Origin of the sequence: Pseudomonas aestiva (genome assembly GCF_039908605.1) — a bacterium.
Taxonomy (GTDB): Bacteria; Pseudomonadota; Gammaproteobacteria; order Pseudomonadales; family Pseudomonadaceae; genus Chryseomonas; species Chryseomonas aestiva.
Genome location: NZ_CP150916.1, coordinates 2647968 through 2703807, shown reverse-complemented (window position 1 = coordinate 2703807; position 55840 = coordinate 2647968). Strand labels below are relative to the sequence as shown.

50 protein-coding genes and 1 other RNA gene (2 of these 51 only partly in view) are annotated in these 55840 nt (G+C 68.4%); 18 read left to right on the top strand and 33 right to left on the bottom strand.

The genetic code is table 11. The features are described from left to right. Positions 1–1049 carry the 3' portion of a D-alanyl-D-alanine carboxypeptidase family protein gene (locus AABM56_RS12615; protein ID WP_347883294.1) on the top strand. The gene continues 121 nt to the left of window position 1, outside the view, so 1049 of the gene's 1170 nt are visible here — the last part of the coding sequence; its start codon lies off the left edge, out of view; the stop codon is at positions 1047–1049. A gap of 15 nt (positions 1050–1064) precedes the next feature. Here the strand turns inward: AABM56_RS12615 and AABM56_RS12610 are convergent, their stop codons facing one another. After that, positions 1065–2027, bottom strand: a complete 963-nt coding sequence (locus AABM56_RS12610; protein ID WP_347883293.1) for an alpha/beta hydrolase — start codon at positions 2025–2027, stop codon at positions 1065–1067. Positions 2028–2306: 279 nt separating this feature from the next. Here AABM56_RS12610 and AABM56_RS12605 point away from each other — a divergent pair, with 279 nt between their 5' ends. Together AABM56_RS12605 and AABM56_RS12600 are read left to right on the top strand one after the other, a co-directional pair. Further along, positions 2307–3299 (top strand): helix-turn-helix transcriptional regulator, encoded by a 993-nt coding sequence (locus AABM56_RS12605; protein WP_263259390.1) that lies wholly within the window; start codon positions 2307–2309, stop codon positions 3297–3299. Positions 3300–3387: 88 nt separating this feature from the next. Next, positions 3388–4320, top strand: a complete 933-nt coding sequence (locus AABM56_RS12600) for a transporter (protein WP_166655890.1) — start codon at positions 3388–3390, stop codon at positions 4318–4320. Positions 4321–4329: 9 nt separating this feature from the next. Here the strand turns inward: AABM56_RS12600 and AABM56_RS12595 are convergent, their stop codons facing one another. Further along, on the bottom strand, positions 4330–7251 hold the full coding sequence (locus AABM56_RS12595; protein ID WP_133860749.1) for a PAS domain-containing protein: 2922 nt from the start codon (positions 7249–7251) through the stop codon (positions 4330–4332). Positions 7252–7651: 400 nt separating this feature from the next. Between AABM56_RS12595 and AABM56_RS12590 the strand changes: the two genes are divergently transcribed. After that, on the top strand, positions 7652–8962 hold the full coding sequence (locus AABM56_RS12590) for an APC family permease (protein ID WP_347884125.1): 1311 nt from the start codon (positions 7652–7654) through the stop codon (positions 8960–8962). On the opposite strand, the gene AABM56_RS12585 is transcribed toward AABM56_RS12590, so the two are convergent. After that, positions 8959–12045 (bottom strand): ATP-binding protein, encoded by a 3087-nt coding sequence (locus AABM56_RS12585; protein ID WP_347883292.1) that lies wholly within the window; start codon positions 12043–12045, stop codon positions 8959–8961. The two genes, AABM56_RS12590 and AABM56_RS12585, sit on opposite strands and share 4 nt — an antisense overlap. A gap of 225 nt (positions 12046–12270) precedes the next feature. Between AABM56_RS12585 and AABM56_RS12580 the strand changes: the two genes are divergently transcribed. Both AABM56_RS12580 and AABM56_RS12575 read left to right on the top strand, forming a co-directional pair. Beyond that, positions 12271–13890, top strand: coding sequence for a methyl-accepting chemotaxis protein (locus tag AABM56_RS12580; protein ID WP_133860747.1), 1620 nt, complete (start codon positions 12271–12273; stop codon positions 13888–13890). A 144-nt stretch (positions 13891–14034) separates the two neighbouring features. After that, positions 14035–14343, top strand: a complete 309-nt coding sequence (locus AABM56_RS12575) for a hypothetical protein (protein WP_133860746.1) — start codon at positions 14035–14037, stop codon at positions 14341–14343. Here AABM56_RS12575 and AABM56_RS12570 read toward each other — a convergent pair. Beyond that, complete coding sequence (locus tag AABM56_RS12570) at positions 14340–15260, bottom strand: sensor domain-containing diguanylate cyclase (RefSeq protein ID WP_133860745.1); 921 nt, start codon at positions 15258–15260, stop codon at positions 14340–14342. The two genes, AABM56_RS12575 and AABM56_RS12570, sit on opposite strands and share 4 nt — an antisense overlap. Before the next feature lie 268 nt (positions 15261–15528). Between AABM56_RS12570 and AABM56_RS12565 the strand changes: the two genes are divergently transcribed. The 3 genes from AABM56_RS12565 to AABM56_RS12555 all read left to right on the top strand — a co-directional run bounded on the left by AABM56_RS12565 (position 15529) and on the right by AABM56_RS12555 (position 18678). Beyond that, positions 15529–17001, top strand: coding sequence for an iron-containing redox enzyme family protein (locus AABM56_RS12565; protein ID WP_347883291.1), 1473 nt, complete (start codon positions 15529–15531; stop codon positions 16999–17001). Positions 17002–17119: 118 nt separating this feature from the next. Further along, positions 17120–18034 carry a class I SAM-dependent methyltransferase gene (locus AABM56_RS12560; protein ID WP_347884124.1) on the top strand — a complete coding sequence of 305 codons (915 nt, stop codon included), beginning with the start codon at positions 17120–17122 and terminating at the stop codon, positions 18032–18034. A 65-nt stretch (positions 18035–18099) separates the two neighbouring features. Next, the gene (locus tag AABM56_RS12555; RefSeq protein WP_133860742.1) at positions 18100–18678 is read left to right on the top strand and encodes a glutathione S-transferase family protein; all 579 of its coding nucleotides are present in this window, start codon (positions 18100–18102) and stop codon (positions 18676–18678) included. 45 nt (positions 18679–18723) lie between these two features. Here the strand turns inward: AABM56_RS12555 and AABM56_RS12550 are convergent, their stop codons facing one another. The 5 genes from AABM56_RS12550 to AABM56_RS12530 are packed head-to-tail and all read right to left on the bottom strand — an operon-like array spanning position 18724 to position 23992. Then, positions 18724–19788 (bottom strand): 2,3-butanediol dehydrogenase, encoded by a 1065-nt coding sequence (locus AABM56_RS12550; protein WP_133860741.1) that lies wholly within the window; start codon positions 19786–19788, stop codon positions 18724–18726. A 12-nt stretch (positions 19789–19800) separates the two neighbouring features. Continuing rightward, positions 19801–20922 carry an acetoin dehydrogenase dihydrolipoyllysine-residue acetyltransferase subunit gene (locus AABM56_RS12545; protein ID WP_133860740.1) on the bottom strand — a complete coding sequence of 374 codons (1122 nt, stop codon included), beginning with the start codon at positions 20920–20922 and terminating at the stop codon, positions 19801–19803. After that, complete coding sequence (locus tag AABM56_RS12540; protein ID WP_059229698.1) at positions 20919–21938, bottom strand: alpha-ketoacid dehydrogenase subunit beta; 1020 nt, start codon at positions 21936–21938, stop codon at positions 20919–20921. Before AABM56_RS12540 ends, AABM56_RS12545 begins: the two co-directional genes overlap by 4 nt. A gap of 25 nt (positions 21939–21963) precedes the next feature. Continuing rightward, the gene (locus tag AABM56_RS12535) at positions 21964–22941 is read right to left on the bottom strand and encodes a thiamine pyrophosphate-dependent dehydrogenase E1 component subunit alpha (RefSeq protein ID WP_133860739.1); all 978 of its coding nucleotides are present in this window, start codon (positions 22939–22941) and stop codon (positions 21964–21966) included. Between the two features lies 1 nt (position 22942). Then, positions 22943–23992, bottom strand: a complete 1050-nt coding sequence (locus AABM56_RS12530; RefSeq protein WP_263259387.1) for an ATP-NAD kinase family protein — start codon at positions 23990–23992, stop codon at positions 22943–22945. A 365-nt stretch (positions 23993–24357) separates the two neighbouring features. Here AABM56_RS12530 and AABM56_RS12525 point away from each other — a divergent pair, with 365 nt between their 5' ends. Both AABM56_RS12525 and AABM56_RS12520 read left to right on the top strand, forming a co-directional pair. After that, entirely contained in the window at positions 24358–26241 is a 1884-nt protein-coding gene (locus tag AABM56_RS12525; RefSeq protein ID WP_347883290.1) for a sigma-54-dependent Fis family transcriptional regulator, read from the top strand. Positions 26242–26410: 169 nt separating this feature from the next. Then, positions 26411–27382 (top strand): SDR family oxidoreductase, encoded by a 972-nt coding sequence (locus AABM56_RS12520; RefSeq protein WP_133860736.1) that lies wholly within the window; start codon positions 26411–26413, stop codon positions 27380–27382. 16 nt (positions 27383–27398) lie between these two features. Here AABM56_RS12520 and AABM56_RS12515 read toward each other — a convergent pair whose 3' ends face one another. After that, complete coding sequence (locus AABM56_RS12515) at positions 27399–27857, bottom strand: hypothetical protein (RefSeq protein ID WP_133860735.1); 459 nt, start codon at positions 27855–27857, stop codon at positions 27399–27401. 200 nt (positions 27858–28057) lie between these two features. Between AABM56_RS12515 and AABM56_RS12510 the strand changes: the two genes are divergently transcribed. After that, the gene (locus tag AABM56_RS12510; protein ID WP_263259385.1) at positions 28058–28351 is read left to right on the top strand and encodes a hypothetical protein; all 294 of its coding nucleotides are present in this window, start codon (positions 28058–28060) and stop codon (positions 28349–28351) included. Here AABM56_RS12510 and AABM56_RS12505 read toward each other — a convergent pair. Genes AABM56_RS12505 through AABM56_RS12495 form a run of 3 tightly spaced genes read right to left on the bottom strand, consistent with a single transcriptional unit; the run spans position 28348 to position 31322 of the window. Continuing rightward, positions 28348–28662, bottom strand: coding sequence for a hypothetical protein (locus tag AABM56_RS12505; protein ID WP_133860733.1), 315 nt, complete (start codon positions 28660–28662; stop codon positions 28348–28350). The two genes, AABM56_RS12510 and AABM56_RS12505, sit on opposite strands and share 4 nt — an antisense overlap. Beyond that, positions 28659–30011, bottom strand: a complete 1353-nt coding sequence (locus tag AABM56_RS12500) for an acyclic terpene utilization AtuA family protein (RefSeq protein ID WP_133860732.1) — start codon at positions 30009–30011, stop codon at positions 28659–28661. Before AABM56_RS12500 ends, AABM56_RS12505 begins: the two co-directional genes overlap by 4 nt. Next, positions 30012–31322 carry a CitMHS family transporter gene (locus AABM56_RS12495; RefSeq protein WP_133860731.1) on the bottom strand — a complete coding sequence of 437 codons (1311 nt, stop codon included), beginning with the start codon at positions 31320–31322 and terminating at the stop codon, positions 30012–30014. Between the two features lie 128 nt (positions 31323–31450). On the opposite strand from AABM56_RS12495, the gene AABM56_RS12490 reads away from it, so the two are divergent. Next, positions 31451–32332, top strand: coding sequence for a LysR family transcriptional regulator (locus AABM56_RS12490; protein ID WP_133860730.1), 882 nt, complete (start codon positions 31451–31453; stop codon positions 32330–32332). On the opposite strand, the gene AABM56_RS12485 is transcribed toward AABM56_RS12490, so the two are convergent. Further along, positions 32329–33240, bottom strand: a complete 912-nt coding sequence (locus AABM56_RS12485) for a LysR substrate-binding domain-containing protein (RefSeq protein WP_347883289.1) — start codon at positions 33238–33240, stop codon at positions 32329–32331. The two genes, AABM56_RS12490 and AABM56_RS12485, sit on opposite strands and share 4 nt — an antisense overlap. Positions 33241–33434: 194 nt before the next feature. Here AABM56_RS12485 and AABM56_RS12480 point away from each other — a divergent pair, with 194 nt between their 5' ends. From AABM56_RS12480 to AABM56_RS12465, 4 genes are all read left to right on the top strand, one after another. Continuing rightward, entirely contained in the window at positions 33435–34184 is a 750-nt protein-coding gene (locus AABM56_RS12480) for an SDR family NAD(P)-dependent oxidoreductase (protein ID WP_133861235.1), read from the top strand. 77 nt (positions 34185–34261) lie between these two features. Beyond that, complete coding sequence (locus AABM56_RS12475; RefSeq protein ID WP_347883288.1) at positions 34262–35560, top strand: MFS transporter; 1299 nt, start codon at positions 34262–34264, stop codon at positions 35558–35560. 14 nt (positions 35561–35574) lie between these two features. After that, positions 35575–36423 (top strand): transketolase, encoded by an 849-nt coding sequence (locus tag AABM56_RS12470; RefSeq protein WP_133860727.1) that lies wholly within the window; start codon positions 35575–35577, stop codon positions 36421–36423. Next, a complete protein-coding gene (locus AABM56_RS12465) occupies positions 36423–37421 on the top strand; it encodes a transketolase family protein (RefSeq protein ID WP_133860726.1) in 999 nt (332 codons plus the stop codon). Before AABM56_RS12470 ends, AABM56_RS12465 begins: the two co-directional genes overlap by 1 nt. Positions 37422–37475: 54 nt before the next feature. Here AABM56_RS12465 and AABM56_RS12460 read toward each other — a convergent pair whose 3' ends face one another. From AABM56_RS12460 to AABM56_RS12450, 3 genes are all read right to left on the bottom strand, one after another. After that, complete coding sequence (locus AABM56_RS12460) at positions 37476–38474, bottom strand: succinylglutamate desuccinylase/aspartoacylase family protein (RefSeq protein WP_133860725.1); 999 nt, start codon at positions 38472–38474, stop codon at positions 37476–37478. 47 nt (positions 38475–38521) lie between these two features. After that, positions 38522–39838, bottom strand: coding sequence for an MFS transporter (locus AABM56_RS12455; RefSeq protein WP_133860724.1), 1317 nt, complete (start codon positions 39836–39838; stop codon positions 38522–38524). Between the two features lie 188 nt (positions 39839–40026). After that, a complete protein-coding gene (locus tag AABM56_RS12450) occupies positions 40027–40926 on the bottom strand; it encodes a LysR substrate-binding domain-containing protein (protein WP_347883287.1) in 900 nt (299 codons plus the stop codon). A 133-nt stretch (positions 40927–41059) separates the two neighbouring features. Here AABM56_RS12450 and AABM56_RS12445 point away from each other — a divergent pair, with 133 nt between their 5' ends. Next, complete coding sequence (locus tag AABM56_RS12445) at positions 41060–41968, top strand: LysR family transcriptional regulator (RefSeq protein WP_133860722.1); 909 nt, start codon at positions 41060–41062, stop codon at positions 41966–41968. Positions 41969–41971: 3 nt separating this feature from the next. Here AABM56_RS12445 and AABM56_RS12440 read toward each other — a convergent pair. The 16 genes from AABM56_RS12440 to AABM56_RS12365 all read right to left on the bottom strand — a co-directional run. Next, positions 41972–42063: non-coding RNA, sX9 sRNA (locus AABM56_RS12440), on the bottom strand. 61 nt (positions 42064–42124) lie between these two features. Then, positions 42125–42889 (bottom strand): malonate transporter subunit MadM, encoded by a 765-nt coding sequence (gene madM, locus AABM56_RS12435; RefSeq protein WP_133860721.1) that lies wholly within the window; start codon positions 42887–42889, stop codon positions 42125–42127. Between the two features lies 1 nt (position 42890). Further along, positions 42891–43325 (bottom strand): malonate transporter subunit MadL, encoded by a 435-nt coding sequence (gene madL / locus AABM56_RS12430; RefSeq protein ID WP_347883286.1) that lies wholly within the window; start codon positions 43323–43325, stop codon positions 42891–42893. 116 nt (positions 43326–43441) lie between these two features. Further along, entirely contained in the window at positions 43442–44377 is a 936-nt protein-coding gene (mdcH, locus tag AABM56_RS12425) for a malonate decarboxylase subunit epsilon (RefSeq protein ID WP_133860719.1), read from the bottom strand. Next, on the bottom strand, positions 44374–45009 hold the full coding sequence (locus tag AABM56_RS12420; protein WP_263259382.1) for a malonate decarboxylase holo-ACP synthase: 636 nt from the start codon (positions 45007–45009) through the stop codon (positions 44374–44376). Before AABM56_RS12420 ends, mdcH begins: the two co-directional genes overlap by 4 nt. An 11-nt stretch (positions 45010–45020) precedes the next feature. After that, entirely contained in the window at positions 45021–45836 is an 816-nt protein-coding gene (gene mdcE, locus AABM56_RS12415) for a biotin-independent malonate decarboxylase subunit gamma (protein WP_133860717.1), read from the bottom strand. Next, a complete protein-coding gene (locus AABM56_RS12410; protein ID WP_347883285.1) occupies positions 45833–46699 on the bottom strand; it encodes a biotin-independent malonate decarboxylase subunit beta in 867 nt (288 codons plus the stop codon). Before AABM56_RS12410 ends, mdcE begins: the two co-directional genes overlap by 4 nt. Beyond that, positions 46692–47006, bottom strand: coding sequence for a malonate decarboxylase subunit delta (locus AABM56_RS12405; protein WP_133860715.1), 315 nt, complete (start codon positions 47004–47006; stop codon positions 46692–46694). The genes AABM56_RS12410 and AABM56_RS12405 overlap by 8 nt, the downstream gene beginning before the upstream one ends. After that, positions 47006–47863 (bottom strand): triphosphoribosyl-dephospho-CoA synthase, encoded by an 858-nt coding sequence (locus AABM56_RS12400; protein WP_133860714.1) that lies wholly within the window; start codon positions 47861–47863, stop codon positions 47006–47008. The genes AABM56_RS12405 and AABM56_RS12400 overlap by 1 nt, the downstream gene beginning before the upstream one ends. Further along, positions 47863–49539, bottom strand: a complete 1677-nt coding sequence (mdcA, locus tag AABM56_RS12395) for a malonate decarboxylase subunit alpha (RefSeq protein WP_133860713.1) — start codon at positions 49537–49539, stop codon at positions 47863–47865. Before mdcA ends, AABM56_RS12400 begins: the two co-directional genes overlap by 1 nt. A gap of 129 nt (positions 49540–49668) precedes the next feature. Continuing rightward, positions 49669–50379, bottom strand: coding sequence for a YfdX family protein (locus AABM56_RS12390; protein ID WP_347883284.1), 711 nt, complete (start codon positions 50377–50379; stop codon positions 49669–49671). Positions 50380–50584: 205 nt separating this feature from the next. Next, positions 50585–51943 (bottom strand): glucarate dehydratase, encoded by a 1359-nt coding sequence (gene gudD / locus AABM56_RS12385; RefSeq protein ID WP_133860711.1) that lies wholly within the window; start codon positions 51941–51943, stop codon positions 50585–50587. An 18-nt stretch (positions 51944–51961) separates the two neighbouring features. Beyond that, positions 51962–53317, bottom strand: coding sequence for an MFS transporter (locus AABM56_RS12380; protein WP_133860710.1), 1356 nt, complete (start codon positions 53315–53317; stop codon positions 51962–51964). Positions 53318–53465: 148 nt separating this feature from the next. Beyond that, a complete protein-coding gene (locus AABM56_RS12375) occupies positions 53466–54500 on the bottom strand; it encodes a LacI family DNA-binding transcriptional regulator (RefSeq protein WP_133860709.1) in 1035 nt (344 codons plus the stop codon). 79 nt (positions 54501–54579) lie between these two features. Beyond that, positions 54580–55494 carry a hydroxymethylglutaryl-CoA lyase gene (locus AABM56_RS12370; RefSeq protein ID WP_133860708.1) on the bottom strand — a complete coding sequence of 305 codons (915 nt, stop codon included), beginning with the start codon at positions 55492–55494 and terminating at the stop codon, positions 54580–54582. Then, positions 55491–55840, bottom strand: the final stretch of a protein-coding gene (locus AABM56_RS12365) for an acetyl/propionyl/methylcrotonyl-CoA carboxylase subunit alpha (RefSeq protein WP_133860707.1). Its footprint extends 1585 nt past the window's final position; 350 of the gene's 1935 nt are visible here — the last part of the coding sequence; its start codon lies beyond the right edge, outside the window; the stop codon is at positions 55491–55493. Before AABM56_RS12365 ends, AABM56_RS12370 begins: the two co-directional genes overlap by 4 nt.

The following is a 55840-nucleotide window of genomic DNA, read 5'->3' as shown; positions in this document are numbered from 1 at the left end:
CCTGGGTGCTGATGGATGCCACCACCGGCCAGGTGATCGCCGAGGAGGATTCCCACGAGCACCTGCCGCCGGCCAGCCTGACCAAGCTGATGACCGTCTATGTGGCGACCCGTGACATCCAGGCCGGCCAGCTCAAGGCCGACGACAAGGTCACCGTCAGCGAGCACGCCTGGCGCACCGAGGGCTCGCGGATGTTTCTCGATCCGCGCACCCCCGTGGCGGTGCACGATCTGCTGCAGGGCATCGTCATCGATTCGGGCAACGACGCCAGCGTGGCCCTGGCCGAGCACATCGCCGGCAGCAACGAGAGCTTCGCCAGCCTGATGAACGCCACGGCCCAGCGCCTCGGCCTGCACGACAGCCACTTCATGAATCCCACCGGACTGCCCGATCCCGAGCACTTCTCCTCGCCCTACGACATGGCGCTGCTGGCCCGCGCCATCATCCAGGACGAATCGGCCTACTATGAGCTCTATGCGAAGAAGTACTTCACCTGGAACGGCATCCGCCAACCCAATCGCAATCTGCTGCTCTGGCGCGATCACACCGTGGACGGCCTCAAGACCGGGCATACCGAGGCGGCCGGCTACTGCATGGTGACCTCGGCGTTGCGCGACGGACGCCGGCTGATCACCGCGGTCTTCGGCTCCAACTCCATCAACAACCGCGCGGCGGACACCCAGAAGCTGCTGACCTATGGCTACCGCTTCTTCGACAACCTGACCTTCGACAAGGCCGGCGTTGCCCTGGGTACCCCGGCGGTCTGGGAAGGTGCGCAGTCGACGTTGCCGGTGGGCGTGACCCAGGACGTAGTGCTGACCCGCCCCAAGGGTCAGCAACCGCCCGAGCGCCGTCTGGTGCTGGACGAGCCGCTGGTGGCGCCCATCGCCCAGGACGCCGTGGTCGGCCGCCTGGAGCTGCTGGAGGGTGACCGCATTCTGCAGACCCGCCCGCTGGTGGCCCTGGAGGCGGTAGAGCAGGGCGGCTGGTGGTCGCGCTGGCCGCAGCACCTTTACCGCCTGGTGCTGCACTGGTTCGGCCGGATCTGACCCGCGGGGGCGGACTCAGGCCTGCTGCAGCTGCTCACGCAGGAAGGCATTCATCCGCTCCAGCGTCCAGCGCACACCTGGCAGCACCCCGAGCATCTCGATGAAGCCGTGGATCATGCCCGGCAGCTCGTGGTACTCCACGGCGTTGCCGGCACCGATCAGCGCCTGGGCATAGAGGCGCGCATCGTCGCGCAGGGCGTCGCATTCGGCGCCGAAGATCAGCGCCGGCGGCAGGTCGGCGTGGGAAGGGGCATAGAGCGGCGACACGCGGGGGTCGCGGGTGTCCACGTCGCGCAGATACATCCCGGAGAAGTAATCCATCATCGGTCGGGTCAGCGGCGGGACCTCGGCATTCTCGATACGCGAGGGGTGATTCCAGGCTTCGGGGGTGTTGTCGACGCCGGGATAGATCAGCACCTGGGCCTGGAGCCTGAGCGGTCCCTCGCGCAGGTGCAGCGCGGCCATGGCCGCCAGGCCGCCGCCAGCGCTGTCGCCGGCTACGGCGACGCGGTCGAGATCGAGGTGCAAGGCGCTGCCGGCCTCGGCCAGCCAGTGCAGGGCGGCCAGCACATCGTCGGGGCTCGCCGGGGCCGGATGCTCGGGGGCGAGGGCATAGTGCACCGCCAGCACCGCATGGCCGGTGCCCAGGGCGATCTGACGACAGAGCGAGTCATGGCTGTCCAGGTCGCCGATCACCCAGCCACCGCCGTGCAGATAGACCACCAGCGGGCGGGGTCGATCGTCTTCCGCATAGGGGCGGTACAGGCGCAGCGGGATGGGGCCGAGGGGGCCGGGCGCGTTGAGCTCGTCCACCCGCGTCACCGCTGCCGGCGGCAGGCCGAGGGCGTGATTCAGCTGCACATAGGCGGCGCGCGCCTGCTCCGGGGTGAGGCTGTCCAGCGGCGGCTGCGGGTGGGCGGCCAGCTGCGCCAGCAGGCCGGCGACCTCGGGAGTGAGGCGCGCGAAGACGTCGGGCATGGGGCTTCTCCTGTGGTCCCGGGCGCCAGGATGGACGCCGGGTCGCCGCCAGCCTCGCCGGAGCGCTCGGGCGGGTCTATCGATCAGATGAACGATGGCGACCCGCGTTGGACCCCGGTTCGCGCGCGGCCGTTGCGCGGACGCGCGGGTAGCAGAGGGCGGCCTATCCTGCATCTGAACGATAGGCGCGCCGCAGCGGTACGGTAGACTCGGACCCAAGCCAGGCCCCGTCAGGGGGCCGGCATCCTACCCAAAGACAATCAAAACAATGGGGGTAGCATGGATCAGTCAGCCGTCGTTTCCTGCAGTGTGCCCAGCGCGGTGGTCGCGCGCTTCAGCCAGGTCGTCCTGGCGCTGCAAGCCCGCCTGCGTGGCGGGGCCATCACCGAATTCCATGCCCAGGCCCTGGAGCAGCTGCAGTGCCTGGTCGCCTTCGACAAGGCCTGGTGGGGAAATTCCGCCTGGCGCGACGGCGCCCCCGTGGCGCACAGCACCTTCCTGCTGGGGCTGCCGCGCAGCTATACCCGGGAATGGGATGCCCTCAAGGCCGACGACCGCGCCCTGGGTGACCTGCATCAGGAGCAGGGCCGCTGTCAGCTGTTCGATTGCCGGGACCAGACGGCCGCGCCGGCCCTGGCCGCCCTGGGGCAGCGGTATGGCCTGGCCCATGGCCTGCGCATCGTGCTCACCGACGACCAGACCCGCCTGGGCGTGCACCTCACGCTGTTCCGCGAAGATCCCGCCACGCCTTTCACCGCGCTGGAATGCCAACTGGTGGAATGGCTGATGCCCCACCTGCTGCATGCCGAGCGCGAGAGTTGCCTGCGCACCCTGGCGACCCTGAGAGACAGCCAGGGCAGCTTCGACGAAACGGCCCTGGCGGTGTGCGATCGCTATGGCGTGCTGCTGTCCATGGAGCCCGGCTTCGCCGCCCTGCTGGCGGGGGAATGGGAGGGCTGGCACGGCAATCGCCTGCCGTCCGCCTGTGATCCCCAGGGCACCTACCAGGGCCGCACCCTGCAGCTCGATGCCCAGCCGCTGGGCGATCTGCTACTGCTCAAGGCGCGCCGGCGCAGTTCGGCGGAACGCCTCAGTGCCCGTGAACTGGAAGTGGCCCAGTGTTTCGCCCTTGGCCAGACCTACAAGGAAGTCGCCCGCAACCTGGGCATGGCGCCGGCCACGGTCCGCCATCACCTGAGGCGCATCTACGAGAAGCTCGGCGTCAACCGCAAGGCGCAGATCGCGCAACAGGTCGCCGCCGCACCGGACTGATCCTCCCCTGATCCCTATGCCAAGACCGGGCGCTCACGCACCCGGTGAGGCCTCGCTCGCCCGCTCGAATGCCCTGAGGAATCCCGCCATGCCGTCTCTGCCCGGAATGCTGACCCGCGCCGCCGTCCTGTCGCTCGCCGCGCTGGCCGCCACTACCCATGCCACCGAAAAGGGCATGCCGACCACCGCAGCCGGGGTGCAGGACTTCGGCGCCGGCTTCATGCCGCCGTCGACGCCCGTCGGCACCTTCGGCATGCGCTTCAGCGACTACCAGGCACGGGTGATCAAGGACAGCCATGGCAAGGACGATGGCAACGATTTCAACATCAATGTCCTGGCCATCGGCCTGGCCTACCTGCGCATGACCGACCAGCAGCTGTTCGGTGCGCGCTACGGCTTCGGTGCGGTCTCGGTGTTCTTTCGCATGGACGCCGATCTCGGCATCAACGCTGGCGGCCAGCGCGTGTTCAGCGACAGCACAGAGCTGTTCCGTCCCGCCGACCTGCAGCTGATTCCGCTGATCCTCGCCTGGGAGCCGGCGCCCGGCGTCGGCATCAACACCCAGCTGTCGATCCAGGCGCCGACCGGCGACTACGACAAGAATCGGCTGGTCAGCCCCGGGACCAACCACTGGACGGTCTCGCCGATCCTCAACGCCAGCTACATCAGCCCGAGCGGACTGGAGCTGTCGTCCAGCTTCCAGGTCGACATCAATGCGCGCAACGCGGCCACCGACTATCGCAGCGGGGTGGAGTATCGCCACGAATTCGCCGTCGGCCAGCATTTCGGTCCCTGGACCGCGGGGCTGGGCGGCTACTACTACCGCCAGCTCAGCGACGACGACGCTCCCGGCCTGACCCGCGGCAACCGTGCCCGGACGCTGGCACTGGGGCCGGCGCTCAGCTTCTTCGATCCCTCCTCGGGATTGCCGGCCATCTGGCTGCACGCCTACAAGGAATTCGAGACGCGCAACCGGGCCGAGGGCTATACCGTGGCGCTGAAAATCGGCGCCAGCTTCTAGGGCGGCGTGCTAGACGCCTAGCATCTCGCGTACCCGGGCTGCCAGGGAGTCCATGGCAAAGGGCTTGGTGAGGATTTCCATGCCCGGGTCCAGATGCCCGTTGCCGATGGCGGCATTCTCGGCATAGCCGGTGATGAACAGCGTCTTCAGGCCCGGACGCGACTGGCGCCCCGCTTCAGCCATCTGCCGACCGTTCATGCCGCCGGGCAGGCCGACGTCGGTGATCAGCAGGTCGAGCGACACGTCCGATTGCAGGATCTTCAAGCCGGTGAGGCTGTCGGCCGCTTCGATCACCGCGTAACCGAGGTCTTCGAGGATATCCACGACCAGCATCCGCACCGTCGGTTCGTCGTCGACGATGAGCACCGTTTCGCCCTGGGTGCTGCCAGCCACCTCCCGGCGCGCGGTCAGGCCTTCGTCGGTCGGCGCCTCGCCCAGGTAGCGCGGCAGATAGATGCACAGCGTGGTGCCCTGGTTGATCTCGGAGTAGAGCCGTACCTGGCCGCCGGACTGGCGCGCGAAGCCATAGATCATCGACAGGCCCAGACCGGTGCCCTGGCCGATGGGCTTGGTGGTGAAGAAGGGCTCGAACACCCGGGCCGCGACCTCCGGCGCGATGCCCACCCCGGTATCCGTCACGCACAGCGACAGGTACTGACCTTCCGGCAGATCCTGGGCGCGGGCGCTCTCGCGATCCATCCAGCGGTTGGCGGTCTCGATGGTGATGCGACCGCCCTCGGGCATGGCGTCGCGGGCATTGATGCACAGATTGAGCAGTGAATTCTCCAGCTGGCTGGGGTCCACCAGGGCCGGCCAGAGGCCCGCGGCGCCGACGGTCTCCACCTGGATGCCAGGACCCACGGTGCGCTGGATGAGTTCGGTGAGGCCATCGATCAGCTGGTTGACGTCCACCGGCCGCGGCGCCAGGGTCTGGCGCCGGGAAAAGGCCAGCAGCCGGTGGGTGAGGGCGGCGGCGCGCTTGGCCGCGCCCTGGGCGGCGATCAGGTAGCGATCGAGTTCGCGCAACCGCCCCTGGGCGATGCGCGTCTCCATCAGCTCCAGGGCACCGGAGATACCCGCCAGCAGGTTGTTGAAATCGTGGGCGAGACCGCCGGTGAGCTGGCCGACCGCTTCCATCTTCTGCGACTGACGCAGCTTTTCCTCGGCCTGCATCAGTTCGGCCGAGCGTTCGGCCACCCGGATTTCCAGGGTCTCGTTGAGGGTACGCAAGGCGGCCAGGGCCTTGTCCCGCTCGGCTTCGATCGCCCGCCGCTCCTCGACGTCGATGAGCACCCCGGGAAAACGCAGCGGGGTGCCGTCGGCCGCGTGATCGACCCGGCCATTGGCCTCGATCCAGTAGTAGTTGCCGTCGGCGCGCCGTACCCGGTACTGGTGGGCGAAGGGACCGCTCTGGGCGATTACCCCGTCGATGGCGTGGGCAAGACCGCTTTTGTCGTCGGGATGGACGTTGGTCACCACCTGGGCCAGGCTCAGACCTTCGCGACCCAGGCGCGGATCGAGACCGAAGACCGTGGCGAAGGCTTCATCCACGGTGAAGCGGTCGGTGGGCAGGTCCCAGTGCCAGGTGCCGATGATGGCGCCGGCGGACAACGCCAGCTGTACCCGCTCGATGTTTTCCCGCGCCAGGGCCTCGCTGATGCGCAGCCGTTCCTCGGCGTTGCGCCGCTCGGTCACGTCGCTGAAGAGGATGGCGATCTGGCGCTCGTCGGGATCGCCCACCCGTACGGCGCGCACGTCGAACCAGCGTTCGAAGGTGTTGGCGTAGTTTTCGAAGGTCGCCGGCTCGCCGGTCTTGGCCACGTGGCCGTAGGTATCGAACCAGAACTGTTCCAGGTTGGGGGCGAATTCGGTCACCCACTTGCCGCGCAGGTTGACCCCGGCCTGGCGTTCGAAGGCCGGGTTGGCTTCCAGGAAGCGGTAGTCGATGGGCTTGTCGTCGGCGTCGAACTTGACCTGGACGATGGCGAAGGCCGAACCGATGGTCTCGATGATGGCGCGAAAGCGTTCCTCGCTCTTGCGCAGGGCGGTCTCGGCCGTCTGCAGCTGGCTCATGTCCAGCAGGGCGCCGATCATCCGCAGCGGGCGACCGTAGCTGTCGCGGATCACCCGACCACGGTCGAACACCAGCGCGTAGGAGCCATCAGCGCGCTGGAAGCGGTATTCATCGGTCCAGACCAGGCCGTCGCCGTCGATCACCGCGTGGATGGAGGCCGCGATACGGGTACGATCGTCCGGGTGGATCCGGCCCAGCCACCAGTCGCTGGTCGATTCGACCGCGGTGGGGGTGTGACCATAGGCCGTGTGCAGCGCCTCGTTCCAGAGCACCGCCCCGGAGGCGAAGTCCCAGTCCCAGATGGCATCGTTGGTGGCTTCGGCGACCAGGCGATAGCGTTCCTGGGTTTCCTTGAGCGCAAGGCCCGCCAGGTGTTCTTCGGTGCGGTCACGCAGGATCTTGACGAAGCCGAGGGGCTCGTCGTCGTCATCGTTCAGCGCCATCATCTCGCCGGACGCCCAGAAGCGCTGCCCGTCCTGGCGCAGGTGCCAGCGCTCGTCGATGGCGCTGCCGTCGCGCAGGGCCTTGGCCATCTCGTACTCGGCACGACGGTTGGCACGGTCCTCCGGGGTGAAGAAACGCGAGGCATCCTGGCCGATCATTTCCTGGGCGGTCCAGCCCATGACCTGCTCGGCACCGGGATTCCAGTCGGTAATGAGCCCCTCGGAGTCGCAGACCACGATGGCGAACTGGGTGGTGCTCTCCAGCACGGCGCGGCTGCGTGCCTTGCTGGGCCGGCGGATGGCGCCGGTCGGGGCCACGGCGCGGTCCTCGGTGGACCGCAGGGCGGCGCGCAAACGCAGGACTTCGGCTTCGAGTTCCTCGCGCGTCAGCGTTGCCAGGGGTGCCTCACTCATCTTGCAGGGGATCCTCGGGAAAAAGCGGTCTGAGCATCGTTCGACCACGAAAGCGGCAGAGTGTGGCGGCCTCGTGCGACGCAGGATAGGCCTTGCCGCTGATCGGCAGGCTGGGCGGAAGGAACGGCCCGGCTACTGCCCGGATTGCGGCTGCGACCAAGCGAAGCGGCCAGGGCGTAGAGGTCGCCGGGATAGAGCGGGGCAGGGGAGGCGGCCGACGGCAGCGGCTGGCACGCGGCTGTTGGGTGGCGCTGAGGAAACGACCCCTTGCGGCAGGGGAGGAGCGATGGCACCTCGGAACCCGCTTGCCGTCGGCGACCTCTACGAAAGCAAGCGGCGGCCCTTGGGATCGCCAGAATCCTTCCCGAACGGACCGCGCAGGAGCACTTCGAGCATGACCATGGAATCCTCCCCTGCAACCGCGACGCTCAAACGCGCCATCACCCTGCCCATGCTGCTGTTCTTCATCCTCGGCGACGTCCTGGGTGCGGGTGTCTATGCCTTGGCGGGTACCATCGCCGGGCGGGTCGACGGCGCCATCTGGGCGCCCTTGCTAGTTGCCTTGCTGTTCGCCCTCCTGACCGCGGCGTCCTATGCCGAGCTGGTCACCAAGTACCCCAGGGCGGGGGGCGCGGCGGTGTTCGCCGAGAGAGCCTTCGGGCGGCCCTGGCTGTCCTTCCTGGTGGGCTTCTCGATGCTGGCCGCCGGGGTTACCAGTGCGGCAGGGTTGGCGGTGGCCTTTGCCGGAGGCTATCTGCAGGCACTGGTGCCCTGGCCCGCCAGTTGGGTCTGCCTGGCCTTCCTAGTGCTCATCGGCCTGCTCAACGCCCGGGGCATCAGGGAATCGCTGTCGGTCAATCTGGTGATGACCCTGATCGAGCTGTCAGGCCTGGTGATCATCGTCGCGGCGGCGGCCTGGTTCGTCGTCCAGGGACAGGGCGAGCCGGCGCGGCTACTGGAAGTGGACGCGCCCTCGGCCACCGTGGCCATCCTCGGTGCCTCGCTGCTGGCCTTCTATTCCTTCGTCGGCTTCGAGACCTCGGCCAATCTAGCGGAGGAGGTGCGTGACGTGAGCCGTGTCTATCCGCGAGCGCTGTTTGGCGCCCTGGTCATCGCCGGCATCGTCTACATGCTGGTGGGCGCCGGCGCCGCCCTGGTGCTGCCGGTCGACCAGCTCAAGGCGTCGGGCGCACCACTGATGGACGTGCTCGGTGCCTCGGGCCTGGGGGTGCCGACCCGGGTGTTCGCCGTCATCGCCCTCATCGCCGTGGCCAACGGCGCACTGCTGACCATGATCATGGCCAGCCGCCTGGCCTATGGCATGGCCCGCCAGGGCCTGCTGCCGCCGGTACTCGGCCGGGTGCTGCCGCGGCGACAGACCCCCGGGATCGCCATCCTCGCCACCACCGCGGTGGCCATCGCCCTGACCTATACCAGTACCCTGGATGTGCTGGCCGAAACCGTGGTGCTACTGCTCTTGGTGGTGTTCATCAGTACCAACCTGGCGGTGCTGGTGCTCAAGCGCGACCGGGTCGAGCATGCGCATTTCCGCGTCCACTGGCTCTTTCCGGTACTGGCCCTGGGCTCCTGTGCGCTGCTGCTGGCCCAGCAGGGCGCCGCGACCTGGTGGCGCGCCGGGCTGATGCTGCTGGTGGGCGTGGCGCTCTATGGGCTGACGCGGCTGACCGGTTCGCGCCGGGTCAACGCCTAGGCGCCCACCAGGGCGTAGAGGGTCCGCATGTCGGCTGGCTTGGTCAGGTGATGATCGAAGCCGGCCGCCAGGGCCTCGGCCTGGTCCTGGGGCTGGCCCCAGCCGGTCATGGCGATCAGCCTGACCGCCTGGCCGGCCGGGGTCGCGCGGATCGCCCGGGCCAATTGATGGCCGGTCAGGCCCGGCATGCCGATGTCGGAGATGACGATCTCGGGGCCATAGCTCTGGAACAGCGTCAGGGCTTGCTGGCCATCGTAGGCGACCCGCACTTCGTGGCCATCCAGCTCGAGGAGTTCGGCGATGGTGTCGGCGATGTCGGGGTTGTCGTCGGCGACCAGGATCCGGCGGGTGGCGGGCGCTGCCGAAGCGGCGGCCACCGCCTCCAGCGCGCTGGCGGGCGGCGCTGCGGCGAGCGGCAGGCTCACGGTGAAGCGGCTGCCCTGACTCAGGCCAGCGCTGGTCACGCTGATGTCGCCACCCTGCAACCGCGCCAGTTCGCGGGAAAGGGCCAGGCCGATGCCCAGCCCGGGCGAGCGCTCGGTAAGGCGCGGATCGAGCTGGCCGAACATCTGGAACAGGTCCGCCAGGCGCTCGGGGGCGATGCCGATGCCGTTGTCGGCGATGTCCACCCGCACCTCGGTCTCGCTCGCCTGCACGGCGAGGGTGATCCGGCCTCCTACCGGGGTGTAACGGGCGGCGTTGCCCAGCAGGTTGATGAAGATCTGCTCCAGGCGCAGCGGATCGGCATGCAGCCAGAGGGGCGCCTCGGGCAAGTGCAGCGCGAAGGTCTGGCGCTTCTCCTGCATGGGCGCCCGGGTCGCCTCGGCGGCGGCCTGGAGTACCGTCTGCAGGGTGACGACGGCGTTGTGCAGGGTGATGCGGCCAAAGGTGATGCGCGAGATGTCCAGCAGATCGTTGAGCAGGGCGCCCATGCGTTCCACCTGTCGCTCTATGGTCTGGCAACTGCGCCGCTGCTGTTCGGCCGAGGCCTGGGGCGCGGCGATCAGCGCCGCCGCCTGGCGAATGGGGGCCAGCGGATTGCGCAATTCATGGGCCAGCACGGCGAGGAATTCGTCCTTTTGCCGGTCGTTGTCGCGTAGCTGTTGCTCCTGGCGCTTGCGCTCGCTGATGTCGAGAAACCAGACCGCCACGTTGCCGTCGAAGGGCGTGGCGCTGATCTGCAGCCAGCAACTGGCGCCGCTGGCATCGGCACCTTGCACTTCCACGGACCAGGCCGCCTCACCGGCCTGGTGCTCCGCACAGAGCTGCAGGATCCGCGCACTGGCCCAGGGCAGGCGGGCGTTCGCAGCGCTGCCGTCGAGGTCCAGGGTGGTGGCGCCGATGGGGTTGAGATAGTCCCAGTTGAAGGCACCCGCGGCGGCGGGCACGGCGATGCCGAAGGAGACCTGGGAGCTTTCCAGGGCCACCCGCAACCGGCGTTGCGAACGCAGGGCGGCCTCCTGGATGCGGGCGCGGTCGATCACCAGCACCGCCTTGGAGGCGCACAGGTCGGCCAGGCGCTGCTGGCGCGGCGTGGGTTCCCGGGCTTCCGGCAGGTGGACGGTGATGGCGCCGAGCGTGCCGTGCAGGGTACTGCGCAGGGGCACGGCATGCAGGGCGGCGAAGCCCAGGCGCTGGCCCAGGGCGGCCAGGGCGGCGAACTCGGGTGCGGCCGCCAGCGCCGGCACCACCACCCGGGCTTCGCTGCGCAGCGCGGCGGCACAGGCGCTTTCCGCCAGGGGCAGGGTGGCCAGCTGCGCCTGATCTTCCGCCGAGAAACCGGCCGCGAAATACAGCTGCGGCGGCTTGCCGTCTTCCAGTAGCGAGACGCAGCCCAGGGACGTCTGGTGGAAGCGACAGAGGACCGCGAGGATCTCCTGCAATTGCTGCGGCAGCGAGGGCAACTGCAGCAGACGATGATTGAGCCGCTGCAGGACCTCCAGGTCCGCGACCTGCAGTTGCAGCTGCTCCTGGCTCAGTTGCAGGTTGCGCAAGTAGTCGTCGCGTTCCTCTTCGATCAGCCGGCGGGCTTCGGCCGCGGTCAGCAGCGCTTCGCCCACCTGGCGGATCTCCAGCACGTCGCTGTCGGGCAGCACCGGCGGCAGGCGCTGCCCCAGCGCCTGGGCGGCCTCTTGCAGTGCCTGCACCGGCCGGCTGATCCGCCGCGACAGCAGCAGGGCCATCGCCCAGGCGAAGACCACCGACAGCACCAGGCCGCCGCCATAGAGCGCGAAGGAGCGATTGGCGGCTGCGGCCACCTCTTCGGTGGGGATCGCCGTGGTCACGGTCCAGCCGGAATCGGGCAGGCGCACGAAGGCCGTATAGACCTCGTGACCTTCCCGGGTACGGACGGTACCGACGCCTTCTTCGCCGGGCTGGGCCAGGATCTCGGCCAGAGCTGGCAGGGCCGGCTCGCCCAGGCTCTCCTCGTGCAGGCTGGTACGGGCGACGCGCAGGCCATGGCGATCGAATACCGAGCCCACCCAGTCCTTGGGCAGGGCGCGGGCCATGCGCGCCGCGCGGATGCTCTCCGGTGTCATCACCGCGGTCAGGACGAAATTCAGCCGACCTTCGCGCAGCACCGGGACCCGGATCGGAAAGGCCAGCAGCCCGGCGGGTCCGCGGCCCAGTTGCCCGATCACCGGCCGGCGCTGGGCGAGCACCTCGGCAAAGCTGTCCGGTTCGGCGAGAGGACCGCCTGCGGGCCGGTTGACGCTCGATATCCGCCGGACGACCTCGCCCTCCGGCGTGGCGAGCAGCACCGTTCGCCAACCTGGCACCAGCGGCAGGATGCGCCCGACCAGGGTGTCGAAATCGCTCAGGTCACCCGTCCGCAACAGGGGCGACTCGGCCAATGCCTGGAGAATGGTCACCGAGCGGCGCAATTCGCTTTCGATGGTGGTGGCCGCCTGGCGGCTGGACTCCAGGGCTCGCTGTTCGGCTTCGTGCTGCTGGTGTTGGACGAGCAGCCAGAGCCCCAGGCCGGCCACCAGCGCCAGGGGCACGATTCCGGCGAAGGCGATGGCCAGCAGGCGATTGCGCAAGGGGACCAGACGCGCAGGGCGAAGCTTCGTCGGCGGCATGGGGATTTCGATTGAGGAAAAGGCTCATTCTAGCCCGACTGCGCATGGCAATTGGCCAGGGCGGCGGCTGCTCGTCAGCTTGCTGCATCGTCCTGGAGCCCGCGTCGGCTCTAGCCTGCAGCTCCTGGTGGGTGCGCCGTCGATCGCCGATGGGTGGCTATTCAGCCAGTGACGGTAGCGCCGAACAGAAGGGGTGAACATGCCTTTCCTACCTGGAGTCGCGCCATGCGTACCCTGAAATTGTCGGCCCGCTCGGCCGTGTGCTTTGCCGCCGTTACCCTGTTGCTGCTGGTGCTGGCGGCCACCTCGGCCGTGGGCCTCAACGCGCTGTACAAAGCCGAGCAGGATGTCGAGACCAACTGGATGGCCAGCATCGCCCAGACGGCGAAGATAGACTCCCTCGTTCTCAGGCTGCGTCTGGAAACCCTGCGCATGGTGGCCTCTGAAGACGAGCAGATGAAGCAGACCGCCGCGGCGACCATCGCCCAGGCGCGCGGCCATCTGCAGCAGGAGGTGGCGGCCTACCAGGCCCTGGTGGCTTCGCCTGAAGAGCAGCGGTTGGCCGATGCCGTGTCCGCCGGCGCCAAGGCCTACGATGCGCGCCTCGACGAGATCGTCACCCTCGCCCGGACCCGTCCGGCCAGCGAAGGGACCGCCTACGTCAATGCCAACATCCGGCCGCTGACCAACGACCTGCAAGAGAAGATCGTGGCCCTGGCGGACTTCAACCAGCGCGGCGCCAAGCAGGCCGGCGAACTGGCGACCCAGACCTACAGCCATAACCTCTGGCTGCTCGGGATCATTTCCGCCGTGGCCGTGGTGCTCACCGTGGTGCTGGCCACGCTCTATACCCGCAGCATCCTGCAGCCGCTGCACCAGGTGCTGGCCGTCAACCGCCGCATTGCCGAGGGTGATCTGCGGGTCGCGGCCGTGGCAGAGGGCCGCGACGAAATGGCCGACCTGATGCGCGCCACGGTGCAGATGCAGCAGACCCTGCGCGATACCGTCAGCCACATCGGCGAAGCCTCGACGCAGCTGGCGTCCGCCGCCGAAGAGATGAACGCCGTGACCGAAGAGGGCAGCCGTGGGCTGCAACGGCAGAACAGCGAAGTGGAGCAGGCGGCTACCGCGGTCAACGAGATGACCGCCGCCGTCGAGGAGGTGGCGCGCAACGCCGCCTCGGCCTCGACGTCCGCGCAACAGTCGGAGCGCTCGACCGGTCTGGGCGCGGCTCGCGTCACCGAGACCGTCAACGCCATCCAGTCGCTGACCGGCACCGTGTCCCATACCAGCGAGCAGATCGTCGCCCTGGCCGGGCAGGCGCAAGGCATCGCCACCGTGGTCGACGTGATCCGCGGCATCGCTGAGCAGACCAACCTGCTGGCGCTGAACGCCGCCATCGAGGCCGCCCGGGCTGGCGAACAGGGCCGTGGCTTCGCCGTGGTCGCCGACGAGGTGCGGGCCCTGGCCCACCGGACGCAGGAATCCACCCGCGAGATCGAGCAGATGATCGGCGGCATCCAGAGTGGTTCGGAAGGCGCTGTCCAGGCCATGCAACGCAGCCGCGACGAGGCTACCGCCACCTTGAAGATCGCCAACGAAGCGGGCGCGGCCCTGGAGGAGATCGCCCGCTCCATCACCGAGATCAACGAGCGCAATTTCCTCATCGCCACGGCCTCGGAAGAGCAGGCCCAGGTCGCCCGGTCGGTGGACCAGAATCTGGTCAGCATCCGCGACCTGTCGATCCAGACCTCGGCCGGGGCGCACCAGACCGCCGCCGCCGCCCATGAGGTCTCGCGCCTGGCGGTGGACATGAATCGCCTGGTCGGCCGCTTCTCGGTCTGATCCGACTGAACGGTGGTGAAAGGCCCTGCCGAGCGCTCCTCGGCAGGGCCTTTGCATTTCTGGCGTGCGGGCAGGGGATCAATGGACGGGAACCCGCCCGGGGGCCCAGGGGGTCTGCAGCCCACTACTCCAGGAGAGATGGCCATGTACCTCGTCCAGTTGCTGCTACCCCTGAACGACAATGACGGCCAGCGCCTGTCCGGGGCGCTGTTCCAGGAGGTGCGCGAGGAACTAGTCGCGCGCTTCGGCGGGCTGACCGCCTTCAGCCGGGCACCGGTGGAGGGCCTGTGCCAGGACGAGGCGCAGCGCGTCGAGGACGACGAGCTGCTGGTCTACGAGGTCATGACCGAGGCCCTGGATCGAGCCTGGTGGGAAGGCTATCGGCACCGTCTGGAAAAGGCCTTTCGCCAGCGCGAGATCATGATCCGCGCCCAGCCGACGGAGCGGCTCTAGCCGTCCGCCAGCACCACCCGGGCCCGCCCGGCGCGCTTGGCCTGGTACAGGGCGCCATCGGCGCGGCGGATCAGTTCGTGGACGTTGAGGCTGCCGGCGGCGCCGTGGGCGATGCCGATGGAAGAGGTGGTCGCCAGGCAGATGTCCTGCAGCGTCCAGGGCTCCTGCAGGGCCAGGCAGAGGCGCTCGGCCAGGGCCAGGGCGGTGGTTGCGGAAGTGTCGCGCAGGAAGACGATGAATTCGTCTCCACCGATCCGCCCGAGCAGATCGTCCGGGCGCAGGCAGGCGCTGACCCGGGTGACGAAGGCCACCAGCAGCCGATCTCCCACCTCGTGGCCGAATTCGTCGTTGATCGCCTTGAACCTGTCCAGGTCGAGGTAGAACAGGGCGCACTCCGCCTGGGGGGAGGCGACCGCCAGGTGACCGACGATCTGGTCGAGGATGCTGCGTCGATTGGGGATGCCGGTCAGGGCATCCAGGTAGGCCAGGGACTTGAAGCGTCTTTCGCTGTCCTGCAGGGCGGTCTCCGCCAGTTTGCGCTCGGTGACATTGCGACTGACGATGGTCAGCAGCTGGCGTCCGCCCTGGGCATCGAAGTGAGGCGTCTTGATCACTTCCCAGGTATTGATGCGTCCATCCGGCCCCATGAAGGACTTCTCGATCTGCGTGGCCACACCATTGCGCCAGGCGCGCTCGTCGGTCTCGATGTTATAGGCGAAGGCCTGGGCATGATCCGGAAACAGCTCGATCAATTCGGCATCGGTGATGCCCACGTAGTCGAAGCCGAGCATGGCGTAGGCCTCGAGCACGATGCGATTGACGAACAACCAGCGCCCGCGGCCATCCTTGGCGATGATGAATTCCTGGATCGAATCGAGGAGGGCGCGCAGATCGACATCGGAATCGGCAGGAGACATGGGCAGGGCCTGGCAGTCGCGTGGGTTTTCAGGCTATCGGCCCGCCAGCCTGGAAAATGAGGCCCTTCATCAGGTCACCCGTCGCCTGGTGCGGACCGGCAGCAGGCGCAGTGGCGCGGAGCGCCTGCCGACGAATGGCAGCGGTCGCCAGGCACTGCCTTTGACAGCCGCAAGCGGAGCGGCACCGTTCCGGCGCGGGCTCGGCCAGGAACCAAGGCCTTTTCCGCGGGCCGAACGAGGTATTCATCAGCTGCCAGATGTGCCCTTCATGCAGACCACGACAAGAGCCGTTACCGGCCAGTACGCCGCCTCGAATCCGCTCAACCTGCAACCGGCCCGGTCGCTCTATCAGGAATTGCTGGTGGAGCACCCGGGCGTCAGGGCGCAGGAGAGGGCTCGACGCTTTCTCGACGACCAGCTGCAGGCGGTATCTGGCATGACCGCCGACCTGCCGGAAGACCCCGAGGGCCTGGAAGTCTGGGTGCTGGAAAACAACGCCCGGGTCGGCGCCCAGTACCAGGACTACCTGGCGGCCCGCAAGGCTGGTGCGCCGCGCCGCTACTTCGGCAGCAAGGCCCATGCGCTGTATTTCCTGCGTGGCGTGGCGCCCACCAAGCTGGTGGATGGCGCCTGGCTCTATGGCACGCTCGCCCACTGGGATGACCTGCGCTATCGGGCGGCCATCCAGATCTATCTGGAAGAACTGGGCGACGGCCAGCCGGACAAGAACCATGTGGTGCTCTATCGCAAGCTGCTGGCCAGTCACGGCTGCGAAGATTTCTCGCAGCTGAGCGACGAGCACTATGTCCAGGGCGCGATTCAGCTGGCCCTGGCCGATAATGCCGATCACTACCTGCCCGAGGTGCTCGGCTTCAATCTGGGTTACGAGCAGTTGCCGTTGCACCTGTTGATCACCTCTTACGAGCTCAACGAGCTGGGTATCGACCCCTATTACTTCACGCTGCATGTAACGGTCGACAATGCCGGCACCGGTCATGCGCGCAAGGCGCTGCAGGCGGTGCACGACGCCATGCCGGCCGAGGGCCGCGCGGCTTTCTACCAGCGTGTGGTGCAGGGCTACCTGCTCAATGAACTGGGCGCTGGTACCACCTCGGTGATCGGCAGCTTCGATCTGGAGCAGGCGGTGATCGAGGTGCTGGCGGAGAAGAGCACGGTTGGCCGCTATGTACATTCGGACTATTGCCGCATCGGTGGCCGCAGCGTCAGCGACTGGCTATGCGCTCCGTCGCAGATTCCCGACTTCCTCCGGGTGATGCAGGAGCAGGGCTGGATCAAGCGTCACGAGGACCCGGTCAACAGCCGCTTCTGGCGGCTGATTCAGGGCGAGCGTGCCGAGATGTTTGGCGTCTTCACCGCCTACGAGCAGCAGTTGATCCATGACTGGATCGCCGGTGACTTCGTGCACAGCGGTGCCCGGAACCCGGCTGCCGCCGAGCGGGTGGCGGTGTTGCCGCGGCGCGAGGTGAGCTTTCGCGCTCGCCAGCGTCAGCAGGAGCGCCTGTGTCCGGCGCTGGAAGCCGAGCAGGGTACGGCGGCCAATGCCAGCAAGGCTCAGGCGAGCGACTTCGATCGTGATGAGGTCGCGCTGGAGCAGCGGCTGGCGAGCCAGCCCAGTCGCGCGGCCGCCATGGCGCTGCTGGTGGAGCAGCTGTCACCGGCGCGCCATCACAGCCGTGCCGGCCTGCTGGCGACGCGGCTGTTCGTCTCCCTGTTGGACTGACCCCTATTCAAGGACCCGCAAGGGTCCTTTTTCATTTCGACTGTCATTGAAGGAACCACCCGTGACGGCCATAGAACATCCCGAACGCACCGCGACCAGCCTTGCCGCGGCCGCTGCCCTGAAACTGCTGATCGAAACGCTGCGCGCAGCGGACTATCACTTCATCACGCCCACCCCGGCCTCCCACGCGCGGGTCAATGCCCGGCCAGGCAACGCCTGGGCGCGGGATCTGCAGGGCATCTTCGGCTGGAGCCGGCCGTTTTCCCCCGAGCTGCTGCCCGGCTCTCTGGTCGACACCCTGGCGGCCGCCGAGCTGCTGACCGCGGTGCCGGGTGGTTGGCGCAGCCGGGTGCGGGTGTCGAGCCTGGGCGACCAGTTGTTCGTGCATTCCGCCTATCCCACCGAGGACGCCGATGCGGTGTTCTTTGGCCCCGACACCTATCGCTATGCCAATGCCCTGGAAGCCCAGCTGCGCTTCGAGACCGGTGACATCCGCCGCGCCGTGGACATCGGCAGCGGTGCCGGTCCCGGCGCCATCCTGGTCGCCCTGGCGCGGCCCGATGCCGAGGTGCTGGCGGTGGACATCAACGAGCGCGCCCTGGCCCTGACCCGGACCAACGCCGAGCTGGCCGGGGCCGAGAATGTCAGCGCGTGCTACAGCAACCTGCTGAACGATGTGGCGGGCGACTTCGATTTCATCCTGTCCAATCCGCCCTATCTGGTCGATCCCGGCGAGCGTGCCTATCGCCATGGTGGCGGTCCCCTGGGGGCCGGTCTGTCCCTGGCCATCCTGGACACGGCGCTGCAGCGCCTGGCGCCGGGCGGCACCCTGCTGCTCTATACCGGCGTTGCCATGGTCGATGGCCGTGATCCATTCCTCGAAGAAGTCCGCACCCGCCTGGATGGCCAGGACGTGGCCTGGCGCTATCGCGAGCTGGATCCGGATGTCTTCGGCGAGGAGCTGGAGACAGGGGTCTATGCCCATACCGATCGCATCGCCGCCGTTGTCCTCACCGTGACCCGGCCGCGCTGAAGGCGCACAGGAGCGGCTACACTGACGGGCCCCTTTCACCGCCCGCCCGTGTCAAGGAGTCCGCCATGCAGCTGCTGCTGAACCAGACCTCACCCTATGCCCGCGCCGCGCGCGTCACCGCTTTGGAAGCCGGCTTTGGCGAGCGACTGGCGCTGGTGTGGAGCGACCCCTGGAACGAAGACGCGCAGCTGTTGGCCGCCAATCCGGCCAACAAGGTGCCGGTGCTGATCACCGATGAGGGTGTGACCCTCGGCGAGACTCTGCTGATCTGCGTTTATCTGCACCAGCTGGCAGGCGGCAACCCGCTTGCGGCCGGACGCCTGCAACTGGCCGGCCTGGGCCAGGGCCTGATCGACGCCGCCTTCGGCACGGTGATCGCCCGCAAGCAGGGCGGTGCGGCCCAGGATGAATCGGTGCTGGGCGCCCGCCGGCTGGCGGCCATCGGGCGCCTGCTGGCGCGCCTGGACCAGTCTTCCACCCTGGATGTTGAAGACCTTGATTTCAGCCACTACCTGGTGGCGGTCGGGCTCGACTACCTGAGCTTTCGCCTGCCGGAAATCGACTGGTCCCCGCACCCGCGGCTGGTGGCCTTTCACCAGCGGCTCCTGGCGCGTCCCAGCTTTGCCACGACGAGCTTCCAGTAAGGCAAAAAGCCCACGCGGCGGCCCCCGCCGACCGCGTGGTAAACCCTAGAGCTCGATCAGGATCTTCAGCTGGGTCCCGGCCTTGTCCAGCAAGGCTTCGAAGCCCTGTTCCACCACGTCGTCCAGCGCGATGTGGCGGGTCACGACCTTCTCGGCCGGCAGTTGGCCGCTGGCGATCAGGGCCGCCACCTGGGGCCACATCAGCGTCGAGTAGCACCAGGAGCCGCGCAGGTCCACGTCCTTGTAGGTGAGGGTGAAGCCATCCAGCGCCGGCGGCTTGCCCTGCATCCCCACCTGGACCACCACACCCTGGCGGCGGACCGCTTCCAGGCACAGCCCCAGCGGTGCCTCGGCGCCCACGCATTCGAAGGCCACATCCACCCCCACGCCCCCGGCGGTGCGGGCACGCACCTCGCGCAGCACATCGGTGCTGCCGGGATTCAGGGTGATGAGCCCCTCCACCAGGCGGTGGGCCATCTCCAGGCGGTTGTCGTTGAGGTCCACCAGGAAGATCCGCGTGGCACCCGCCGCGCGGGCAGCCATGACCTGCAGCTGGCCAATGGGCCCGGCACCGGCCACCAGCACGTTGTCGCCAGGCTTCACGCCGCCCCGGTGAGTGGCATAGACGGTCACCGCGGTGGGTTCGATCAGCGCCGCGTGCTCGGTGCTGAGATCGTCCGGCATGGGGATGGCGTTGTAGTCCTCCACCAGGGAGTACTCGGCCATCCCTCCCCAGGGATGGGACAGGCCGATGATGGCCAGCTGTTCGCTGAGCTGGTACTGGCCGCGGCGGCCGTAGTAGTCGTCCCGTGGCGAGACCATGGGCTGGATGGAGACCCGGTCACCGGGCTTCACCGAGGTCACCTGGCTGCCCACGGCCTCCACCACGCCGGAGTACTCGTGGCCGAGGATCTGCGGCACCTGGCCGCCGGTGTAGCTGTGCGGCGCGGTGGGAATGAAGATGGGACCTCCGAGGTACTCGTGCAGGTCGGTGCCGCAGATGCCACAGAACTGGTTTTTCACCAGGACCTGGGTGGGGCCCGGCTCGCCGGGGGCTGCGACGTCTTCCACCCGGATGTCGCGGGCGGCATGGAAACGGGCTGCTTTCATCGTGAGGCTCCTCTAGCGTTCGCAGCGGGGCAGGAAGGCCTGGATCAGGGCATTGACCCGGTCCGCGGCCTCCATCTGCACCATATGGCCCTGGCCTTCCAGGATCTCGACCTGGACGGTTCCGGGCAGGCCTTCGGCATGCTGGACCGGAATGATGGCGTCGGCCTTGCCCCAGATCACCAGGGCGGGCAGATCGCCGTCGAGTGCCTGGCGCAGCACCTGGGCCTGCTGGCCATTGGGGAAGAGCGTGCCGGCCAGTCGCTTCAGAGCCTGGTCCACGCCTTCCAGGCGCTTGTACTTGAGCAGGTCTTCCAGCAGTGGCCGGGTGACCAGGCCGGGATCGCTGAACAGCAGGCTGACCGGTCCCTTGAGCTGGTTGCGGCTGGTGGCGGCGACGAAGCCTTCCAGGTAGGCGCCATTGATGTCCTGGCCCAGTCCCGCACTGCCGATCAGCACCAGGCCGGCGACCCGCTGCGGCGCCGTCTGCGCCAGCTGCAGGGCCACGGCGCCACCCATGGAGTGGCCGACGAGCACGGCGCGGGGGATGTCCAGATGGTCGAGCAGAGCCAGCACGGCGGCGCCCAGCTCGGCAAGATCTGCCGTGGCGAGCGTCTTGCCGGACTGGCCGTGACCCGGCAGGTCGAGGGCGATCACCCGGCGCCCGGCAGCCAGCGCCTCATGGTTGAACAGCCAGTTGTCCAGATCGCCGGAAAAGCCGTGGATCAGCACCAGCGGCAGGCCGCCTTCGCCGCGTTCCAGATAGCGCAGCGGCCGGCCGTCGAGTTCGATGCGCTGGGCCTGGGGACCGGCGTCGGCGGCGTCTTCGCCACCGGGCACGAAGTCTTCCTGGAAGCGCGCGATCACCGCCTCGATCTCTTCATCGCTGGCCTCGCCTTCCACCACGATGGCCAGCAGGGCGCCTACCGCAAGCGTCTCGTCCTCGCGGGCCAGGCAGCGGCGCAGGATGCCGGAGAAGGGCGCCTCGACGCTGCTGCTGATCTTGTCGGTCTCGACATCGAGCACCTCGTCGCCCTTGGTGATGCTGTCGCCTTCGGTCTTGAGCCAGGCGTTGACCCGACCCTCGCTCATGGACAGGCCCCACTTGGGCATGGTCAGGGTATGGATCTGGCTCATGCGGCCTGCCTCCCTTGGGTGATCTTCAGCACGGCGCGCTCGATCTTGGCCGCGTCGGGGATATAGAGGTCTTCCAGCGCATCGGAGAAGGGCACCGGGGTGTGCGGCGCCGTGACCAGCTGTACCGGGGCGCGCAGGTCGTCGAAGGCGTGCTCGGCAAGCAGGGCGGCGATGTCGGTGGCCACCGAGCAGCGCGGATTGGCCTCGTCGATGACCACCGCGCGGCCGGTCTTCTCAACGCTTTCCAGGATGCTGTCGCGATCCAGCGGGCTGGTGGTACGCAGGTCCAGCACCTCGCAGGAGACGCCCTGGCGCGCCAGGTTGCTGGCGGCCTCCATGGCCAGGTGCACCATGCGGCCGTAGGTGATGAGGCTGACGTCGTCGCCCTCACGCAGGAAGCTGGCCTCGCCGAAGGGGATGGCGTAGGACTCCTCGGGCACCTCGCCCTGCATCCCGTAGAGCAGCTTGTGCTCGCAGAAGATCACCGGGTCGTTGTCGCGGATGGCCTGGATCAGCAGGCCCTTGGCATCATAGGGGGTGGCCGGGCAGACCACCTTGAGGCCGGGGATATGGGTCCACCAGGAAGTGAGCATCTGCGAATGCTGGGCGGCGGCGCGGAGGCCCGCGCCGACCATGGTCCGCAGCACCAGCGGGGTGACCGCCTTGCCGCCGAACATGTAGCGGAATTTGGCCGCCTGGTTGAGGATCTGGTCCAGGCAGCAGCCGGCGAAGTCGACGAACATCAGTTCGCATACCGGCCGGGTGCCGCGGGCGGCGGCGCCCACCGCCGCGCCGACGTAGCCGAGCTCCGACAGCGGGGTGTCCAGCACCCGCCCGGGAAATTTGTGGTAGAGGCCCTTGGTGACCCCGAGCACGCCGCCCCAGGCGTCCTGCTCGCCAGGCGCGCCGGCACCGCCGGCGTTGTCTTCGCCCATGAGGAAGACGGTGGGGTCGCGGCGCATCTCCTGTTCCAGGGCTTCGTTGATGGCTTGCTGGTAGCTGATCTTTCTGGCCATGGTGGCGCTCCTTGTTGTTTTCCGATCAGGCGTAGGTGACGTAGACGTCGGTGAGCAGGTCTTCCGGGCCAGGCTTGGGATCGGCCTTGGCCTTGCGCACGGCGTCTTCGATGAGCTGTTCCACCTCCTGGTCGATGCTGTCGAGCAGGGCGGGCTGGAGTTGGCCGGAGCGCGTCACCCGCTCGCGGAATTGCATCAGGCAGTCGCGTTGCTCCCGGGCCTGCTTGACCTCGTTGGGATCGCGATAGGTCTGGGCGTCGCCCTCGAAGTGGCCGAAGTAGCGGGTGAATTTCACCTCGATCAGCGAGGGGCCTTCGCCGGCCCGGGCGCGGGCCACGGCGGCCGCGGCGGCTTCGTGGACGGCGAAGAAGTCGAAGCCGTCCACCGTCACCCCGGGCATGCCGAAGCCGGCGGCGCGATCGGCGATGTGGTCGCAGGCCACCGACCAGTTCGAGGCGGTGGCCTCGGCGTAGCCGTTGTTCTCGGCGACGAAGATGCACGGCAGATTCCACACCGAGGCCAGATTCATAGCCTCGAACACCGCACCCTCGTTGGAGCCGCCGTCACCGAAGAAGGCCACGGCAACGGCGTCGCTGCCCTTGAGCTTGGCGGCCAGGGCGGCGCCGGCGGCCAGCGGCGCTCCGGCCCCGACGATGCCGTTGGCACCGAGCATGCCCTTTTCCAGATCGGCGATGTGCATGGAGCCGCCCTTGCCCTGGCAGACCCCGGTCTTCTTGCCGTAGATCTCGGCCATCATGCCGTAGACGTCCACGCCCTTGGCGATGCAATGGCCATGGCCGCGGTGGGTGGAGGCGATGCTGTCCTCGTGGCCCAGGTGGGCCATGACACCGGCGGCCGAGGCCTCCTCGCCGGCATAAAGGTGGACGAAGCCGGGAATCTCGCCGGTAGCGAATTCCACGTGCAGCCGCTCTTCGAAGACGCGGATGGTGCGCATCACCCGGTAGGCATGGCTCAGGTTTTCGACGCTTACGGTCTCGCTCATCTTATTGTTCTCCAGGATTGCCGAGGGCCGACGCGGGCAGGCGGCGGACCAGCAGGCGCTGCTGCGCCGCCAGCTCCAGTACCCGCTCCACGTCGATGCTCAGGGGGCCGTCGAGGTCCAGCGTCACCTGCGGACGCTCCTCGGGGCCGAATTCGATTTCCCGCTCGCCGTCCAGCGCCAGGGTGCCGGTGGCCAGCGACAGCATCCGGGGTTCACCGGGCAGCAGCAGGCCACTGGCGGCGATGCCGGCCTGGGCCAGCACGCCGGGGGCGAGGGGAACGGTCAGTTGCGCCGGGGCTTCCGGCTCCAGTCGCACCCAGCCGCCATGGGGAGCGCTGCGCGCGACGGGGTGCCAGAGACCGCAGAGGGCCGACAGGCCGATGGCCCAGGGCTCGGCGAAAGTGGTGAAGACTTCCGCGAGATCCTCCACCCGGGTCACCGCGCGGGCACCGATATAGGTCTGGCGACAGACCGCCACGTCCACCAGCGCCCAGTCGCGGATGTCGCGTTCCGGCACTTCCACCCGCAGCCGCTTGTTGCGCCGCAGCGCCAGCGCCGGGTCGATGCGGCCGCTCGCCACCAGGCCACCGGCCAGGCCGGCGCTGGTGGCCTCGCGCAATTCGGGAAAGGCATTGTTGGTGCCGGTGGACAGGGTCAGCAGCGGCAGGTCGCCCACCTCGGCGGCCACCGCCTTGTGGGTGCCGTCGCCGCCGAGCACGGCGATCACCGCCGCGCCCTGGGCCAGCAACAGCCGCGCGGCGCGCCGGGTGTCGTCCACGGTCTGGGTCAGCGGCAGGTTGAGAAACCTAAGCTCCGGCCAGCGCTGCTCGCGGGCCTGGCGACTGCCGCTGGCCTTGAGCACGGCGGCCGCGATGCCGGTCATGTCCGGCGGCAGCAGCACCCGCTCTACGCCGGTGGCGCCAAAGGCCGCCAGCAGGCGCATCACCACCCCGGCCTTGTCGGTGCTGGAGGTCAGGGCGGCGTTGCCGGTCAGCCGGCGCAGGTCACGGCCCGAGGCCGGGTTGGGCAGGATGCCGACGGTTACGGGCATGGCTGAGCTCCGAGGCACGGGCCGGTGGTCAGGGCAGCCGTGCGGTGATGCCAGGGTGCGCTCATGGGTCTGGCCCTCTTGTCGTTGTGATAGGCGCCTCGCAGAGCCCTGAGCAAGGCCGGTGCCAAACCGTGATGAATCCGCTGCAGTGCAGGCAAGGCGCGGGTTTGAATGGAGGCGACTGGTCGTAGGAGGGGCGACTCCGCGCGCCGGGGCGTCTCACGCCTGCGACGGGAGGGCGAGACGCTGAGACGATTCGTCTCACGACGCGGCGGACTTGAAGGCCGGGGCCAGGGGGCGCTAAATGAAGGGCAGAACAATGACCGGCCTTCCATGCCATGACCGGAATTCAGGGAGAGACGTCCATGTTGTCTACCCAGGCCCGCTATCACGCCCGCGCCATCGACCAGGCCCTGCGCGCGCCCTTGCGCGCGGCCAGTCCGCCCGGGCGCATCCTCGATTCCTGGCGCCGTTCCTTCGAGCAATATCAGCTCGACCCGGGCTCTCTGCGGGGGCCGCGCATCCTTTCGCGCTACGAATTGCGCCAGCACCAGCAGGCGGCGGAAGACTTCCTGCGCGTCGCCGATGGCGAACTGGGCGCCCTGCATGCGCGGGTCGAGGCGGCCGACTACTGTGTGCTGCTGGCCGACGCCCAGGGCCATACCCTGGATTACCGGGTCAGCGACCGGCTCGATGAGGAATGCCGCCGCGTCGGGCTCTATCTGGGTACCTGCTGGTCCGAGCAGGAGGAGGGTACCTGCGGCGTGGCCGCGGTACTGACCGACCGGGCGCCGGTCACGGTGCACAAGGCCGATCACTTCCGCGTGGCCTTCACCGGACTGACCTGCACCGCGGCGCCGGTGTTCGCGCCGAGCGGCGAGTTGCTCGGCGTGCTGGACGTCTCGGCGCCGCGCTCGCCGGACGACCGGCGCAGCCAGCTGCTGATCCAGCAATTCACCCGCGACAGCGCCCAGCGCATCGAGAATGCCTACTTCATGCACAGCGCCCGGGGCGACTGGGTGCTCTGCGGCCATGCCCAGGCCAGTTATCTCGATACCCAGCCGGAATTCCTGCTGGCCTGGGATTCGAATGGCCGCCTGACCGGTCTGAATCGTCCGGCCCGGCAACTCTGCCTCAATCAGCTGGGCTACCTGCCGCAGCGCCTTGACGAGTTGTTCGGTCGCGACGCCTCGGCCCGTTTAAAGGAGGACGATCCTGAACCCCTGCGCCTGGGCGAGGCGCAGTTCCACGCCCGGGTCCGGGCGCCGCGGCCGCGCACGGGTGTGGTGATTCCCCTGGTGCGCGAAGCCCTGGAGACCGAAGACGAACAGGAGCCGCAGGTCAGCCAGGCGCTCGCGACCGCCCTGCGTCTCTATCGCCACGGCCTGCCGATCCTGGTGACCGGGGAGACCGGCACCGGCAAGGAGGTCTTTGCCCGCGGCCTGCACCAGGGCGGCGATCGCAGCGCGCGGCCCTTCATTGCCCTCAATTGCGCAGCGCTGCCGGAAAGCCTGATCGAGAGCGAATTGTTCGGTCATGCCGCGGGGGCCTTTACCGGCGCCCAGCGCCAGGGTCGCGACGGCCTGATCGTGGCGGCCGATGGCGGCACCCTGTTTCTCGACGAGATCGGCGACATGCCCCTGGCCCTGCAGACGCGCCTGCTGCGGGTGCTGGCCGAGGGTGAAGTGCTGCCGGTGGGCAGCGCCCAGGCGCGGCGGGTCGATGTACGGCTGGTCTGCGCCACCCACCGCGACCTCCAGGCGCGGGTCGCCGCCGGACTGTTTCGCGAAGACCTGTTCTATCGCCTCAATGGCGCCGTCTTCCAGCTGCCACCACTGCGCGAACGTGCCGACCGCCTGGCGCTGGCGCGGCGGCTGCTCGAAGAGGAAGGCGGCGAGCGTCCTGCGCCGGCGCTGACGCCCCAGGCGCAGGAGGCCATCCTGGCACATGACTGGCCGGGCAACGTGCGCGAGTTGCGCAACGCGCTGCGTTACGCCTGCGCCCTGTGCGACGGTGCCCGCATCACCCTCGATCACCTGCCGGCCAGCCTGCGCCCCGGACGCGCGTTGCTCACCGAACCTGAGCCCCAGGTCGACAGCCCGGAGCGACGGTCGATCCTGGCGGCCCTGGTGCGGCACCGCTGGAAGGCCATCCCCGCCGCCCGTGCCCTGGGTGTTTCCCGGGCCACCCTCTATCGGCGGCTCAAGCTGTACGGCATCGTTATGCCGCATCGCCAGGCCGAAGACTGAGCTCTTCCGCCGAACGGTCGTGGGGCACGGCGGCTGCCCTGGCGCGGCGATCCCGGCGATCAAGCGAAGCGGTTGCCGTCGGCGCGCCAGGCCCCGGTCGTCCCAGGCGGGACGTCAGTGCGGTCGGTCACGGGTCACACCTCAGACACAGACCCGAGGAAGATCCCTGATGCGTACCCTGCCACTGCTACTTGCCCTGCCTGCCGCCCTGGCCCTGTTGAACCGCACCTCGCCACGGCGTTCCGGGCGGCCTGATCATCCGCAACTGAGCGGCCGGACCATCGTCGTCACCGGCGCCTCCAGTGGTGTCGGCCGTGGCGTGGCCCTGGCGCTCGCCCGGCACGGTGCCAATCTGGTGCTGGCAGCGCGGCGGACCGAGGCGCTGGAAGCCCTGGCGGTCGAGGTCCAGGCCCTGGGCGTGGCCGCCCTGGCAGTACCCACCGATGTCGCCGACACGGCGCAGATGACTGCCCTGGCCGAGCAAGCCGAGCAGCGCTTCGGTCGCATCGACGGCTGGATCAACAATGCCGGTGTCGTGGCCGTGGGCCGCTTCGAGGAGATCCCGCTGGACGATCATCTGCGTCTGCTGGATACCAATGTGAAAGGCGTGGTCATTGGCACTCACCTGGCCCTGCAGCGCTTCCGTCGCCAGGCCTATGGCCGGCTGGTCAACGTGGCGTCGGTCGACGGCGAGATCCCCCACGCCTATCAGGCCTCCTATTCGGCGTCCAAGGCCGCGGTGCTCAGCCTCGGCCGGGTGCTCCAGCAGGAACTGCGGCGCGGACGCCAGCCCAACATTCAGCTGTCGACGGTGCTGCCTTGGGCGCTGGATACGCCGATCTGGGGCCATGCGGCCACCTATACCGGCCACCGTCCCGATCTGCCGACCAAGGACGCACCGGACAAGGCGGTGCAGGCCATCGTCAAGGCGCTGCTGCAACCGCAGAAAGAAATCACCGTAGGCTACAAGGCGAAGCTGGCCTACTGGGGCCATCGCCTGGCGCCGGAACTCAATGAACGCTTCACCGCCGATGCGGTGCAGCGTGCCGAGATCGACTGGAACCCGGTCAAGACCGCTACTTCGGGCAACCTGCAGCAGCCCGATCAGGCAGGACGGACGATCCGGGGGTCGAATTTCTGAAGGGTGACCGTCCGAGCTAGTGCCAGGATGCGTTCTGCGCCCCATCCCGTGTTTCAGGACCGACGATGGTCAGCTCACCCTGGGACGCAAGGGCAGTCTGCAGCGCCCTGGCCAGGGCAGGCTGGGTGCAGAGCAGGGCGGTCGGGGCGATGCCGGCCAGGCTGGCGGCAAGCTCCGGCCCGTATGGGGGAGCCGCCAGGTCGAGCTCCAGACGCGGCAACAGCGGCAGCCCCTCCGCCAGCATGACCTGGCAATGCGCCTGCAATTCGGCGTCGGCCTCGGCGACCGACCGTTGCCGGGCTGTCACCAGGAGGATCTGCAGATGCCCGAGCGCTATCAGATGCCGGGTGGCCAGGGCGATGCGTTGGCCATGCGCTTCGGCGTGACGAAGGCAGGCCGTCCTGGCAGCCAAGGCCGCGCGCGTCGAAGGAGAGACTGCCGGGGTGCGATGGCGGAGGGCGGGGCGGGTATCCATGGATAGGCCTCTGCCACGGCGTGGCGGTCAGGAGGCCCAGCCTGTCGGATACTGATGGCAGCTTCGTGACAGACCTCAGCCGCGTTTTGGCCGCGGTATACCCTCTCCTGACCCTGGTATGACACAGCGACACGGACGCCTTGCGTTCTCTACCGCGGCGGCTAGCCTCAAGTGGGTAACGTTCCTTCGGGAGCCTGCAGATGAACAGGTTGCATGAACGCTTGGCCCAACTCGATCCACCCGTGCGCCATGAGCTGGAGCGGCGCAGTGACGGCCTGCTGATCACGCTCATCGAGGCCGATCACAATGTGCGGGTGTCGCGGCTGCTCAAGGCGGACGACATGCGCGAGGTCGAACAGGTGAATCTGATCCTGCTGCATGCCATCAACGAACTCAGACGCAAGGGCGCCCAGGTCCCGCTCGACAAGGACACCATCCTGCTGACGCGCCTGCCCGGCGCGGGTGTCGGCACCCGGGTTGAGCCGTGCGACTAGTCCGTCAGCTCCAGATCCAGCAACGCCGCGCCCAGCCCCTTGCCATGGGCATCCAGCGCCAGCGAGCGGGTGACGCCACCGCGCAGGGCGCCGGGCAGCACGAAATTCAGCGCGCCCAGGGCAGGCAACTCGTAGCGGCGCACGGGCGCGGCGTTGGCGGGTCGGCTGTCGGCAAACCAGGCGGCGACCCGTTCCGCGGTCAGCGTCTGGCGCAGGCGCTCGAAATCTTCACGGCGATAGGCGATCACCGCCATGTTCGAAGTGTCTCCCTTGTCGCCGGTCCGGACGTGGGCGATCTCGCGCAGTTTCATGGCAGCGTCTCCAGCTCCAGGGTAGGGGTGACGGCCGCACGCGGCCACAGCAGCGAGGCCACGGCGATCACCTCGCGGACCGCCTTGGTGGCGCCACCGCCGCCGGCCGGCCCATTGGTATAGAGGGTTTCCACCTCGTTGCCGATCTGCACCGCCGCCGCGCGGGTAGCGCAGCGCCCGACCACCCGCAAGCGGACCTCCCAGGGTTCGCCGGTAGCGCGCGCGGCCAGGGTCGCGCCGTGCAGGGCGTCGCAGCCGATCAGTTCGCAGCGCAGCTCCTGAACCGGTACGCCGCAGAGTTGCAGACGCTCGCGCACCACCTCAGCCGCCAGGCGGGCGCGGGCCAGGGCGCCCGGTCCGGCATAGGACAGCTGGCCTTCGCCATGCCAGCCGTCGCGATAACCCACCGAGACCTTGAGCTGCGCGGGTCGCGCCTTGCCCCGGGCTCCGCTGACCGCGACCCGGTCCGGCGCGGACTGCTGCAGGGCAACGCCGGAAAAGTCGGCGGTGACGTCCGGCGTCAGATAGGCCGCCGGGTCGTGCACCTCATAGAGCAGTTGCTCGGTGCAGGTCGCCGGCGTCACGCAGCCGCCGGAGCCCGCGACCTTGGTGAGGGTCGCCTGGCCCTCGGCGTCCACCTCGGCCAGGGGAAAGCCCAGGCGAGCGAGGGCGGGTACGTCCTTGTAACCGGGATCGGCGAAGTAGCCGCCGGTGACCTGACCGGCGCATTCCAGCAGATGACCGACCAGGGTGCCGCGCCCGCGACGTTCCCAGTCATCCGCTGCCCAGCCGAATTCATGCACCAGGGGCGCGAGGAACAGCGAGGGATCGGCTACCCGGCCGGTGATGATGACATCGGCGTCCGCCTCCAGGGCCTGGACGATGCCTTCCACCCCCAGGTAGGCATTGGCCGAGATCACCCGGTCGCCCAGTTCGGCCAGGGTCTGGCCGCTGTCCAGGAGGGCGTCGGCGGGCAACTGGGCCAGCACGTCGTCGCCGGCCACCGCAGCGATCTTCAGCCCGGTGACGCCCAGCTCTCGCGCCAGGGCCGCGACCTTGCGCGCCGCGGCGGAGGGATGGGCGGCGCCCATGTTGGTGATCACCCGCAGGCGCGGTCGCCCGGCCTGATTCAGCAGCGGCAGGATGCGCCGCATCCGTGCCTCCAGCAGCGGATCGAAACCGGCCTCGGGATCGGCCAGCCGCGCCTGTTGCGCCAGGGCGATGGTGCGTTCGGCCAGGCATTCGAACACCAGGTAGTCGAGGCGGCCATGCTCGGCCAGCTCCACGGCGGGTTCGATGCGATCACCGGAATAGCCGGCGCCGCAGCCGATGCGAAGAAGACGGCTCATCTAGAAGACTCCCAGGAGCAGGGCGGTCAGGGTCATCAGCACCGAGGCCGCGAACAGGAAGGGGATGGTGAAGCGCTGGTGATCGGCCAGGTCCAGCTTGCACAGGCCCACCAGCAGGAAGGTCGCCGGGGTTAGGGGGCTGACCGGGAAGCCGGTGGTGTGCACGCCGAGCAGCGAGGCCTGAGCCACCTGCACCGGATCGACTCCCAGATTGCGGCCGACCTCGGCGATCACCGGCATGACGCCGAAGTAGAAGGAATCCGGATCGAACAGCAGGCTCAGCGGCATGGACAGGAAGCCCACCACCGCCGGGATCAATTGCCCGTGGCCAGCCGGGATACCCGCCACCGCCACCTGGGCCATGGCCTTGAGCATGCCGCTGCCCTGCATGATGCCGGTGAAGACCCCGGCGGCGAACAGGATGCTGGCCATGGTCAGGGCAGTCTTGGCATGGGCGTCGATGCGCGCCTTCTGGGCGTCCACCGAGGGGTAGTTCAGGCACAGCGCGGCGACGGTGCCGAGCATGAACATCACCACCGGATCGACCCAGCCGGCGATCATCACGCCCATCACCACCAGAGTCAGCAGCAGGTTGATCCAGAACCGCCCGGGGCGACGCAGGGCGCGCTCGGCATCGCTGAGTACCCGCTCCGGTGCGGCACCGGTCCCCTCGGCATTCAGCCAGGGCGCCTGGCCGGCCAGGGTCAGGCGCTTCTCCTCGCGGCGGCCGAGCCACCAGGCACTGGCGAAGACAAAGGCCAGACCCACCAGCTGCACCGGGATCAGCGGCTGGAACAGATCGGCTACCGGCACGTGCAGGGCGGCGGAGGAGCGCAGCACCGGGCCCGTCCACGGCAGGAAGTTGACCCCGGCGGCCATGGCGGCCACGCAGGCCAGGATGCGCCGGTCCAGCCCGAGGCGGGTATAGAGCGGCAGCATGGCGGGTATGGTCACCAGGAAGGTCACCGCGCCGGAGCCGTCCAGGTGCACCAGCAGGGCGAGCAGGGCGCTGCCGCAGACGATGCGCGTCGGCCGGGTGCCGACGGTGCGCAGGATGCGGTCGATGATGGGATCGAGCATCCCGGCGTCGGTCATGATGCCGAAGAACAGGATGGCGAAGACGAACATGCCGATCACCGGGGCGACGCCCTTGATGCCGGCGATGATGAAGGCGCTGGTGCCCAGGCCGAAGCCACCAATCAGGGCCGCGGCGATGGGAATGACGATCAGGGCGACCAGGGGCGAGACGCGTTTGCTCATGACCGCGACGAGCAACGCAAGAATGGTGACGACACCGAGCAGGGCGAGCATGGCGGACTCCTTGGACCGTGGCACGGCAGGCGGGCGCACGGGAGGTTTTGTTGTTGTAGGTCCAGTATTCGAAGACGTCCGATGTCCTGTAAATTGGAATCTTCCGAAGCAGCGTTCAGAAAAACAAAATGAAAAATCTGCTCCAGCACGTGCAGGCCTTTCTCGCCGTGGCCCGCCAGGGCTCCTTTGCCCGCGCGGCCGAGGAGTTGCACCTGTCCCCTCCGGCGCTCACCGTGCAGATCCAGCAACTCGAAGCCTGGCTGGAGGTGCAACTGCTCGAACGCACCCCGCGAAGGGTCCAGCTCACCACCGCCGGCGAAGAACTGCGTGGGCCCCTGGAACGCGTCCTGGTAGACCTGGGCGATGTCCAGACCCATGCCCGGGACCTGGCGGGTCTGCGCCGCGGGCGGATCACCCTGGCGGCCTTGCCGTCCTTCTTCATGGGTCCCTTTCCCGAATTGCTGAAGACCTTCCAGGCCCGTCATCCGGCCATCGAGGTCCGCCTGCAGGACGTGGTGGCCGGTAGAGTCGAGGCGCTGGTCCGGGAAGGGCAGGTGGATCTGGGCATCGGCGTCCGGCCACGGGCCGTGGGCCTGGAGTTCCAGCCGCTGTATGTCGATCACCTGCAGCTGTTCGTCCCTCGCGACCATCCCTGGGCGGGCCGCACCGAAATCACTCTGGGCGAACTCGACGCCATACCCTTGCTGCTCACCGGTCGCGACAGCAGCGTGCGCGAATGCCTGGACTTCGCCTTCGCCGCCGCCGGCCTGCGCCTGGTGGCGGCGCTGGAAGCCAACTACATGAGCACCCTGCTGGCCCTGGTGGCGGCCGGCCAGGGCCTCGCCCTGCTGCCGGAATCGGCGGGCGGCGAGGCCCCGGTGGTGGCCCTGCCGGTCCGTGGCGAGAGCCTGGCCCGGCCGCTGGGCATCCTGACCCCCAGCGGCCGCAGCCTTACCCCGGCGGCTCAGGCCTTCGTCGCCTTGCTTCGGCAGCGGCTGCAGGCAGGCTAATACTCAAAGGGCTGCCCCAGCTCCTGTTGCAGCCAGTCGAGAAAACGCCGCACCCGGGCGTAGCGCGAGTGCGCCCGGGGAAACACCAGGTGGTGCGCGGCCACCGGCAGGTCATCGTCCTGGGGCAGGACCCGCACCAGATCGCCTCGAGCCAGGTAGTCCGCCGCCAGCACCGTGCTCTCCAGGGCGAAGCCCAGGCCATGGCGGGCGGCTTCCAGGGTCATGTAGGAGCGATCGAAACTCAGGGTGTAGGGCCGTTCCGGCAGCGCCAGGCCCTGCTGGGCGAACCAGTTGGGCCACTTCATCAGGGTGGCTTCGGACAGGATCAATTCACTGTGCAGCAGATCCGCCGGCGACTGGACCGGGCGTTTTTCCAGCAACTGCGGCGCGGCCAGTACCGCCAGGCGTTCGCGCTGCAGGGTGCGGATCTCCAGGTTCGGCCAGCTGGGCAGGCCGTGGCGGATGTCGATGTCGACCTTGTCGCGGCTGAAGTGCAGGGATTCGTAGGAGCAGGAGAGATTGATCTGCAGGTCGGGATGACTCTGGCGGAATATCTCCAGCCGTGGCATCAGCCAGAGCAGGCCGAAGCTCGGCGCCGAGTGCAGGCGCAGGCATTCCAGGCCGGCATCGCTGGCCGCGCGATCCGTGGCCATGGCCAGTCGGTGCAGCACCTCGCTGACCTCTTCCAGGTATTGCTCTCCGGCCGGGGTCAGGGTCATGCCGCGCGCGCCGCGGACGAAGAGGGCGCGACCCACCAGGGCTTCCAGCTTGGCCAGCTGATGGCTGACCGCCGAGGGCGTCAGCGCCAGTTGCTCGGCGGCGCGGGCGACGTTGGCAAAGCGGGCGGTCTGCTCGAAGGCTTGAAGGGCTTTCAGGGGTGGCAGGGAAAGCGTCTTGGCGGAATCCATGGGGCGCGGCTTCTGTGGCCAGTTCGAGGCTGATTGTCGACAGGCCTGGCCGATCTGCCAAGCCACAGGCATGAATTTTTTTCAGCACGGTCTGACGCAGGCTGCGTTGCTGGGGCCCTGGGGCAGGGGCACTCTGGCCCTCAACGACAGCCCTCCACAACAACAAGAAGGATAGCGTCATGCCCCTGAATGCCCTGCTGCTGCAAGACAAGATCGCCCTCATCACCGGCGCCGCCTCCGCGCGCGGCATCGGTCGCGCCACGGCCCAGGCCTTCGCCGCCCAGGGCGCGCGGGTCATCATCCTCGACCTCGATGCCAGTGCCGCGCGGGATGCCGCCGCCAGCCTCGGCGAAGGTCACCTGGGCCTGGCGGCCAACGTGGCCGACGAAGCTCAGGTCAAGGCCGCGGTCGACCAGGCGCTCGCCCAGTACGGTCGCCTCGACGTGCTGGTCAACAATGCCGGCATCACCCAGCCGGTGAAGACCCTGGAGATCGGCCGCGCCGACTACGACCGCATCCTCGACGTCAACCTGCGCGGCACCCTGCTGATGTCCCAGGCGGTGATCCCGGCCATGCGCGCGCAGGGCGCTGGCAGCATCGTCTGCCTGTCCTCGGTGTCCGCCCAGCGTGGCGGTGGCATCTTCGGCGGACCGCACTACAGCGCCGCCAAGGCCGGGGTGCTGGGCCTGACCAGGGCGATGGCGCGGGAATTCGGGCCGGACGGCATCCGCGTGAATGCCCTGACCCCAGGCCTGATCCAGACCGACATTACCGGCGGACTGATGCACGACGAGCGCCGCCAGTCGATCATCGACGGCATCCCGCTGGGTCGCCTCGGCGAGCCCAAAGACGTGGCCAATGCCGCGCTGTTCCTGGCCAGCGATCTCTCCGGCTACCTGACCGGCGTCACCCTGGACGTCAACGGCGGCATGCTGATCCACTGATCGCCCCTCGTTTTCAACGCTCTGCATCGACAAGGGTGCCCGCGGCTGCGGCGCCCATAACAACAAGAGATCAGACCATGACTACGCTCACCCTGGCAGCGGCCACCTCGGCGCGCGCCAATGCCTATCGCAAGACCGCCTGGCGGCTGATGCCCTTCCTAATGCTGTGCTACTTCTGCGCCTATCTGGACCGGGTCAACGTCGGCTTCGCCAAACTGCAGATGATGAACGACCTGGCGCTGAGCGAAGCCGTCTACGGCCTCGGCGCCGGCATGTTCTTCATTGGCTATTTCCTCTGCGAGGTGCCCAGCAACATCATCCTGCACAAGGTCGGCGCGCGACGCTGGATCGCCCGAATCATGATCACCTGGGGCATCCTTTCGGGGCTGTTCGCCTTCGTCGAGACGGCCTGGCAGTTCTATCTGCTGCGCTTCCTGCTCGGCGTGGCCGAGGCGGGCCTGGCGCCCGGTCTGCTGCTCTATCTCACCTACTGGTTTCCCACCTACCGCCGCGCCCGCATGACGGTGCTCTGGTTCGTCGCCATTCCCCTGTCGGGCATGATCGGCGGGCCGCTGTCGGGCTGGATCATGACTCAGTTCGCCGGCGTCCACGGCTGGGCCGGCTGGCAGTGGATGTTCGTCATCGAAGCCATCCCCACGGTGCTGGTGGGGGTGTTGGTGCTCGGCTATCTCAAGGACGGCGTGCACCAGGCGACCTGGCTGGACGACGAGGAAAAGGAGCTGATCCAGAAGGAACTGGCCGAGGACAACCAACACAAGACCGAGCACGCCAGCGTGCGCGACTTCATCCGTGATCGCCGGCTGTGGCTGCTGGCCGCCATCTACTTCTGCGTGGTCATGGGCCAGTACGCCATCACCTTCTGGCTGCCGACCCTGGTGCGCAATTCGGGGGTCGCCGATCCACTGCACATCGGCCTGCTCACCAGCCTGCCCTACATGTGCGCCATCGTCGCCATGCTGCTGGCCGGGCGCAGCGGCGACCAGCACCGCGAGCGCCGCTGGCACCTGGTGATTCCCATGCTGCTGGGCGCCTGCGGACTCAGCCTCGCCGCGGTCTTCGGCCACAACGTCACCCTGTCGATCCTCAGCCTGTGCCTGGCTGCGGCCGGCGTCCTTTCGGCGTCCTCGCTGTTCTGGATGCTGCCCACCACGCTGCTGGGCGGGGTCACCGCCGCCGCCGGCATCGCCGCGGTGAACAGCTTCGCCAACCTGGCCGGCTTCTGCTCGCCCTACCTGATCGGCTGGATCACCACCAGCACCGGCTCCAGCGCCATCGGCATGTTCCTCATCACCGGGGTGCTGGTGATAGGCGCCACGCTGGTCCTGCGCATTCCCGCCGCCCTGGTCAATCGCTAATCGAGGTACAGATCATGACCGCTTCTTCGCCACAGCTCGCACCGCTCTCGCTGGCCGAGCGCGCCCACAACATCCGCCGCCATGCCCTGCGCATGGGCCAGATCCAGGGCCAGGGTTATGTCGGCCAGGCCCTGGGCGTCGCCGACGTCCTGGCCGTCGCCTACTTCCACGCCCTGAGCTACCAGCCACAGGACCCCGAGTGGGAAGGGCGCGACCGCTTCTACCTGTCCATCGGCCACTACGCGATAGCCCTCTACGCCGCGCTGATTGAGGCCGGCATCGTGCCGCAGGAAGAGCTGGAGACCTATGGCTGCGACGACAGCCGCCTGCCCATGTCGGGCATGGCCGCCTACACCCCGGGCATGGAGATCACCGGCGGTTCCCTCGGCCAGGGCCTGGGCATCGCCGTGGGCGCCTGCCTCGGTCTCAAGCGCAAGCAGTCCGGCGCCTTCGTCTACAACCTGCTGTCCGATGGCGAACTCAACGAGGGTGCCACCTGGGAAGCGGCCATGTCGGCCTCCCACTGGCAGTTGGACAATCTCATCGCCCTGGTGGACGTGAACAACCAGCAGGCCGACGGCCATTGCCGCGAGATCCTGGCCTTCGAACCCCTGGCCGAGCGCTGGCAGGCCTTCGGCTGGTTCGTCCAGCGCGTCGACGGCAACGACCGCGAGGCACTGGTTGCCGCCTTCGATCGCGCCCGCCAGCACCCCGGCCGACAGCCCCGGATCATTCTCTGCGATACCCGCATGGGCAAGGGCGTGCCCTTCCTGGAAACCCGCGACAAGACTCACTTCATCCGCGTCGAGGCGCACGAATGGGCCCTGGCCCTCGACGCCCTGGATGCCGGGAGGGACTTCTGATGACTACCAGCACCGCCACCAAGCCACGCCTGACCACCTCGGCGATGATCGCCAGCATCGCCGCCGAGGGCCAGCCGACGCGACCGGCTCCGTTCGGTCACGCCCTGGCGGCCCTGGCCGAGCAGCGCCAGGACATCGTCGGCCTCACCGCCGACCTGGCCAAGTACACCGACCTGCACATCTTCGCCAAGGCCCATCCCGAGCGCTTCTACCAGATGGGCATGGCCGAGCAGCTGCTGATGAGCGCCGCCGCCGGCCTGGCCCGCGAAGGCTGCGTGCCCTTCGCCACCACCTATGCGGTATTCGCCTCGCGCCGCGCCTACGACTTCATCTGCATGGCCATCGCCGAGGAGAATCTCAACGTCAAGATCGTCTGCGGGCTGCCGGGGCTGACCACCGGCTACGGCCCCAGCCACCAGGCCACCGACGACCTGGCGATCTTTCGCGCCATGCCCAACCTCATGGTCATCGACCCCTGCGACGCCCTGGAGATCGAGCAGGCGGTGCCGGCCATCGCCGCCCACCAGGGGCCGGTCTACATGCGCCTCCTGCGTGGCAATGTGCCCCTGGTGCTGGACCGCTACGACTACCGGTTCCAGCTCGGCAAGGCCCAGGTGGTGCGCCCCGGTCGCGACGTGTTGGTGGTGTCCACTGGCCTGATGACCATGCGCGCCCTGGAGGCCGCCGAGGCCCTGGCCGCCGATGGTGTGGACGTCTCGGTGCTGCACGTGCCGACCATCAAGCCGCTGGACGAGGCGACGATCCTGGCGGAAGCCCGCAAACCGGGGCGGCTGGTGGTGGCGGCGGAGAACCATTCGCTGATCGGTGGCCTGGGGGAGGCGGTGGCGACCACCCTGCTGCGCAACGGCGTGACGCCCACCTTCCGCCAGATCGCATTGCCCGACGCCTTCCTCGACGCCGGGGCGCTGCCGACCCTGCACGACCGCTACGGCATCTCCACCACGGCGGTCTGCCAGCAGATCAAGGGCTGGTTGTAGGGAATAGGGCTGCGGATCGCGCTCAGCGGCGCCGCAGCCCAGCGCCTCACTATCTCAGTGGGGCACTTCGTCTTCACCCAGCTCCCGTGCCAGGCGCACGACAGTGACACCGCTACCCAGGTGGCGGATCGAGGGCTGGATCAGCACGCAGTTGGCGTAGGGCGTACGGATCTCGCGCTCGCCGTCGGTGGCGATGAGCGTGCCCGCTCCGGCGATGGTCTCAAGGCCCTTGAAGTCCTGGGTGAAGCGAAAGTCCAGGGTGTCCGCGACGATGGCATCGGTCACCCGCAGGAAGCGCTGGCGCGCCGGCTTGGCCACCTGTAACAGGTCGGCCACCGCAGCTTCATCCACCACCTCGGCCAATAGCAGGAAGCGCGCGACGCAATCGAGGGCGATCTGGCGGCTCACGGCCAGCACGTGCTGGCCGGTTTCGATCAGCAGGGCGTTCTTGGGACTATCGCCTTCGCCAAAGCCGCCAAAGTCACGCAGGCGCCGACCGTTCTGATGCCCGGCGTCGGCGATGACGAATTCCGGTGTACCCAGTTGCGCGGCCAGACGCAGCCCTTTTTCCAGGGGACCGGTCATCATCAGCGGCGCGGAATGCTCGTGCATGGAATGAATATCCAGCAGCCAGTCGATCTCGTCGATCAGCGGGCGCAGTTGCTGGGCGCGCCCCAGATCTGCCGTGGTGGCCGGACCCTGGAGGCGCTGTGGCAGCCAGACGCGATTCATGTCCTCCTCCAGGTAGCGGGTGGCGTCGATGTCGTCCGGGTCAAAGGCGTGGTAGGCGGCCACGTTGCCAAAGGCCAGGGTCAGCTTGCCGCGTTGCGGACGGATACCTCGGCGCAGCAATTCGTCGACGGCGATGGCGCCGCTGACCTCGTTGCCGTGGGTCAGGGCCATGATGGCCACGTGAGGACCTGCGACGCCGCTGTCGAAGGTGTGGACATAGTCGATGCCGGTGTTGCCGGTCTTCCAGCGGTCGACGTCCGGAAACGCGACTTCGATGGGGTAGCGGGGCAGACCGGCACGGATCTGGGCGAGAGTGGTCATGGCAGGCTCCTAGGGTGGGCAGGCCGGGGCCGGGCCCCGGCGGTGGATCAGGACGGGACGTGGCGCCGGGCGCGGGTCAGCGCCAGGATCGATACCAGGCTCAGGGCAGCGGTGGCCATCACGTAATAGCTGGGGGCCAGATTGTCGCCACTGCTGTTGATCATCCAGGTCACCACCAACGGGGCGAAGCCGCCAAAGGCCGTGACCGAGAAGTTGTAGCTCAGCGACAGGCCCGAGCCGCGGGTGCGGGTGGGAAAGGCGTCGGCCAGCATGGCCGGGATCGGCCCGAGGGATGCGGCGATCAAGACGCCCACGAGCGCCTGCACCAGCAGCAGGGTGGTGATGGAGGGCAGGGCGTTGAGCAGCAGGAACAGGGGGTAGGACGACAGGCCGACCAGGGTCATGGCGATGCCCAGCACCCGCAGGCGGCCGAAGCGATCGGACAGGATGCCGAACACCGGGGACATCAGCATGATGGCAAGGCCAGTGATGAAGGCGCCCAGAAAGGAGGAGGTGGCGGCGATGTGCAGCTGCTTCATGGCGTAGGTGGGCATGTACAGCTTGTGCACGTAGTTGAAGGCAGTGGCGCCGGACACCACGCCGATGCACAGCAGCAGCACGCGCCAGTCGGCCTGCAGCAGATCCCGCACTGGGGTCGGCTCCGGGCCTTCGCGGCGGGCCAGCGCCTTGAATTCAGGCGTTTCATCCATCTGCCGGCGGATATAGAGGCCGATCGGACCGATCAGCAGACCGATGCCGAAGGCCAGGCGCCAGCCCCAGTCGTCCAGCTGCGCCGGGCTGAGCACATAGCTCAGGACCGCCGCTACGCCAGCGGCGAAGACCGTGGCCAGGCCCTGAGTGGACAGCTGCCAGCTGGCGAAGAAGCCGCGCCGACCCTCGGTGGCGTTCTCGGCCATGAAGGCGGTGCAGGCGCCGAACTCGCCGCCGCTGGAAAAGCCCTGCAGCATCCGCGCGATGATCACGATCAGCGGCGCCAGCAGGCCGATCTGGCCGTAGGTGGGCACGCAGGTCATCAGCAGGGTGCCGATCATCATCAGGGCGATGGACAGGGTCAGCGAGGCCTTGCGACCGCGGCGGTCGGTGTAGGAGCCCAGTACCACGGCGCCCAGAGGCCGCATGATGAAGGAAATGGCGAAGGTGGCCACGCTCAGCAGCAGGGAGGTGGTTTCATTTTCCGCCGGAAAGAACTGCCGGCTGATGATGACGGCGAAGTAGCCGTAGATCAGCAGGTCGTAGAATTCCAGGGCGTTGCCGATGCCGGCCGCACAGATTTCCTTCCAGGAGCCGCGCCGGGCTGGTGTGCCAGCCTCGGCGCTGGCAAGGGTCGATATGGAGTGCGACATGGCCTGGTTCCCCTTGGCGGAGCGCGGCCGAGGGTGGCGGCGCCTTCACGAGTGAGGTTCAACCTTGGGTCATGGTTGGGCAGTGGCTCAATTGCCGTTTCGGCACAACTGAGGGCCAAGTGGGCACAGGGGCTCAAGAGCCTGCGTGCTGGCCGAATGCCTGGAGCCGATTATTTCGCCGTGCACCGTTATGAGGCAGTTTCCGCCAGGGTCTGCCAGATGCGTTCGAGGCGTTCATCGTGGCGACCGCGCAGCCGGTGCAGGCAGATGTCGAAGGTGGCGACCAGACTGGCCGATCCCGCCAGCACCAGACTGCCCTGGGCCAGGGACTCGCGTACCACCATGCGGGGCAGCCAGGCCAGGCCGTGGCCGCGCCGCGCCATCTGGTGGATGGCGGGGTAGGAGTCGGCCTGGTAGATCATGCGCATGGCCAGCTTGCCCGGCAGGCGGGCGAGATGCCGGGCCAGGACACCACGCAGCGCCAGCGACGGTGCGAAGGCCAGCCAGGGTACGACGCGAGCGGCATCGTCCAGACGGTGGCGGGGTTGCCCGCTGGCATCCGGCGCACTGACCGGCAGCAGCTCGTCCTGGCTGATGACCAGGGTGTCGAAGCGTACCGGATCGAGCAGTCGTTCGGTCAGCGGACTGCTGAAGATCAGCATCAGATCGGCATCGCCCGCATCCAGTCGGCTGATGGCTTCCTGGGCACCGCTGGTAATGAGCGAGACGGGAAACTCTCCGAAGCGCGCACTGAGGCTGTCGTACCATTCTGGAAAGAAGTCGCTGGCCAGCGTACGGCCCGTGGCAATGCGGATCGGCTGCTCGCGCTGCAGGGCGGTGCCCTGGAACAGCGAGCGGCATTCGCTCAGCCGGTCGACCACCTCGCGCGCCGTTTCCAGCAGCAGCAGGCCCTCGGGCGTCAGGCTGATGGGCTGCTGACGACGGATCAGCGGAGCTCCGCACCAGTCTTCCAGGGCTCGGATACGTCGACCGAACGCCGGGTGGGTGACGAAACGGTTTTCCGCCGCCCGCGAGAAACTACGGGTGCGGGCCAATTCGATGAAGTCTTCCAGCCATTCCAGTTGCATAGATCCCAGACCTGTTTCGGGGCCAGGGCAGGGTACGGCCTGGCAGCGTTCACGACCAGTCCGGGCCGGGACTCGACGCCGCCCGCCCATCCGGGCAAGGTGGGCAGCTGTCTTCCACCGCCCGCTGGCCGCCATGTCCGATACCGATGAACTCACCTTGCGCAAGCTGGAGATCTTCCTGGCCTTCATGCGCAGCCGGAACCTGGCGCGGGCCGCCGCCGAGCTGGGTACCAGCCATGTCAGCGTGCACCGCGCCATCCATTCGTTGGAGAACGCCCTGCGCTGTCCGCTGTTCAAGCACGAGGGGCGCACCCTGACGCCACTGGACGGCGCCTTCGTACTGGAGGCCCGCGCCGAGCGACTGCTGCAGGATCTGGCCGAGACGGTACGGCTCACCCGGCAGGCCGCCGGCTTTTCGGCCGATCGCTTTCGCCTGGGCGCGCTCTATTCGCTGACGGTCAAGACGGTGCCTCAGCTGATCATGGGCCTCAAGCTCAGGCGCAGCGAACTCAACATCGACCTGGTGCTGGGCTCCAACGCCGACCTCGCCGTGCAGCTGCACGACTTCAAGCTGGACGCCATGCTGGTGGCGCTGGACGACGCCGTGGTGGATGCCGACTGCGAGAGCGTCGAGCTGTTCAGTGACGACATCTTTCTCGCCGCGCCCAGCGACTCGCCCTTCGCCGACCAGGCCGAGGTGGACCTGCGCGACCTCGCGGGGGTGCCCTTCGTGACCCTGACCCAGGGCTTCGCCACCTTTCGCGACGGCCGCCAGGTGTTCGCCCAGGCCGGGTTCGAGCCGGAGGTGATCATGCAGGTCAACGACATCTTCTCGCTGATGAGCATGGTCAGCTCCGGGGTGGGCTACGCGCTGTTGCCCGGGCGGGTCGAGGCGGTCTATCAGAGTCGCCTCAAGCTGTTGCCCCTGGCACCGCGCTACCGGCTGCAGCAGCGCATTGGCGCGGTGTTCCTGCGCAGCCGCGAGCGCGATCCCAATCTGCTGGCCTTCGTCGCCGAATGCCGGATGTACGCGCGTTCTTAGAGCGGCTAGTAAAGCGTAGCGAGCGGCTGTCAGGCGGGTGCGCGCGGCGCGCAGGAACCGCACCGGGCTCGCGCACGAGTGTACGAGCGGTACATGAGGATTCCGAGCACTGCACGCGCCCGTCTGGCGGACGCGCAGTAGGTTTACTAGTTGCTCTTAGCCCATCAGCGCCCGCACGCAGAAGAACAGCAGCGATGGTCCCAGCAGGCAGCCCAGACCGGTGTGGAAGGTGGCGGTGAGGGCGCCATAGGGCACCAGTCGGCGGTCGGTGGCGGCGAGTCCCGCGGTGACGCCGCTGACGGTACCGGCCAGGCCACCGAAGACCATCGCCGAGCGCGGATTATCCAGCGCCAGCAGGCGCGCCGAAGCGGGTGTCGCCACCATGACGATGATCGCCTTGATCAGGCCGGTGGCGATGGACAGCGCCATGACGTCGGAGCTGGCACCCAGGGCGGCGCCGGTTACCGGGCCGACGATGTAGGTCACGGCGCCCGCGCCGATGGTGGTCATGCTCACCGCGTCGCGGTAGCCGAAGGCCCAGGCCACCGCGGCGCCGACGATAAAGGGCAGTATGGTGCCGAGGAGCAGGGCCACGGCGCCGATCATTCCGGCCTTGCGCGCCTCCGTGGCCTGGACCTCGAAGGCGGTGGCGACGATGGCGAAGTCGCGCAGCATGGCGCCGCCCATCAGGCCGATACCGGAGAACAGTGCGAGGTCGGCCAGGCCTTTCTGGCCACCGGTGACGGTGCCCCCGACCCAGGCCAGCACCAGGCCGATGACGATGGCGATGGCCGAGCCGTGCACCCGGCCAAAGGTCAGCCGGCGGGAGAGGACCACCGAGATCCACATGATCAGGCCGATCAGCGCGAAGGCGGCAACCAGGCCGTTGTGTTGCAGGGCTTTGGTGACGATGTCGTTCATCCTAGCGACCTCCGACCGGCGCGGTATGGGCGCCCGCTGGCGTGGGTGCCACGGCGGCGTCCGGCAATGGGGGTAGCGGTTCGCCGCGATGGCTGCGACTGATCAGGGCGATGGTCACCCCGCAGATACCCACGGCGCCAACGGCTGCCAGCACTGCCACGGGTCCGCCATGCAGGGCGGTGACCACGTTCTGCTGGGCGGCCATGGCCACCACCACCGGGATGTACAGCGCGCCCCAGAAGCCGACGCCGAATTCGCATTCCTTGCTCATGCCGCCATGCCGCTCCATGTAGAGCCGGGCGCAGATCAGCAGGAGCATGGCGATGCCTACCCCGCCGACATTGGACTTGACCCCGAGCAGGACGCCCAGGAAGTCGCCGATGATGACGCCTGCAAGCATGCAGACGGCCAGAAGCGCTACACCGTAGATGATCATTGTTGTTGTCCTCGGTTGGGCTTGGGATGGGGTGAAGCCTGACCGCTGCTCGCGCTTTTACCCCCTCTCCCTCAGGGAGAGGGCTGGGGTGAGGGCAGCCGCCGTATGGGGAATGTTCAGTCCGGTCGCGCCGCCTCCTCGCGCCGCAGCGCGTCCAGGGTTTCGGGGTGGGTATCCTGCCAGGCCAGTACGCCGCTGGCGGGCAGTACGCGCCTGGCCAGTTGGCTGAGCACGCTGCCCGGCGCCAGTTCGATGGCCAGGCGCACGCCGCGCTCGCGGGCGGCTTCCAGGGTGGCGTGCCATTCGATGGGCCGCGCCATGTTGAAGGCCAGTTCGTCGCGCAACTGCTCGGCACGCACCAGCCGTCGTGCCGAGGTACCGCTCAGATAGGCCAGCCGGGGCGCGCGTAGCTCGACCTCGGCAAAGGCCTGGTCAAGAGTCTGGGCGGCTTCGGCGAGCAGCGGGCAGTGGGACGGCACGCTCATGGCCAGGCGCTTGGCCGCCGCGGCACCCTGGGCGCGCGCGGCTTCGGCCAGCACGGCCAGTCCCGCATCGCTGCCCGCGACCACGTATTGCTGCTCGGCATTGGCATTGGCCAGGTACAGTGGCGCGGCAGGACGGTGGTGGTCAGCGACCAGGCTCTCCACCGCGCCACGCCCCAGGCCCAGGATCGTCAGCATGCCGTAGCCGGACGGGTAGGCCGCCTGCATCAATTCGCCGCGACGAGCTACCAGGCGCAGTGCGTCGGCGAAGTCCAGGGCCTCGGCCACCACCGCCGCGGCATAGGCACCGATGGACAGACCGGCCACCAGCTGTGGCGCCGGTCCGCGGTTCAGCAGCAGGCGCGCCGTGGCGACGCCGGCGATCAGCAGGCAGAGCTGCACGGCGCGGGTATGTTCCAGGGCCTGGGCGGAGTCCAGGCTCAAGGGATCGATGTCCAGCACCGCGGCGGCTTCCGCCAACGTCCGCCGGACCTCGGCGTCGTCGGGCAGGCCATGCAGCATGCCGGAACGCTGGGCGCCCTGGCCGGGAAATTGGAAGAGGGTACTCATGCGGCGCGCGCCTCCGGCCAGGGATCGCCTACCAGCTGGGGACCGGCTGCGGTCTTGAGCAGCACGCGTGGGGCGTCTCCGGCCCAATCGGCCAGGGCCACGCCGCCGAGTGGAGTCTCCAGCAGGATGTCCAGGCGGCATCGCGCCTGCCCGTGCAGGGACGCCAGCAGGGCCCGCGCCCGCTCGCGTGACAGCGGGGCTGCACAGCGGATCAGCAGATCCAGATCGCTCCCCGCATGCAGCGCCGGCCAGCCGGAGGCCAGTTCGTAACCCGCGGCGCCGGTGGGGCCCCAGGGCAGGCCCAGGTCATCCAACCGGGTGTGCAGGCGGGCCAGGGTTTCGAAGACGGGCAGATCGCGGCAGCCGTTCGTGATCCGCAGCGCCTCGGGAGACCGCCGCTGCAGCACGACAGCAGGCGCCAGCCAGGCCGCCAGCCGCTCGGCGCGGGTGGTGCCGCGCAGGCCGACCGGGATGCGGCCGGGCTCAGGTGTCGCGCGGCGGACGACGACGGGCAGGCCGGCTTGGGCAACCTGGCAGGCCCAACTGGGGGCGCGCGCGGGCAAGGCGTCCGGGGTGAGGCCCCAGAGGAGGTCGTGAGGGCGGTGTTGGGCTTCGCCCAACGATCCCGCCATGCGCCCGCTCATCACGCGCGCCATCCCGCCCGCAGGCGTTCGCGTACTGCGCGAGAGGCCGCGCGATTGGCGCCGTCCAGCCGCAGTTTGAGATCGGTGGCGCCGCTGGCGAGCACATCAGCCTGGGCCTCGGCCAGGGCCTGGCGTACCTGCTGCAGATCTGCGGTCGAGGGCTGGTCGGGCTGGGCCACTTCCAGCTGGCGCCAGAGCAGGCCCAGGGAGGCATAGCTGTCCAGATCGTAGGCCATGGGCGGGATGTCCGCCGCCAGGCGTTCCAGCTCCTCGACACTGCGCAGGGTGACCCGCGCGGCCGAGGCCTTGCCCATGGCATGCACCTGCACCTGGGGATCGCGCAGGGCCAGCAGGCGATTGGCCTGGTAGCCATGGGCGAGAAAGCCGCCGGACATGGCCTTGCCCACCAGCAGGCCCAGTACCGGGTGGCCGGCCAGGCGCGCCTCGGCGTAGGCCCCGGCGGCTCCGGCCAGGGCCTGGTGGATGCCATAGGCTTCCTCGCGGCGACCGTAGGCCTGGCTGGGCACGTCCACCAGGGCGATCAGGGTGCGTTTCACCTGGGCGCCAGCATCCTCGGCGATGGCCTGCTGAATGGCTCGGGCCAAGCCCCAACCCTCCAGCAGACCGACCTCGCCCTGGCGGGCCCGGGGAAAGGGATTCTCGGCATCCGCTACCACCGCCAGCCAGCGCGCGGGGCGTCCGGCCAGTTCGAGGTCGGCGACGCGCAGGGAGGCGGGCAGGCCGGCGACGGCCTCACCCTGGCCGACCAGGGCCTGGAACCAGGTCAGGCCGCGTTGCGAAGGCTGGGTGCTCATGGCTGGTCTCCGGCATAGAGGTGGCGGACCGCGGCGGCGTCCGCCTGGGGACGGGTGTCGAGATCGGCGAGGCGCGCCAGGTAATGATCGGCCCGCTGGCTGCGCAGGGGAGCGGAAACGCCCTGGGTGAAGCCCTGGCGGATGGCGGCGGTCACGGCGGCGCTGTCGTCGGCGACGAAGACATCCGCCAGGCCCGTGGCGACCCGCTGTTCGCCGCCGGTCAGACTCCAGATGAAGGGGCGGTCGCGGGAATCGTATTCCTCGATGCCGGCTTCCTGTTCGATCACCTGGGGCCCATTGAGTCCCAGGCGGGCCTCGCGGGTGACGATCAGCTGACTGCACAGACCCGCGGCGATGGACATGCCCCCAAAGCAGCCGACGCTGCCAGCGATGACGCCAATGACCGGCTGGTGCGCGCGCAAGGCGACGATGCCCGCCTGGATCTCGGCGATGGCGGCCAGCCCCAGATTGGCTTCCTGCAGGCGCACGCCGCCGGTTTCCAGCAGCAGCACGGCGCGGGTCGGGGTGCCGGCGAGATTGTCTTCCAGCGCCAGCTCCAGGGCACCGGCGATCTTGGCGCCGCCCACTTCGCCCATGCTGCCACCCTGGAAGGCGCCCTCGATGGCGCAGACCACCGCGTGCTGGCCGTCGATCAGCCCCTTGGCCACCACCACGCCGTCATCGGCCTGGCAGACGATGCCCTGCTTGGGCAGCCACGGCGACATCAGCCGTTCGAAGGGACCGACCAGCTCGCGAAAGCTGCCGGCATCGAGCACCACACGGGCCCGCTCGCGGGCGCCGAGTTCGACGAAGCTGCGGCTGTGCAGCAGCTCCTGGACATCGGGAAGGGTGGCTTCAGCCATGGGTGCTGTCCTCCAGGTCGAGGGTTTCCAGACCCTGCTCCAGGCGCAGGCGCACCACGCCCGGGGTGGCGCCGAAGTCATGAATGTCGAGGGTCAGGGCGGGCAGGTCCTCACGGGTGGCGAACAGCCGGTCGAAGAGGGCACGCCAGCGCGGTTCGCTGCCGTTGACCGAGGTGGTCACCTTGAGGGTGAAGTCGGCGTTGGCGGGTTCGAGCAGGACTTCCAGGTCCCCCGAGCCGACGCAGCCCACCAGGGCACGGCCCTGGCGGCGCTGGCTGGCCGGATAGCGGCAGGTGAAGTGTTCCATCAGAGGTCTCCAGGGAGCCATGGCTCCAGGCGATCGACGAGAAGGGTAGCGGCCAAGAGATCGGCGGCGCCGCCGGGAGAGGCGTTGGCGGCCAGCAACTGGCGATCCAGGGTCAGCAGCTGGCGCCGCCCGGCGAGACTGGCGCTGCCCCCGGCCTGCAGCACGGCGCGGGCGCCCTGCTGCATGGTGGTGAGGGCCGCCGGGCCGCCCCGGTGCAGCACGCAGGTATCGTCCAGCGCGGTCATGATGGCCAGGAGCGCATCCAGGCGAGCGTTCTGTTCGCCGGCACCGGCCTGGCGGCTGGCGCGCAACTGCGGCAGACCGCGCTGGTGGATGGCGGGAAAGCCCGCGGCGGCCTCGGCCCGGGCGCCGCCGACGCCATAGCGCTGGGCGACGCGCTGGCCATGGCTGGGCGCCGCCTGGGGTGCGTCCGGATCGGGCAGGCTGGCCAGGCGCCCGGCCGCCAGGCACAGCGCCTGGGCGGAAGTCGGACGTTCATGCACGGTCGCCGTCACCAGCAGCCCCAGCGCCCAGATGGCGCCGCGGTGAGTGTTGACCCCGTGGGTGACCTGCAGCATGGCGGCTTCGCCGTCACGCCCCAGTTGGCCGATCAGGCGGCGCAGTTCGGCGGCGGGCAGCCCTCGCTCGGCGGCTTCGGCCATGGCCTGGAAACAGGGCTGCAGGGCCTGGGCCGAGGTCAGCATCAGGCCAAGGCTAAGATCACTGTGGGCGCCCTGGCCGCGGCGATCCACCAGGGCCGGCTTGGGCGAGAGTTCGGCTTCGTCCACCAGGGCGGATACGGCCCACTCGGCCAGGCGCTCGGCGGGCGATGAGGTACGGCGGGCGAGGGCGCGCATCACCAGCTCCTGAACTTGGCCGGGGGTTGATAGAGGCCGCCGGACCATTCCACCAACTCGCCGATGCTCTTGGCGGCGAGCAGCTCGCGACTGGCATCGGTGCGGCGGATGCCGAGGTCCTCGGGCAGGGCCACCAGGCCTTCCTGGCGCAGGCGGCGGGCCTCGGCCGGATCGCTGCGCAGGCCGATGGCGGTGACCCCGGCCACGGCGGCGATCATCGCGCGGCGCTCTTCCAGGGAGCGGGCGCGGTAGAGATAGGCGATGCCTTCCTCGGTGAGCAGGTGGGTGACGTCGTCGCCATAGACCATGATGGGCGCCAGCGGCATGCCGCTCTTGCGCGCGACGTCCACCGCATCCAGGGTGTCGACGAAGGTGGGCTTGCCGCCTTCCTGGAAGGTCTCGACCATCTGCACCACCAGCTTCCTGCCGCGTTCGAGCAGGGCCGGTGCGCCGTCGCCGGTCTGCTGCCGCATGTCCAGCCAGGCCGGGGTGGGGTGACGCCGACCGTGCGGATCATGGCCCATGTTGGGCGCGCCACCGAAGCCGGCCAGGCGACCCCGCGTCACGGTGGAGGAATGGCCGTCGCCATCCACCTGCAGGGTGGCGCCGATGAAGAGGTCCACGGCGTACTGACCGGCCAGCTGGCAGAGCAGCCGGTTGGAGCGGAGCGAGCCATCGCGACCGGTGAAGAAGACGTCCGGGCGCTGGGCGATATAGCCCTCCATGCCCAGTTCGGTGCCAAAGCAGTGCACGCTTTCCACCCAGCCGCTCTCGATGGCCGGGATCAGCGTGGGGTGGGGATTGAGCGTCCAGTGCCGGCAGATCTTGCCCTTGAGGCCCAGGCGCTCGCCGTAGGTGGGCAGGATCAGCTCGATGGCCGCGGTGTTGAAGCCGATGCCATGGTTGAGCGACTGCACCTGGTGGCGTTCATAGATGCCGCGGATCGCCATCATCGCCATCAGCACGTGCACCGGCTTGATGTGGCGAGGATCGCGGGTGAACAGCGGCTCGATATAGAAGGGCCGATCGGCCACCACCACGAAATCCACCCAGTCCGCGGGGATGTCGACTCGCGGCAGTTCGGACACGTCGTCCACCAGCTGGTTGACCTGGACGATGACGATGCCGTCGCTGAAGGCCGCCGGCTCGATCAGCGCCGGGCTGTCCTCGGTGCTGGGGCCGGTGTAGATATTGCCGGCGCGATCGGCCATGAAGCCGGCGCTGAGTACCACCTTGGGAATCAGGTCCACCAGCAGCCGGGCATAGAGTTCGATGTAGGTGTGGATGGCGCCGACTTCGAGCAGCCCGTCCTCCAGCAGCTGGCTGATCCTCAGGCTCTGGGTGCCGGCAAAGGAGAAGTCCAGCTTGCGGGCGATGCCGCGCTCGAACAGGTCCAGGTGCTCGGCGCGACCGACGCTGGGCATGATCATGTGCAGGTCGTGCAGCCGGGCCGGATCGACCTGGGCGAGGCTGCGGGAGAGGAAGTCGGCCTGCTTCTGGTTGTTGCCTTCCAGCACCACCCGGTCGCCGGGGGCCAGCAGCTGTTCCAGGGCCGCGACGATGGAGGCGGTGGGCAGCACCTTGCCATCGGCCAACGTGGCCACCCGGTCCAGGCGCTGCTGCTTGTCGCTGCGGCGCCTGGCGATCCGAGCCGGTGGGGAGGATGTCGTTGTCATTGGGTTCTCCACGAATCACCTGTCGTGGAATCACCCTAGACCTCGACTGCCGGGCGTTCAATCAACCTGAGGACGGAATCGTTACGCTGAAGTTAACGATTCCGTTCAACTCAGGTGCCTGCGACCCGCTCAGGTCCTGTCGACCGGGGTGAAGATCGTGGTGGTCCTGGAGAACCAGCTGGTGGGGGTCACGTCGACATTGGCGTTGTCGAATCTCAGGCTGTTCTGCACCTGCTTGAGCGTGAGGTTCGCCTGCCAGTATTGCTCGTGGCCCAGCTCCTGGTTGGCCCTGTGCACCAGGTCCAAGGTTTCCTGGGCCGGCAGCACCGCGGTCGAGTAGTCCACGTCGACCCCGGCCACCTTGAGGATCGCGCCGGCGCCCTGGGTGTCGCCCTGCTGGATCTTGGTGTTGGCCTGGGCCACGGCCTGATTCTTGGCCGGGGTGGCGACATAGTCGTCACGCAGCGCCGTACCGCTCCAGATCGGCAGCCAGGACGTGGCCTTGGCCTCCTGCGCGGAGACCTGCATGAGTTTGCCGTCCTGACCCCGCAGGTCCTTGGCCGACTTGAGATAGGCGGTCTTGTCGGTCTGGGCCGTTTGCAGGGCGCTCTCGGCGGCACCCAGCTGCTGCTTGGCCTGATCGACGTGACCTTCGAAGAGATCCTGGCGCGCGGCGATCACGTCCTTGAAGGCCGATTGGCCCTGCTGGGAAATCGCCGGCAGGGTGGCGACCTGCTGGGTGGCGACATCGGGTCGGGTGTCGGCCAGGGCGGCGGTGGAAAACACCGAGGCGATGCTCAGGACGAGGAGGCTCTTGGCGATACGACGATTGAGGTTCATGTGCTTCTCCCGGATACGAAAGTGACTGGAACCGCGGGGTATCGGGCGGGGCTGCGAGATACCTTGGGGTCAGTGTCGATCCGGTAAGCTTAACGATCGCTTAGGAGGCTATCGGTAGGTGTAATCCGATGTGTCGGACGCTGAAACGGAAGCGGCGCCCGCCCCGGAGATTCCGGAGCGGGCGCTGCTGGCGGGCTGGGGCGCCTCAGCGCACCAGGCAGGGCTTCTTGTTATCGAAGGTCCAGTTGGGCGAGAGGAATTGCATGGCCATGGCGTCGTCCCGCGCGCCCAGGCCCTTGGTCTTGTACAGCTCGTGGGCGCGGGCGAGGGCGTCCAGATCCAGCTCCACGCCCAGGCCACCCTGCTGCGGCACCGCGACCAGGCCGCCCTTGATCTCCAGCGGCTGGCGGGTGAGGCGTTGACCATCCTGCCAGATCCAATGGGTGTCGATGGCGGTGATCTTGCCCGGCGCCGCGGCGGCGACATGGGTGAACATGGCCAGGGAGATGTCGAAGTGGTTGTTGGAATGCGAACCCCAGGTCAGGCCCCAGTCGTTGCACATCTGCGCCACCCGCACCGAGCCCTGCATCGTCCAGAAGTGCGGATCGGCCAGGGGGATGTCCACCGATTGCAGCTGGATGGCGTGACCCATCTGGCGCCAGTCGGTGGCGATCATGTTGGTGGCGGTGGGCAGGCCGGTGGCGCGACGGAATTCAGCCATGACTTCACGACCGGAGTAGCCGTTCTCGGCGCCACAGGGGTCCTCGGCATAGGCCAGTACCTGGTGCTGGTCACGGCACAGGCGGATGGCTTCCTTGAGCGACCAGGCGCCGTTGGGGTCCAGGGTCACGCGCGCCTCGGGGAAACGCTCGGCCAGGGCGGTGACCGCCTCGATCTCGGCATCGCCGCTGAGCACGCCGCCCTTGAGCTTGAAGTCCTTGAAACCGTAGCGGTCATAGGCGGCCTCGGCCAGGCGCACCACGGTCTCCGGGCTCAGGGCCTCTTCGTTGCGCACGCGGAACCAGGCGTCGTCGCTTTCGGCTTCGCTGCGGTAGTCCAGGGTGGTCTTGTTGCGGTCGCCGACATAGAACAGGTAGCCGAGCATCTCCACGGCATCGCGCTGCTGGCCTTCGCCGAGCAGGGCGGCTACCGGTACCTCCAGGTGCTGGCCGAGCAGGTCGAGCAGGGCGGCTTCGATGGCCGTGACGGCGTGGATGGTGACGCGCAGGTCGAAGGTCTGCAGGCCGCGGCCGCTGGCATCACGCCCGGCGAAGGCCTGGCGGACCTGGCCGAGGATGCGCTGGTACTGGCCCAGCGGCTGGCCGATGAGAAACTGGCGGGCGTCTTCCAGCGTCTGGCGGATGGTCTCGCCGCCGGGCACCTCGCCGACGCCGGTGCGACCGGCGTTGTCCTTGAGGATCAGCACGTTGCGGGTGAAGTAGGGACCGTGCGCGCCGCTGAGGTTAAGCAGCATGCTGTCCTGGCCGGCGACGGGCACGACTTCCAGCGAGGTGACCACCGGGGTGCCGGTGTGCAGGGCAGGCGTGGCGTTGAATTGCGTCATGGTCGGGCTCCTTGGTGATCAGCGAGGGGTTTCAGCGGCGAGCGGGGCTTCGGCGGGCGGCGTGGGCACACCGCGCAACTCGACACGCTTGATCTCGCCGACGACGAACAGGTAACTGATGGCGGCCACCAGGGCGTTGGCACCGACGAACACCAGGGCCATCTTGAACGAGCCGGTGGCGGCGATGATGTAGCCGATGATGATCGGGGTGGTGATGGAGGACAGGTTGCCGATGGTGTTGAACAGGCCGCCGGAGAGGCCGGCGATCTGCTTGGGCGAGGTGTCGGAAACCACCGCCCAGCCCAGGGCGCCGATGCCCTTGCCGAAGAAGGCCATGGCCATGAAGCCCACCACCATCCAGTCGGCGTCGACGTAGTTGCAGAGGATCATGCTCATCGACAGCAGCATGCCGGCGACGATGGGGGTCTTGCGCGCCACGCTCAGGCTGCTGCCGCGGCGCAGCAGGTAGTCGGAGATGACCCCGCCGAGCACGCCGCCGATGAAGCCGCAGATGGCCGGCAGGGAGGCAATGATGCCGGCCTTGAGGATGGTCATGCCGCGTTCCTGCACCAGGTAGACGGGGAACCAGGTGAGGAAGAAGTAGGTGAGGGCGTTGATGCAGAACTGGCCCAGGTAGATGCCGGCCATCATGCGATTGGTCAGCAGTTGGCCGATGTAGCTCCACTTCGGGCCTTCGCTCTTCTTGCCGGGAGTGTCCAGGTCGACCAGGCCGCCGTTGCTGGCGATGTAGTCGATCTCGGCGGCATTGGCGCGAGGATGTTCGCGGGGGCTGTAGATCACCGCCAGCCAGACCGCCGAGAAGGCGATACCCAGGGCGCCCATCACCACGAAGACGTGCTGCCAGCCGAAGTGGTAGACAATCCAGCCCATCAGCGGCGCGAACAGCACGGTGGCGAAGTACTGCGCCGAGTTGAAGATCGCCGAGGCGGTGCCGCGCTCCTTGGTGGGGAACCAGGCGGCGACGATGCGGGCGTTGCCGGGGAAGGAGGGTGCTTCGGCCAGGCCGACCATGAATCTCAGAGCGAACAGCAGGAATACCGCGGTGCCGATGCCGAATTCACCGATGTAGCCTTGCAGCATGGTGAACACCGACCAGGTGAAGATGCTCGCCGCATAGACCTTCTTCGAACCGAAGCGATCGAGCAGCCAGCCGCCGGGGATCTGGCCGAGCACATAGGCCCAACCGAAGGCGGAGAAGATGAAGCCGAGAGAGACGGCACTGATGCCTAGGTCTTTTTGCAGGGCGGAGCCGGCGATGGAAATGGTGGCGCGGTCGGCGTAGTTGATCGTGGTCACGACGAACAGCATGAACAGGATCAGATAGCGGACGCGCGTCTGCTTGGTTTCGTGCATGGAGAGCTCCCACTGGTTTGTTTTTGTGTGCGGGCTGACATCGTGTAGCGGGCTTATGTTGTAAGTCGTCTGACAACGATAGCGCTATCATTAAACAGATAACGTTATCATTCAACCGCTAAATCTGTGGCCGCGTGCAAAAAATCCGCTAGGAGCTCTGCCGCTCGATCAGGGCGAAACCGGTATCGAGACTCACCGCGGTCTGCTCGCCCGCGAGACGGTCGAGCAGCGCCTGGGCGACCCGCTGGCCCATGGCGTCGGCATTGACGCTGACCGTGGACAGCGCCGGGGTAGCGAAGCGGCCATTGGTGGTGTCGCCGAAGCCGACCACCGCCAGTTGCGCGGGAATGCGCAGGCCGCGGCTGCTGGCCTCGGCGACCACCCCCAGGGCCAGGGTGTCGGAGCTGCACAGCACCAGCTCCGGCGGCTCGGAGCGTTCCAGCAGGCGCGCCAGGCCGATCCGGCCGACTTCCCAGGTGGCGGGCAGCGGCAGCACTTCCATGGGCAGTTCGGGGATGCCCAGCGCCCCCAAGCGGGCCTGCAGGGCCAGGTTGCGGCGCATGGCGCGGGGATCGTCCACCGAGATCACCCCGAAGCGGCGATAGCCGCGGGCGACGAAGTGCTCCGCCAAGGCGACGCCGACCTGCTCGTGGGAAAAGCCCACCTGCATGTCCAGGGCCTCGGCGCTCAGGTCCCAGGCTTCCACCACCGGGATGTTCAGCGCCGCCAGCCGTGCGCGACTGGCCGGGGTGTGCAGGGTGCCGGTGAGGACGATACCATCGGGGCGGCGGCCAAGGATGGCTTCCAGCAATTCCTCTTCCTTTTCCGGCGAATAGCCGGTGGGACCGATCAGCGCCTGGTAGCCCGCCTCGGTGAGGCGATCCATGATCGCCTGCACCACGGTGGCATAGATGGAATTGGCGATGGTGGGGAGGAGGATGGCCACCAGCCGGCTCTTGCTGGAGGCGAGGCTGCCCGCCAGCAGATTGGGCACGTAGCCCAGCTCCTTGACCACGGCCAGGACATGCTCGCGGGTGGCGGCGCTCACCAGGCTCGGTCGGTGCAGGGCCCGGGACACGGTAATGGGCGACACCCCGGCGGCGAGGGCGACCTCGCGCACGGTGAGGGGCAGCTCGGTGGTGCCATCGAGCTGGGCGAGTTCGCGTCGGGACTTCCTGGCCAAAGCGGGTCCTTGGGTGAGAGAGGCCGCCATTATGGGAGCAAGCCCCGGCGGTTGCCATGGGCGCTCGCCAGCGCCCCTGCTAGTCGACCGCTCGCGCCGCCCGGGCGCGGCCGACCCGCGACTGATTGGATCGACCCAGCAGGGCGGAGACGTCCTGCCCGGCCTCGACCAGTCTGGCGAGGTCGACGCCGGTCGCCAGGTCCAGGCCATCCAGCAGATAGACCAGGTCCTCGCTGGCGACATTGCCGCTGGCGCCCCGGGCATAGGGACAGCCGCCCAGCCCGGCGACGGAGCTGTCGAACACCGCGATGCCTTCGAGCAGGCTGGCGTAGACGTTGGCCAGGGCCTGGCCATAGGTGTCGTGGAAATGCCCGGCCAGTTGGCTGAGCGGCACCTCCCGACCGACTCGCTGCCAGAGCGCCCGGGTGCGGCCCGGGGTGCCGACGCCGATGGTATCGCCCAGGGAGACCTCGGCGCAGCCCAGCTCCAGCAGCTCGCGGGTCACGCTGGCCACCTGGTCCGGGGCGATCGCGCCGTCGTAGGGGCAGCCCAGCACACAGGACACATAGCCGCGCACCCGAATGCCCGCCGCCCGCGCGCCCTCGACCACGGGCACGAAGCGCGCCAGGCTCTCGGCGATGGAGCAATTGATGTTGCGCTGGGAGAAGCCTTCCGAGGCAGCGGCGAAGACGGCGATCTCATCCACTCCCGTCGCCAGGGCGGCCTCGAAGCCCTGCATATTGGGCACCAGCACCGAACGGACCACGCCCGGCGGCCGCCCGAGTCCCGCCAGTACCTCGGCGGTCCCGGCCATCTGCGGCACCCAGCGGGGCGAGACGAAGCTGCCCACTTCCAGATGCTGCACGCCGCTGGCGATCAGCGTCTTGCACAGCTGGATGCGCTCGGCGACGCCCAGCGCCCGGGGCTCGTTTTGCAGGCCATCGCGTGGCCCGACCTCGACCACCCGCACCCGGGACGGCAGGGCCTCGCTCATGGTGCGGCCTCCTCCAGTTCCACCAGGGCAGTGCCCTCGGCCACCAGTTCGCCAGGGCTGCAGAACAGCGCGGCCACGACGCCCGCACGGGGCGCGCGGATGCTGTGCTCCATCTTCATCGCCTCCAGCACCACCAGCGGTGCGCCGGCTTCCACGGTGTCGCCGACGGCCACCGGTACGGCGACCACGCTGGCGTTCATCGGTGCCGTGAGTCCGCCTGCATCGGCCTGGCGCTTGACCTCGGCCAGCGGATCGGCCCAGGTGACGGCCTCGAGGCGATCCTGCCACTCGATAAACAGCGTTTGCCCACGGCGATGGAGGCGGGCGCTCTGGCGGAGGCCCTCGG

Excerpts from the sequence above, each read along its gene's own strand:
- AABM56_RS12610 (WP_347883293.1), bottom strand. The coding sequence starts at position 2,027 with ATGCCCGACGTCTTCGCGCGCCTCACTCCCGAGGTCGCCGGCCTGCTG.
- AABM56_RS12605 (WP_263259390.1), top strand. The coding sequence starts at position 2,307 with ATGGATCAGTCAGCCGTCGTTTCCTGCAGTGTGCCCAGCGCGGTGGTC.
- AABM56_RS12600 (WP_166655890.1), top strand. The coding sequence starts at position 3,388 with ATGCCGTCTCTGCCCGGAATGCTGACCCGCGCCGCCGTCCTGTCGCTC.
- AABM56_RS12595 (WP_133860749.1), bottom strand. The coding sequence starts at position 7,251 with ATGAGTGAGGCACCCCTGGCAACGCTGACGCGCGAGGAACTCGAAGCC.
- AABM56_RS12590 (WP_347884125.1), top strand. The coding sequence starts at position 7,652 with ATGGAATCCTCCCCTGCAACCGCGACGCTCAAACGCGCCATCACCCTG.
- AABM56_RS12585 (WP_347883292.1), bottom strand. The coding sequence starts at position 12,045 with ATGCCGCCGACGAAGCTTCGCCCTGCGCGTCTGGTCCCCTTGCGCAAT.
- AABM56_RS12580 (WP_133860747.1), top strand. The coding sequence starts at position 12,271 with ATGCGTACCCTGAAATTGTCGGCCCGCTCGGCCGTGTGCTTTGCCGCC.
- AABM56_RS12575 (WP_133860746.1), top strand. The coding sequence starts at position 14,035 with ATGTACCTCGTCCAGTTGCTGCTACCCCTGAACGACAATGACGGCCAG.
- AABM56_RS12570 (WP_133860745.1), bottom strand. The coding sequence starts at position 15,260 with ATGTCTCCTGCCGATTCCGATGTCGATCTGCGCGCCCTCCTCGATTCG.
- AABM56_RS12565 (WP_347883291.1), top strand. The coding sequence starts at position 15,529 with ATGCAGACCACGACAAGAGCCGTTACCGGCCAGTACGCCGCCTCGAAT.
- AABM56_RS12555 (WP_133860742.1), top strand. The coding sequence starts at position 18,100 with ATGCAGCTGCTGCTGAACCAGACCTCACCCTATGCCCGCGCCGCGCGC.
- AABM56_RS12550 (WP_133860741.1), bottom strand. The coding sequence starts at position 19,788 with ATGAAAGCAGCCCGTTTCCATGCCGCCCGCGACATCCGGGTGGAAGAC.
- AABM56_RS12545 (WP_133860740.1), bottom strand. The coding sequence starts at position 20,922 with ATGAGCCAGATCCATACCCTGACCATGCCCAAGTGGGGCCTGTCCATG.
- AABM56_RS12540 (WP_059229698.1), bottom strand. The coding sequence starts at position 21,938 with ATGGCCAGAAAGATCAGCTACCAGCAAGCCATCAACGAAGCCCTGGAA.
- AABM56_RS12535 (WP_133860739.1), bottom strand. The coding sequence starts at position 22,941 with ATGAGCGAGACCGTAAGCGTCGAAAACCTGAGCCATGCCTACCGGGTG.
- AABM56_RS12530 (WP_263259387.1), bottom strand. The coding sequence starts at position 23,992 with ATGCCCGTAACCGTCGGCATCCTGCCCAACCCGGCCTCGGGCCGTGAC.
- AABM56_RS12525 (WP_347883290.1), top strand. The coding sequence starts at position 24,358 with ATGTTGTCTACCCAGGCCCGCTATCACGCCCGCGCCATCGACCAGGCC.
- AABM56_RS12520 (WP_133860736.1), top strand. The coding sequence starts at position 26,411 with ATGCGTACCCTGCCACTGCTACTTGCCCTGCCTGCCGCCCTGGCCCTG.
- AABM56_RS12515 (WP_133860735.1), bottom strand. The coding sequence starts at position 27,857 with ATGGATACCCGCCCCGCCCTCCGCCATCGCACCCCGGCAGTCTCTCCT.
- AABM56_RS12510 (WP_263259385.1), top strand. The coding sequence starts at position 28,058 with ATGAACAGGTTGCATGAACGCTTGGCCCAACTCGATCCACCCGTGCGC.
- AABM56_RS12505 (WP_133860733.1), bottom strand. The coding sequence starts at position 28,662 with ATGAAACTGCGCGAGATCGCCCACGTCCGGACCGGCGACAAGGGAGAC.
- AABM56_RS12500 (WP_133860732.1), bottom strand. The coding sequence starts at position 30,011 with ATGAGCCGTCTTCTTCGCATCGGCTGCGGCGCCGGCTATTCCGGTGAT.
- AABM56_RS12495 (WP_133860731.1), bottom strand. The coding sequence starts at position 31,322 with ATGCTCGCCCTGCTCGGTGTCGTCACCATTCTTGCGTTGCTCGTCGCG.
- AABM56_RS12490 (WP_133860730.1), top strand. The coding sequence starts at position 31,451 with ATGAAAAATCTGCTCCAGCACGTGCAGGCCTTTCTCGCCGTGGCCCGC.
- AABM56_RS12485 (WP_347883289.1), bottom strand. The coding sequence starts at position 33,240 with ATGGATTCCGCCAAGACGCTTTCCCTGCCACCCCTGAAAGCCCTTCAA.
- AABM56_RS12475 (WP_347883288.1), top strand. The coding sequence starts at position 34,262 with ATGACTACGCTCACCCTGGCAGCGGCCACCTCGGCGCGCGCCAATGCC.
- AABM56_RS12470 (WP_133860727.1), top strand. The coding sequence starts at position 35,575 with ATGACCGCTTCTTCGCCACAGCTCGCACCGCTCTCGCTGGCCGAGCGC.
- AABM56_RS12465 (WP_133860726.1), top strand. The coding sequence starts at position 36,423 with ATGACTACCAGCACCGCCACCAAGCCACGCCTGACCACCTCGGCGATG.
- AABM56_RS12460 (WP_133860725.1), bottom strand. The coding sequence starts at position 38,474 with ATGACCACTCTCGCCCAGATCCGTGCCGGTCTGCCCCGCTACCCCATC.
- AABM56_RS12455 (WP_133860724.1), bottom strand. The coding sequence starts at position 39,838 with ATGTCGCACTCCATATCGACCCTTGCCAGCGCCGAGGCTGGCACACCA.
- AABM56_RS12450 (WP_347883287.1), bottom strand. The coding sequence starts at position 40,926 with ATGCAACTGGAATGGCTGGAAGACTTCATCGAATTGGCCCGCACCCGT.
- AABM56_RS12445 (WP_133860722.1), top strand. The coding sequence starts at position 41,060 with ATGTCCGATACCGATGAACTCACCTTGCGCAAGCTGGAGATCTTCCTG.
- madM (WP_133860721.1), bottom strand. The coding sequence starts at position 42,889 with ATGAACGACATCGTCACCAAAGCCCTGCAACACAACGGCCTGGTTGCC.
- madL (WP_347883286.1), bottom strand. The coding sequence starts at position 43,325 with ATGATCATCTACGGTGTAGCGCTTCTGGCCGTCTGCATGCTTGCAGGC.
- mdcH (WP_133860719.1), bottom strand. The coding sequence starts at position 44,377 with ATGAGTACCCTCTTCCAATTTCCCGGCCAGGGCGCCCAGCGTTCCGGC.
- AABM56_RS12420 (WP_263259382.1), bottom strand. The coding sequence starts at position 45,009 with ATGGCGGGATCGTTGGGCGAAGCCCAACACCGCCCTCACGACCTCCTC.
- mdcE (WP_133860717.1), bottom strand. The coding sequence starts at position 45,836 with ATGAGCACCCAGCCTTCGCAACGCGGCCTGACCTGGTTCCAGGCCCTG.
- AABM56_RS12410 (WP_347883285.1), bottom strand. The coding sequence starts at position 46,699 with ATGGCTGAAGCCACCCTTCCCGATGTCCAGGAGCTGCTGCACAGCCGC.
- AABM56_RS12405 (WP_133860715.1), bottom strand. The coding sequence starts at position 47,006 with ATGGAACACTTCACCTGCCGCTATCCGGCCAGCCAGCGCCGCCAGGGC.
- AABM56_RS12400 (WP_133860714.1), bottom strand. The coding sequence starts at position 47,863 with ATGCGCGCCCTCGCCCGCCGTACCTCATCGCCCGCCGAGCGCCTGGCC.
- mdcA (WP_133860713.1), bottom strand. The coding sequence starts at position 49,539 with ATGACAACGACATCCTCCCCACCGGCTCGGATCGCCAGGCGCCGCAGC.
- AABM56_RS12390 (WP_347883284.1), bottom strand. The coding sequence starts at position 50,379 with ATGAACCTCAATCGTCGTATCGCCAAGAGCCTCCTCGTCCTGAGCATC.
- gudD (WP_133860711.1), bottom strand. The coding sequence starts at position 51,943 with ATGACGCAATTCAACGCCACGCCTGCCCTGCACACCGGCACCCCGGTG.
- AABM56_RS12380 (WP_133860710.1), bottom strand. The coding sequence starts at position 53,317 with ATGCACGAAACCAAGCAGACGCGCGTCCGCTATCTGATCCTGTTCATG.
- AABM56_RS12370 (WP_133860708.1), bottom strand. The coding sequence starts at position 55,494 with ATGAGCGAGGCCCTGCCGTCCCGGGTGCGGGTGGTCGAGGTCGGGCCA.